Here is a 57,671-nt window from a genome sequence, read left to right as displayed (position 1 = left end):
AGTCAGCCTTATGGCGTACCGGAGGGAGCGTTACCCAGCCATCCACCGCTTTGGCGGCTTTCTCTGCCTGAATACGCCCGGTGTTTTCTTTCCCGTCAGCCAGATCATTATCTCCGGCCAGAATGATCTGGGTTTCCGGCCAGCGTTTTCGGATCTGCTCCGTCACCTTCAGTAAATTGGTGGCAGCGACAGCTGCCACGATCCATCCTTCAGTCAGCAGACTGACGGTAAGCGCCGTGGCAAAACCCTCAGTGATAATCACCTGTTCAGGTGTTTCAGCGGGTATATCGGTCAGGGCAATGAATGCACCAGACAGCTGGCTACCGGGCAGCAGACTTTTATCCCCGTCAGGATTGATAAGCTGGCCACCGGTAATATTCCCGGAGATATCCGTCAACGGCAGCAGTAATGAACCGGAGGAAAATGTTATTCCGGCCAGATTCAAAGGCTGTGACAGCAAGGGAAATAAATACCCGTGTAAGCCCTTGTTTGTCAGATAGACCGGCTCACCATTGCAGGACTGCTGTCTGAGTCTGGTATATCGCTCCGCACCCGCTTCTTTTCCTGCGGCCTTTTTCCTGGCTGGCAAAGCGGGCTTCTCCTGTATTTCTGGTAATGCAAGCGCCTCAGATACCATCCCGGCAGCTTCTTTTATCTTTCTTCCTGTCACCAGACGAACCAGATCAAGACCATCGCCATGACCGCACTGATTACAAAACCACGTCCCACGCCCCGCTTTATCGTCCAGTCGAAAGCGATCTTTGCCACCACAGGCAGGGCAAGCCCCATGATGTCCTGCGGACGGTACTTTGATACCTAATGCTGACAGGATATAAGGCCAGCGCCCAATTGCAGCCCCGGAAATCGTGGATACAGACGGTGTTTTCACAGCAGCACCTCCTGACCTTCCGGCTTCACAAATTCAAAACCTTCGGGTAGTTCGCCATCAGGTGCACCGAAAATAATATCCCGGTAAACCTCACGCATCTCTGTGACACCAAAAACTGACAGGCGAATATTTTCTGACATAAAGCCCGGTTTAAGCATTTTTTCCAGTTTTTCTGCGGCCAGTATGCAGCCTGCATCAGCCCCAAACTCATTCACCCACGGCATTTCAATATGGTAAATAATATTGCTCACCACTTTTTCGTGGGTGAGTTCTATTCGTTCGCCATCTTCAATATAAACAGGTTCATTATGAACACGCGCCATTAAGGAAATGAATGCATCAGCAATGTAGTACCGTAAAACTGCTGTTCGTAAAGCATGCGCCTTTAAATTTTGATTATTATTCATCGCGCATCACTCCCTTAATTGTGCTGGTTTCCTTAACAACGCCATCCAGTTGTTCGGCAATACAGGCCACTAAAGCCGCAGCGCCTTCTGCTGAAACAGTTCTCGCTCCATTCACTGTGGGAACGGACAGGACCTCTGCAAGAAACTCACTGGCCAGTGCAGCCCGTAACAGACGACTCTCACCCAGTTCGCTCAATATGCAGCCTTGCTTAAAATTCATGGATTTCATGCAACCACCTCCCCGGCACTTTTCACAGGGATACGGGCAGCAAAGCTCAGGATAAATTCAGTGGCAAGTTTAAGGCGTGCAGCATGCTCGCAGTCTGCGATTACACGCACAGGACGTGGACGGGCATCACGGTCTGTACGGCGGACAGCCAGAAAGACAAAGGTAAATTCAGGGTGAGATAAAGCAGTGACTGTAGCCATAATGGCAACCTCCTTCAGATAGCGGGTAACGCTACCACCGGAGTTCCTACGCTCATGGGTGGTAGCCCAGACGGGGGTAGGAATACCGGCTCTGAAGGATACCGGCCAGCCCGAAAGCTGCCCCGCCTGGACTACCATAATACTGATGATGTGGCGTAAAAAATAAAAAAATACAATCAGCCACCACACCATAAATTTTAGGTGAGTCAAAGCTGCGACACAAAAAAACACGCCTGGCGCGTGTAGTATCGCCTTCAGATAACACGGGTTCCTACGCCCGGCTGCCGATTTTGCGGCAACCTTTAAACTATATCCCGTGCATTCCTGGTGAGGCAAGAAATTTATAACCGAAAACTGATCATTGCCTGGATTAATTAACGCTGGCATGCTTAAGCCTCTGCTTAAAAATAGTTCTTCATTTTTTCCTGATGCTGTAAACGAGACCCGCCTCTGAGCGGGTCTTTCTGTCGCTAAGTCAATCCGCAAACGTCAGAGCGCTCTCATCGACAGCCGCGTACAGTTCTGGTTCACCGAGTGCATAGCCTTCATTGCGCAGGTAGGAATGTACGTATTCACTGTTTTCATCATCAAACTCAGCACGAAACCAGCGTGTTATCGCCTGGGTGTATATATGCAGATTATCCAGCGTCGTTACTGCCAGACGCTTACCCGGCATAAACGGGGGAATAAACGCAAAGCGGCCAGCAACAGAACTTGTAGCCATCTGTGCAGCATTCACATCAGCCGGGCGGTCTGCGGCATTAAATAACTTCAGGCGTTGATGTGCTGCCAGCTCTGCCCCAACCAGTACAACCAGACGGGGATCTTCACGAAACTGCTCAGCAATAAGCTCAGTAATCAGATGGTTGGCCAGAGAATCAATATTTTTCCAGGTGCCAGTCTCTCCCAGAGTGACAGGCTCAGAGATGATTTGCTTCCCGTTTCCGTAGGCTTTCGCCAGTGCATGCCAGCCAATATTGACATCCTCGCCTTTTTTATTGATTTCCGGGTTTGTAGTATTTGCAATCGACACACCATTGAAACCGACCCGCAGCATGTCCAGCGCATATGCCTGAGCAAAAAAGCTCTCAACCGTTTTCTCAAACTCATCCGGCACACCGGTATGGTAAATATGAGACATATCGGAATAGCTGATCCGGGCGCAGGTATCCGTCTCTGTCAGAAAGAACTCCGTACCATTGATTGCCATTTTTTTGTGGAAACGGCCACCATCCACACGTCCGGTATGCAGTTCACTGGCACCAATATTGACGGCATTACCTGACACGGCGTTAACATCACGTAGGGTGATATTTTTAATAAGCCACCCGGATTCCAGAATTGAGGTACGCAGTATATTTTCAGTGGGTTCGCTTAATGCAAAGCGTCTGTTTGATTCCTCCTGATAGTTAGTGCCAGTGACGAATTTATTATGATAACGACGTGCTGCGTCCGGCCTTTCAGTTTTGAAGGCATACATAGTTTTTCACCTTTAATAGTATTTAAGAAAAGATTTTATTTTTGTACTCAGTAACCCGATTGTGTTTCATTACATGCTCAACGTAATCCCGGTCACTTACGACTGAACGTAATACATGATTATCTGCTCGATAGTACTCCCTGTAAGCCATAGTTCTTGCCATTCCACCGTTATTTAATACATAACGATCAGTTGGAACGCTACAACGGCTAATAATTTCATTAACAGAATCAGACAAAGATTTGAGTGCATCTGTAATAAATTTAATATCACGAACAACGTCACCGTCATTAAACACAGAAATAAAATCAGCAGGGATCTGGCCGGATTGAGGAAATATGCTCAGTAAACGCTTCTCAACTCCCTTACCAATGTAGTTAACTTCATCGGCCAGTATGCCCGGTAAAAGCTTGATTGTGCTCAGTCGGCTATGTTGCTCATTCAGCCGCGAAACAGCCAGATGGTAACACCGTTCAGCATCCGCTCGTTCAGCATGCCCCGTTTTATTCGTTTTGGCTTCAGCAATGCTACTGACGCCGTTTTTTGAGAATGTGCTTTTCCATGCAACTTCCGCATTTGTCACTTCACGCTGCCGGAAAGATAACTCTTCCTCTTCCTGACGACACAACTGGGCATAACGGCTTAGGAGCAGGTTGATCTCATTCGCCACAGCTTCCGTATCAGGTACTGTTAACCCCGTAAGTGAATACAGCTTTTCACCTTTAGCACGCAGCTTATTCAGTGAATAGATTTCGATAATACGCACAATACAGGCTATGTCGCTATGAGTTTCTTTAAATGGGCTTACTTTGTAACTATCTAACACCGACACATGTTCGTTCTTAATTGATGCCATTTTTTTCTTAAAAACATTGTCAATCATATAATTTCCACCTCAATTTAGGAGTTTAATTTTCTATTGAGAATATTTTTCTCTATCCATTCATTAACTTCATGCTCCACCCATGCAACAGAACGAGAACCGATAGAAACTTGGTTCGGAAATTCATCATTCTTTATCTTTAGATAAATTGTTGACTTGGGTAAGCCAGTCAAATTAATCACTTCAGATATTCTCAGAAGTCTATAGTTTTTTTGGGGTGCGTTTTCCCGAGGCAATAAGCTCATGGCTATGTCCTTCACATTAGATATTTATTCTAAGACTTAATTAGTCTCTATTGGGTGTATATATACTTGCACAGAAGAATTAATACGTAAAGAATGACACCTTCAAACTTATTCAAATAATTTGAATGGTGAATAATGGTGAATAATAGTTAATGTTAGGGAATATTACTGAGTGACAACCTTTGCCAGTGCTTGTTAATCTCTGATAATGATGAAATTTGATGAACAATATATGTAACAATTTGTAAATCAAAGGCTACATTGGTTGGGTTGGGTTGGGCTGGGCTGGGCTGAGCTGGGCTGGGCTGGGCTGGGCTGGGCTGGGCTGGGCTGGGCTGGGCTGGGCTGGGCTGGGCTGGGCTGGGCTGGGCTGGGCTGGGCTGGGCTGGGGAAAATACACCCAGTCCATAAAAAGCACTAATTTTTTCTTATGTGTATAACTAAGTGTATAGAATTTTAATTCCAGTATTTATATATTCATAAAAATCAACTCATTAATTCATCAATCATATTCCTGCAGGGGACACCATACATACCTCTCCTGACGTCTGCCGGGTTCAGTAAAACCGCCACAATCAGCCATCGTCTTGTGATTTTGCATTTCTACATTGCCACGAGGCAGACAGGATGATGCGTGATTCAGTCCTGCCGCCCCACAACGTTCTATTATTCACCAGACGGTATAAGCTGAACGCTTATTCTTATTCCTCTTGTATGACAAAGGATTCCGCTACACTCGCAGAAAAATAGTGTGTTGCTTTTTTATTCAGAATGACGTCATCCAGTTGCTGCTGTATTTGTCTGTCATCGACAGTCGCTCTGTCGTGCTGACGCAGATGTTCAGCCAATGACGACACCATGAATGTTTCAATAAATTCATTGGATTTCTCAGGAACTACAAACAGTCCCCAGGCGTAACCGCCATCCCTTAACCGGATATTTTTTAACTTTTTCATCAAACTGATAAATTGGCCATTCTTTTCAGCATCGACATGATAATAAACAGACACCAGCATCGGGCCGGTATGGCCGGTAATATCATTAAGACCGTCCTCAGCAAGGCTAAAGTGATCTGAATGCTGCAAGTTAATATTGTCATGGTCAATTTTTACCTTTAATACGCATAACCAGACAACGACAATACCGATTGCGGCAGAAAGTAATGCTGTGGTTACTGACGTATGCGAGGCAATTTGTCCCCAGACCAGAGAACCGAATGCCATTGACCCGGAAAATACGGTCAGGTACAAGGCCAGCCCTCTTGCGCGAACCCAGTCCGGGAGCGCTGTCTGGGCTGATATCATGAGCGTTGACAAGGTAATAATCCAGCTGAAACCAGCCACAATACTGGCGAAAATGGCGGCATATTGAGATGCTGCTCCGGCGAATATCAGTAATACGGCAGCAGTACCGAATGTTCCTGAGGTAATAAGAGCGCCGGCACTGAGTCGCTTACGCAGCGCGGGCAAACTGAATGCGCCACAGACAGCGCCGATCCCGATACTGGTTGTTAACACGCCATATAATGTTGCATCTCCCTGAAGTGAGAGTCTCACCACCAGCGGGAGCATTGCCCAATACGCGCTGGCAAAAACAAAGAAGCTGGCAGCCTTTATTATTGTTCTCATTAATTCAGGGCTGTAACGGGCATAACGCAAACCTGAAACCATTGCGGCAACAACAGATTCAGCCGGAAGACTCCCGTTCGTTTTTTCTTCTCCTTTCCACCACCATACCGCAGCAATAATCGCAATAAAACTCAACGCATTCAGAAGAAAAGGAAGATAAAGACCGACCTGTGAAATCAAAATACCGGCCAGCGCGGGCCCGATCGCCCGGCTGATGTTAATACCCATACTATTTAACGCAATCCCGGATTTTAATTCATGAGGTTCAACAATAGCAGGTACAATGGCCTGCCATGCCGGGCCTAAAAACGCGGCGCCGGACCCGAGAATAAACGTGATGAATAATAACCATCCGATACTGACAACATTAAAATAGACGATAATTGCGAGCAGAGACGCGGCACACAGCATCATAATATTAACAAGAATAAGTAATTTTCTCTTGTCGAAAATATCCGCAATAGCCCCCGCAGGTAACGCCAGCAAGAATACGGGCAGCGTGGTCATTGCCTGAATAGCGGCAATCATGACAGGGTCCGGGCTTAAATTGGTCATCAACCAACCGGCGCCAACATCATTCATCCAGGTCCCGATATTGGAAAAGAGTGTGGCTATCCATAACATGAAGAAAACACGGTTACGTAAAGGTGACCATGCTGATGAATGTTGTTCTGCCATATAAATATGCCCTCCAGCTTAAGATGACCGGTAATCATTTACTTGTCACAGATATCAACGATATCGTAATCAAAATACAAAACAGGAAAAGAAGATTTATGGGGAATATTTAGATACAGTCCCTTATCTCATGACATTACCTTTTATAAAAATAAATAACAAGAATTAAAATCCGCGTTCAGACAATACCATCTCCGGTAGAAATGTGCCTGATAATCCTTAAATAAAGTGTTATCACTGAAAAATAGAGATTATTCATGGACATCACTCTCATTATAGAACACAACTACATAATCCAGTGGGTGAAAATCAACATTAACAACACATGTCGGACAGTGAATTTCAAAAAATGAGACAATAAATTCATATCGCGATATTGTGAGAAGCCAACAAATGAACCTCTAACAACTGCCAGAGAAAACATTCAGTACAAACAACACGTTAAACAACCCCCCAATGCCGACACACCCAAATCGACTTATTCCACCTTATCGCAACAGATTCATTTTTAATAAATTATCGGCTTCTGGCGCAACTTGACAAATTACCTCTCAAGGACAATAGTTGTTACATCTTTGAAAATTTCGACATCCGTCGAAACTATTTATCATATACAGGAACGCAATGATGAATAATAAAATAAAGCGCATCAGTCAGGCTGTTACGTTAGCCCTTGCCATATCTGGCGTTAGTTATGCCGCAACCTCATCACAGGCCGCAAATTCAAAACAAACCGAGATACAAGCCTCAGAACCTTTTTCCGCGCATGTCCTCATTAGCGGGCTTGATGCCCCGTGGGATATGGTGTGGGGGCCGGATGATTATTTATGGGTAACCGAACGTAAAGCCGCTTCTATCGATCGTATCAACCCGAAAACCGGTGAGAAAAAAGTCGCCATTACGCTGAGCAGGGTTCATACCGGGCCGCAGCATGAAGGCGTTCTGGGCCTGGCGTTGTCACCGAACTTCATGAAACCGGGTGGCGATAATTATGTTTATACGGCCTATACCTATATGAACGGCGACAAGGAACACGCCAAAATCGTTCGCCTGGAATATGACGAAAAAACCCAGAAGCTAGGTAATGAAAAAGAGATCCTGGCTGGATTCCCGGCGGGCAATGACCACAACGGTGGACGCCTGCGCTTTGGCCCGGACGGGAAGTTGTATTATACCATCGGTGAACAAGGGCATAACCAGGGCGCGAATTTCTGTAAACCTATCGAAGCTCAGCGTATTCCCACTGAGAATGAACTGAAGAATAAAGACTATGCCGCCTATGCCGGTAAAGTGCTGCGTCTGAATACCGATGGTTCTATTCCAGATGATAACCCCGTTATTAAAGGCATCAAAAGCCACCTGTTTACTTACGGACACCGTAACCCTCAGGGACTGGTATTTATTGGCGATACCCTTTACGCATCCGAACAAGGGCCATCCTCCGATGACGAGCTGAATATCCTCGAACCCGGCGGCAACTATGGCTGGCCACACGTTGCCGGTTTCCAGGACGATCAGGCTTATGTTTATGCCAACTACTCTGAAGCGGCGAATTGCCCGTCTCTGACCTGGGACCCTAACCATATTCCGGCAGGCGTTCCGGTCCAGAAAGAAACAGAGTGGAAAGCCGCAGACTTTAAAGCGCCGATTAAAACGTTCTTTACGGTCAAAGAAGGCTTTACCTATAACGACGCCAGCTGCGGCCCGGATTCTTCATATATCTGCTGGCCGACAATTGCACCATCCAGCGTGGCATACTACCCGGAAAACGGCGTAATTAAAGGCTGGCGAAACTCGGTGATTATCAGCTCCATGAAAAATGGCGCGCTGTACCGTGTTCTGCTGAATGCCGATAAGAAAGATGTTCAGGGTGACGTCGCGAAATATTTCCACACGGCAAACCGTTACCGCATGGTGCTGGTCAGCCCGGACACCCGTAAAATCTACGTGGCGACGGATAACTTTGGTAATGTGATGGATGAATCCAACCATCCAACGCATAATCTGAGTAACCCGGGTTCTATTATCGTCTTTGAATACACGGGCAAATAATTCAATAACAGGCGAATACGAATAAGGTATTCGCCTGCTTTTTTATCCTGCGACCACCTGGTTTCTGCCCGCCTGTTTCGCCTGGTACATCAATTCATCAGCCCGTTTCAGCGCCTGAGAGACAGAGTCAACGCCCGACGGCCACACCGTCACGCCAAGAGAAATGGTGATATGCCCTACCGTCTCTATCTTTGCGGCGGCGACCTCTTTTCTCAGCCGCTCCGCAATATCCGCCGCAGCCTCTACCGACGTCTCCGGGAAAAACATCATAAACTCCTCTCCTCCCATACGGCAGGCGGTATCATTTTTACGACAGCTTCGCTTCAGCAGCTGCGCCAGCGCTTTTAACGTAACATCGCCAATGTCATGACCAAACGTGTCGTTGACGGCTTTGAAGCGATCGATATCCAGAGAAATCACCGCAAACTGTCGCTGCTGATGTTCGTATTCAGCCAGCAGTTTCTCTGCCGCCCGTCGGTTGACCAGCCCGGTAAGCGGGTCAGTGCTGGCCTGATCGTTCAGCCATTTCATTTTCTCCCGGATTAATTCCATTCCCTGAAGCAACGCGCGCCTGAGTCGGGAGGCTTCGATATACCATGATCGAACGTTTCGTACTTTTTCTGCGGACTCATCGCTGTCCATCGAAATGGCGTGATCCGCCAGTTGACGCAATGGTCTGACGATTTCATTCCCCAGCCACCAGAGAATAAACAACCCCACAATACCCAGCGGTACAACGCCGCGTATCATTTGCCACATGAGCCCATCAAGCGCAGTAAGGGTTTTATCTTTTGGTTTTTGCGCCACAACGCCCCAGCCCGAGGTGTTTATACTGGCATACCCCGCCAGCATTTCCACGCCACGGGAGTTTGTCACCTCCATCGCGCCGCTCAGCCCTTGCTCCACGGCTTTCACTGCGGCATTGCCTTCCTCTTTTTCCCCTCTGCGGGCCGGATCGGGGTGATATAAGAGCTGGTCATTTTTATCAACGACATAAATATAGCTGTCATCATTGCGGAAATGATTAGAAATGAGCGCAGAAAGAACGTTGCTTCTTTGCAGATAAATCGCGCCGCCAATAAAACCGAGGTATTTCCCCTGCGCATTCCTGACGGGATGTGAAATATACACCACCAGATTACCGGACAGAGAATTGTAGGCGCTGCTGACCGTCGGCTGCATTTCTTTGAGAGCCTCGACGCCGCCTGGCGTGGTCAGCATTTTCCCCTTCAGGTTCAGGGATTCAGGCAGCACGCCAATAATTTTGCCTTTTTCATCCACCAGCGTAACGGAATCAAAACCAAAATCTCGCCGCTGCATCCTCATCATTTCACCAGAGATAATGCTCTCATCATCGAAATGCTGACCGATGACGCTCGCACTGTATTCCAGACGCTCCATGAAAACCGCCAGATACAAATCAATAGTGGAAGCAATCCTCTCCGCATATGCCTGGTTTTCACTGAGTTCATTCTCAATAAGTACCTGCTTCTGGACACGCCAGGCTGAATAGAAACTATTGAAAAGAGTAAGGAGGGTCATCAGAAACGCAAAAGCAATAATAAGCAGACGCAAATTCAGCATCTGTAACAGTTTTTTCTTCATGATTGTGCATCCTGCAAGGGTGAACGGTAAGCCTCTAGCCATACCGGTAACGTATTCGCCGACAATGGTCGGGAAAAAAGAAATCCCTGAAGTACGGAACAGCCCATTTTTCTCAGTTGCTGATGCTGATGGGTATTTTCCACACCTTCCGCCACAACCGTCAGGTCGAGGTTATGCCCAATACTGACAACCGCTTCGACCAGCGCATTGACGCGACGATCGCGGGCGAACCGGTCAATGAAGCTTTTATCAATTTTGACCTCCGTCACCGGCAGATACGCCAAGCTGGCCAGACTGGAAAAGCCGGTGCCGAAATCATCCATTGAGACCCCCGCGCCCATCGCACGAATCTCCCTGACCCGCGCAAGCATCTCGTCCGTCAGTTCCATCATGGCGCTTTCCGTAATTTCAATGGTCAGGATATTGCCGGGCAGCTGATATTCATTCAGCAGGTCGGCGATATAACGGGGTAAATCAGGCTTACGGAAGTTATGGGCAGACAGGTTTACAGATACTGCCGACACATTCGTGCCCTTTTCCCGCCATTCAAAAAGCTGTCGGCAGACTTCACGCAGCGCCCAGAGGCCGATATGCTCTATCTCTCCCGTCTCTTCAGCCAGAGGAATAAACGTCCCTGGAGAGATGTCGCCAGCGTGCGGATCGTGCCATCGGGTCAGCGCTTCAAAACCGTATACCTGCCCGTCCGCAGCCCTGATCTGAGGCTGATATTCCAGCCGCAAATGCCCCTCCGTAATCGCATTTCGCAGCGCCATGCCCAGTTTCAGACGTTGCATGACGGCCTGATTCAGTTCCGGGTTAAAAAACTGATAGCTTCCACCGCTTTCACGTACCCGCTCCATCGCGCTCTCGGCGTGGGCCAGCAGCGTTTCCCTGTCGCCGCCAATGGAATGGCTGATCCCAATACAGGCTTTAAGCTCGAAGGTCTGCCCGGCGGCGCTCATTTCAGCGCCAACGATATGCTGCATAAGCTCAGCCAGGTGTGAGGCCTCATCAACACGACAGGCGCTCGCCACCACAACAAACTGCGCGCCACCCACCCGGCTGATAAAGTGATGCGGCCCGAACCTCTCCTGCAAGCGGTTAGCCAGCGTGATAATCACCTGGTCGCCAGCGGAATACCCCAGTGACTCATTCACCTTACGAAAACGGTTAATATCGAGGAAAAACACGGCGAGTTCCGGTTCGTTACCCGACAGCAGTTTATCCAGATGGTGATAGAGATACTGACGATTGGGCAGCCCCGTAAGGGCATCGAACCGAACCAGCCGGTCGATTTGCTGGCGACCTTCCTCCCGCTCAATCGCCAGAGCGCAAAGATGAACGCTGGCATCGGCAATGCGAACCAGAAATGTATCCGGCTCATTCTGTGTCCTGAAATAAAAAGCAAACGTCCCTGCCACGGAACCATCTCGACGTTTTACAGGGTATGTCCAGCATGCCCGAAAACCATGAGGCAACATCTGATGTTTATAGGGAGCCCATAGAGGATCGGTGCTGATATCCTGGACCATGACGGGCTCGCCACGCACAGCACAAGTACCGCAGCTTGCCACGCCTTCACCGACGGCCACGCCATCCCAGTATTCACCATATTCTTTTGGAAAACCGGGAGCTGCCCACGGGCGCATCCGGTTATCGACGATCCGGCATACCGAGACCAGTACGCCTGGCGCAATATTTCCAATTCGCTGGCAGATGTAATCACCCGTTTCCTGGAAAGTCATCCGGCTGGTCAGCGCGGCCAGTACATCCCGTTCCAGATTACGAATATTACGTTCTTCCGTAATATCAACGAAGGTTACGACAAGGTTACGGGTCTGGCGGTGGTCACGCTCATTGAGGACAGGGTTTACCGAAACCCGGCTCCAGACTTCCCTGCCGTTTCTGGTCGCGGTGAGGAGTTCTTCCTGAAACCAGCGACTTCCCCGCAGATGTTCTTCCACACGCTTTAGCGCGTCATCGCTGTTTCCTGAAGACAGCAGGAAATCAGGGAATACCTGGTTCATGGCTTCATCTGCGCCATATCCAAACATGCTGGTGAACGCACGGTTGGTCTGGACAATACGACGTTGTTCATCCAGAACAACCACGGCTCTGTCCGTATTATTGACGGCAAGCAACAACAGACGGTTTTGCTCGCGCCTGGCCACCTCTTTGCTGACGTCCCGGGCGGCGGCCATGTAGTGGATGCGGCCATCCACGTCTATTTTGGAGAGCGAAAAGCTGGTCCAGACCTGCGTGCCGTCTTTTCGTTCCAGTTGAAGTTCACGATTCATCCCGACAACCCGGGAATTTCCCCCGTCGCGGTGATGGTGGACATAATCCCCATGAACATGCTTCAGAGGCCCGGGAATTAATATATTCATATCCCGGCCAAGCACTTCATCCCTGGAATAGCCCCACAATTTCTCTGCGGCTTCGTTAAAGAACAGAACCCGGTTACGCTCGTCGACGAGGACAACCGCCATGAACGTCTGCTCAAGAGCAGGAAACAGAATATTGTCAGCCGCAGCTTTCATTTTCAGATAACTCCTCAACAGATAATGCCTGACTGACGGAAAGTCGCATTATCCTGAACAATTGTCCCTGCAAACCACAGCCTCAGGCAGGCCGATACATGGTGATGACGTCACCTGCCGCGTTTCGCTATTCAAACCCTGTAGGAAAAGTCTACTGAAGCAAACGGATTACTTCCACTCAGCGGTATAAAATATGTCACGCTTATCATGCCTGCTATTCCTTTTCTGCCCGGTTCCTTTTCTTACGCAGTACGAAGCCATGTTTGCCGTTTTCATTACCTGAACGACAGCGCACATCAACAATAAAAATCTGACATAACCTAAATTTATATCACCATTTAAAAACCCCCGCATTTTTGTGCAGGGGTTTCTTTTCAACAAAAATCAGAGGGAAATATACTTCTTCAATACTCTGACCAACTGGGTCACAAACCCGTATTCATTATCATACCAGGCGACCGTTTTGACCAGTTGCACGCCATCAAATTCGGTCACTTCCGTTTGGGTCGCATCAAAAACGGAACCAAAATGGATGCCAATAATATCAGACGATACAATTGGCTCATCCGTATAGCCAAATGACTCATTATCAACTGTTGCATTTCTCAGCGCGTTATTGACCTCTTCAACGGTGACGGTCTTATTCAGGACGGTCACTAACTCCGTCACTGAACCCGTTTTTACCGGAATACGCTGGGCATGACCTTTCAGTTTCCCGTTAAGTTCAGGAATAACAAGACCAATCGCTTTGGCCGCCCCCGTCGTATGCGGGATAATATTTTCCGCCGCAGCACGAGAAGCCCTGAAGTCTTTACCTCGGGGACCATCCACCAGAGCCTGGGTGCCGGTATAAGCATGTACCGTCGTCATCGTGCCGACGTTAATACCAAAGGCGTCATTCAGGGCTTTTGCCACCGGCGCCAGACAGTTTGTCGTACAGGACGCAACGGAAATAATGTTATCAGCAGAAGTGAGCGTTTCATCATTCACATGATAAACGATGGTCTTCATATCGCCAGCAGGCGCGGAGATAAGCACTTTTTTCGCTCCGGCTTCAATATGGGCATTCGCTTTTTCTGCTGAGGTATAAAAACCGGTACATTCCACAACAACATCAATACCCAGGCTACCCCAGGGGATATCACCCGCATTTTTCTCAGCAAATACTTTGATGACTTTACCATTGACGATAATTGAACCGTCAGCATGGGAAACCGTGCCGTTAAAGGGACCATAGTTTGAATCATATTTCAGCAAATAAGCCAAAACATCCGGCGAGGTAAGATCGTTTATAGCGACAATTTCCACATTCAGTTCGGTTTCCAGAATCCGGCGTAATACCAGTCTACCAATACGACCGAAACCATTGATGCCAATTCTTTTCATATTCAATCCTCAAAATAAAAGCACTCATAAGACACTACCAACATACACAACAAGGTTGCCGATGCTGTATAATTTTATTGCTGATTATCATCAAAAAAACTGCACAATAAAGTTCGATATAAGCATTATGATTATGATACGTTGATACATAATCAATAACCGAAAATGGCAGATGTATTATCATGTACAAAAGTGTGCTCGACGTTCTACTTGAATGGCTCCACAACAATACAGACAAACCATTACGAATTACTGACATAGCCGCGAGATCAGGATATTCTCCCTGGCACCTCCAGAGAATATTCAAGTCGCATACCGGCGTAACCCTTGGTCAGTATGTGACAGAGTTAAAATTAAATAAGGCCTTTGAACTTTTATCGACAACCAGGACACCGATAATGGATGTGTCCTTTATCGTAGGTTTTTCCAGTCAGCAAGCCTTTTCAAGACGATTCCATCAATACTTTGGGAAAACGCCAGGACAAGTCAGACGCGATATGACAGAAAAAAGAGAACGCGTTTAATTTCAACCGAACATCAGGTAAGCATAATTTTAAAGAGCAACGAACATCTTATCCCTTCTGGAATACCAGGGATTACATCGCTTTGATGATCATATGATAGTTATCAGCGTCGGCTTGACACGGCCATTTTATGTCACTGCCTGAGCCCATCAATACTCAAATAACATATTCACTATCCTGATTTAGTTGACAACATCAGCCCCTACATCACTCATGCTTTTTTAATCGGGTCGACGATGCCGGCAATTCTTTCGGCCAGAAATGGCAATAAGATCCGGGTCACTGCGCTGCGCTGGCGATGTTTTGGATACAGCGCGCTGATCGTCAGCGGAGGCGGCGAGTAATCAGACAATATCTGCACTAAAGCGCCTTGTTGCAGCGAGTCTTCAACGATAAAAAGCGGCAAAAGCGCAATACCGGCCCCCGCTTCTGCGGCCTCGCGGATCACGTCCCCGTTATTACTGCTCAGATTGCCTCTGACGGCATACGTATTCGGTGAATTTTCCTCCGTCAATTTCCAGCCGAATTGCCCCTCCCGACCATACAAAAGGCAGCTATGCTGCGCCAGTTCAGAAGGCGCCAGAGGCGTACCGTGCAAACGGAGATAATCCGGGCTGGCGCAAATCACCATCGGTAATTTACCCAGACAGCGAGCAATTAAGGTAGAGTCCATCAGGTTCCCGATGCGCAAAACCATATCGTAGCCTTCACCCACCACATCAACATATCTGTCATTCATATCAATATGAACGGTAAGTTCTGGATGCGCCGCCTGAAATTCAACAATCAGGGGGGCAAGTCGCCTGATGCCGTATGTCATCGGCAGGCTAATCCTGAATGACCCGGCCAGTTTTTGCTGCCGGGCGGAGATAACCTGCTCGGCTTCATGAACCTCTTCCAGAATGCGCCGGGCATGATGAAAAAAAGCCTGGCCGGTATCCGTAACGGACAACTTTCGGGTATTTCGCACCAGTAATCGGGCTGAAACTTTTTTCTCCAGCGCGGCCATTCTTCTGCTGACAAATTGTTTGGATAGACTCAGGTGTTCGGCTGCTGCTGTAAAACTTCCCATATTTACGATGGTTACAAAAATTCGAATATCTTCTAAATGCATTACTGTCACCAGATACGGGACGTATGATTGTCCTGTTATGAATACAGTCCCTATAATAGTTTACCGATGGTGAAATCGTAAACCCCATGAGTCATGACAAGGAACAATATTTAATAAATAATAAGTTTCCAAAAGTTTTCTTAAACATGTTGTATAAAATTCTTAAACAAGACATGAGAAAAATATGATTGTCACATTTTAAAAGACAGTGAGTAATGTTTTTGAACATTGATGTTAGCCATAAAACTTCTAAACTGAGTCTGTCGTCACATTCTGACCGACAGATCAAAATGATGGTAAAGATATTCCCCTGTCATTAATCAGATGACGGATGGATAACAAATAAAAAGGAAGAGTACGCGGATAAGGAACGAACATTGCTGACAGCACGTATACCGTAACATGAAATAAGTGCGACGGGAAAATGTTGAACGTCAGGAAGGAATAACACGGCATTATTCTCTTCGGGAATGCGCATTTCTAATCATGTTGTGCTTACACTATATTAGTTCAGGAGAAAGTGATATGTCTCATTACCTTGATGTCCTCACCCCGCAGAACAGTCAACTGATTTTTATCGACCAGCAACCCCAGATGGCCTTCGGGGTACAATCTATTGACCGTCAGGTACTGAAAAACAACGTTGTTGGCCTGGCCAAAGCGGCAAAACTGTTTAATATCCCCACCACCATCACGACCGTAGAAACCGAAAGTTTTTCCGGTAACACCTATCCCGAACTCCTGGCCGTTTTCCCGGAAAACAACATCCTGGAACGTACTTCAATGAACTCATGGGACGATCAGAACGTTCGTGATGCGCTGGCGGCGAATGGTCGTAAGAAAGTGATTGTTTCCGGTCTGTGGACGGAAGTCTGTAACACCACGTTTGCCCTGTGTGCAGTCAAAGACGCGGATTATCAAATCTATATGGTGGTTGATGCTTCCGGCGGCACCTCCGTTGATGCGCACAAATACGCTATCGATCGTATGGTTCAGGCAGGCATCGTACCGGTAACCTGGCAGCAGGTCATTCTTGAGTGGCAGCGCGACTGGGCCCGTAAAGAGACCTACAACGGCATTATGGATATCGTGCGTGAACACTCCGGCGCCTACGGCATGGGCGTCGATTATGCCTATACTATGGTTCATAAAGCGCCTGAGCGCGTACAACACGGCGAACGTATCGGCCCAAACCCGGCTAAATAACACCTCCAACTGATTTACGGCAGGCGTAATGCACCACGCATTGCGCCTGTCCTGATGAGGTCCGCATGAAAATGTATATCCTTTCTCTGGGTGCCGGACTTCTTGTCGGCATTATTTACAGTTTGCTGAATGTCCGCTCCCCCGCCCCACCGCTGATAGCCCTCCTTGGCTTGCTGGGAATGCTGGTCGGCGAACAAGTTATTCCGGTAGGCAAACAACTTCTGTCCGGCACAGCCTTTTCTTCAGCCTGTACCAAAACACATGCCATCAGCCATATCTTCGGGCAGCTCCCCGGCCGCCAGGCAGCTGAAGACAGTCATTCCTCAGAGGAGAAACGCTCATGACACAACATGTTGTCGCAGACGTTATTCTGCATCATGGTCTGTTTACCACTCTCGATAAAAGCAACCCAACCGCCAGCGCCGTCGCAGTCAAAGACGGGAAGTTTCTCGCGGTTGGCGGCGACGCTGAAATTATGGCCTTCGCAGGTCCGGTAACCAAAGTCGTCGACCTGAAAGGCAAACGGGTATTACCCGGGCTGATTGATAACCACACGCACGTAGTACGCGGCGGGCTTAATTACAATATGGAGCTTCGCTGGGATGGCGTACGTTCGCTGGCTGACGCGATGGATATGTTGCGTCGGCAGGTAGCCATCACCCCGGCACCGCAGTGGGTTCGCGTGGTTGGCGGTTTTACTGAACATCAGTTTGTGGAAAAGCGTCTGCCAACCATCGAAGAGATCAACGCCATTGCGCCGGACACCCCGGTGTTTCTGCTGCATCTCTATGACCGCGCGCTCCTGAACGCCGCGGCTTTGCGTGCCGTCGGGTATACAAAAGAGACGCCGGAACCACCCGGAGGCGAGATAACCCGCGATGCGAAAGGCAATCCTACCGGATTATTACTGGCACGCCCCAACGCAGGCATCCTTTATGCCACGCTGGCCAAAGGCCCCAAACTGCCGTTTGACTACCAGGTTAACTCCACCCGCCATTTCATGCGTGAGCTGAATCGCCTGGGCGTAACCGGTGTCATCGACGCCGGTGGCGGATTCCAGAATTACCCCGATGACTACGCCGTTATTCAGAAACTTGCAGATGAAAATCTGATGACCGTGCGCCTGGCCTATAACCTCTTCACGCAGAAACCCCAGGAAGAGAAAGAGGATTTCCTCAACTGGACCCGCTCCGTCACCTACAAACAGGGTAACGACTACTTCCGCCATAACGGCGCCGGTGAAATGCTGGTATTTTCAGCGGCGGATTTCGAAGACTTCCGCCAGCCGCGACCGGATATGCCGCCGGAAATGGAAGGCGAGCTGGAAGAAGTTGTTCGCATTCTGGCGGAAAACCGCTGGCCCTGGCGTCTGCATGCCACCTATGACGAGACCATTTCTCGCGCCCTTGATGTTTTTGAGAAGGTCAATCAGGATATCCCGCTTGAAGGGATTAACTGGTTCTTCGACCACGCCGAAACAATTTCTGAGCGTTCAATCGATCGTATCGCGGCGCTAGGCGGCGGTATTGCGGTTCAGCACCGTATGGCATATCAGGGCGAATATTTCGTTGAGCGTTACGGTGCCGGCGCTGCGGAAGCCACGCCGCCCATTGCCCGTATGCTGGAAAAAGGGGTGAAAGTGTCCGCCGGTACGGATGCTACCCGCGTAGCATCCTATAACCCGTGGGTTTCTCTCGCCTGGATGATCACCGGGAAAACCGTGGGAGGCATGCAGCTTTATCCGCGTCGTAACTGCCTGGATCGGGAAACAGCGCTCCGAATGTGGACGGAGAACGTCACCTGGTTCTCCAATGAAGAAGGTAAAAAAGGCCGTATTCAGGCCGGTCAGTTCGCTGACCTCATTGTGCCGGACAAAGACTTTTTTGCCTGCGCCGAGGATGAGATCTCCTTCCTGTCTTCAGAATTAACGATGGTGGGCGGAAAAATCGTCTGGGGGGCGGGTCCTTTCGAATCCCTGGATGACAATCCTGTCCCACCCGCGATGCCGGACTGGTCGCCAACGCGCACCTTCAAAGGCTACGCCGCATGGGGAGAGCCAGAAGGCGCGGGGAAAAACTCGCTTGCCGTACGACAAATGGCGATGGCCTCCTGCGGTTGCTCTCACGGCTGCGGCCTGCACGGGCACGATCATGCTGGCGCATGGACATCCAGCCTGCCGGTATCGGATCTGAAAGGGTTCTTTGGCGCGCTTGGCTGCTCCTGCTGGGCTGTCTGACCGTGGAACCTGACATGACATTTTCACAACGTCTGACGCATGCCGTTCGCCCCCTTATCGGGGCGGCGGTATGCCGTTGGCTGGCATATCTCGGGCTATGCGCGGCCTACTTGCAGGGCGGGATCAATAAGCTGCTGGATTTTCAGGGCGCTATCGGCGAGATGAACCATTTCGGCCTGTCTCCTGCGCCGTTGTTTGCCGCGCTGGTTATTGCGCTGGAGCTGGGCGCGTCAATCATGATCCTGACGGGTTGCCTGCGCTGGCTTGCTTCGCTGGCACTGGCGGGGTTCACCCTTGTCGCGACGTTCCTGGCGCTGCGCTTTTGGGAACTTCCGGCAGGCATGGAGAGATTCAGCACCGCCAACGCATTTTTTGAGCATCTGGGTCTTGTTGGCGGCTTTCTGCTCGTGGCCTGGCTGGACGTGCAGAAAAAGACGGTTGACGAATAAAAAACATTCAGCAATGGCGGTAATCCGTGATGGGTCATTCGTGACAGTCGTGAACTGGATATCGCTCGCCACCAGGGTAAATATGTGGTTGAGATCGCGCTACAACTTAAGTCCTGATATATACATGCGCATATTACTCCATGTAATATGCGCATGATATATCGATAAATTTCGCATTATTATCAGAAATTAACACAGTAATACTTTATCGCTCTGAATAATATACTGCATTAAATGAAAACTGGACAATGGCATTGACCAGTAATTCCCCTGTTGTAAAACAACACCGCGCAGTGATAAATAGTGGTACTGCTGATCATTTTCAATACCATCCGCGATAATCGTATAGTTTTTATTTACTGCCGAACGAATAATATCATCAACACTCGCGACAGGTTCTTTGGAGTCCGAAATTAATCCGGTAACTGACTTTTCAATTCTGACAGCATCAACCGGAAGGTATAAATTACGGTCAGCATTTAAACGCTCTAAAAATAAGGAACTCATTTTAATTTTAATACCTTCGACACGTAACCTCCTGAGAACAGAATCAAACTCAAGCGTTGTATCACGATAAACAACCTCAGGAAATTCCAGCGTCAGTTTTACATCGCTGGGCAAGCGTTTTTGAAACTCAACAAACGAATCAATAAGTTCTGGCATAGCGATCATCGATTCACTAAGTCGGAAATTAATGTAGAATGTTCTCGGCAGTCTGAGGCGTAAAGAGAGTATATCTTTTTCCACCTGTCGTAAAATAAAGTTAACTAATGGAGATATCATCCCAGTTTTATTTGCCAGAGAGATAATCTCTTCATTAATAACGGATGTATCGTTCCCCTTCTTCCATCGCATGACCACTTCTGCGCCATATAATGCCCCGGAAGCACAATTCATGACGGGTTCGTAATAAGGAACGAACTGCTGTTTGCGCAGCCCCCGGCGAAGTTGTATGTACCGGGACATCGCGATTCGTTGTAGCGTATAGTTAAACAGAAAAGCGGCAGGGACGGCAATCGCTGCGGATAAAAAGAGAATAAAAATAAAGTTAAGAACAGAAGCAATGCCCGTATGTTCCGGGTATTCCATTACCTGATAATCAAACATATTAGATTGTTGCCAGGCGGAGTTTTGAAAATCAATACTGTTTGTACTGATTAACTTATCATCGGAGAGAATATTTCCATTCACGTTAACAAGTAAACGACTGTCTGCAAGCAGCGACTTAAACCAGTAGGTACTGATCGTCACCACTATTGCGTTATTTCCTCTCACAGTAACGTAGGCTAATACAGGCTCCCCGCGAAATGCCGGCGTTTCATCAACTAAAAATAGCCGATTACCGTTCTCCCCTGCGGTTAAATTGCTGAGTTCAGGTTTCGCCATCCCGGATGAGCAATATACCTGCGAATCCTGCAACAGGAAAATGCCCCCAATATGCGGATAACGGTGTATCTGTTTCGTCAGCATACGCACCGTTTCATCTGAGCAGCGTTCTGTTAAATGCGCGGTCAACGAATCTGATATCTGTTTCGCTTCAAACAGCAGCGAATCTACGCGCTGGATTAATGCTCTTTTGTCATTATCTACCCGGCTGGACGCGCCCAGCCAAAAAGTCACCATGCCGGTTATAGTGATGGTTAAGAATACGATCACAAAAACTAGCTTGTTTCCCACCAATCCCCCAGCATGTTGTTTCATTGAGTTCTGTAAAAGTCCCTTTAAATATAAGCAAGACTCATTGTCATCCTAGCTTACGTAGATTAAACCTCTATTAAAACCTCACTCCGCCTTTTTGTAAAGGTTTCAGGCGTGATGACAGAGAGTTTAACCGGTTTTCGCATTTGATTGTTTTTATACTCAACATACTCATGCCACAATCTCAGCCAGGCCAGATACTCAACGAAAAACTTTGTTGTTTTATTGATGCTCAGCTTTCGCAAGGCGTTCATTTTTTGATTACTGATCGTCTTTTCGCTGACCTTGAACTGTTCTGCAATTCGTCGTTGACTGATCCCCTGACAAACTTTTTTTATGACCCGTAACTCACTTACGGTTAATACTTCTCGCTTCCGTCTGACAGCGGGATGAGATTTCGTTTTTGATAGCAGCGTTTCGATTTTGAATTTTCTGTTTTTCTCGGTGAGATAAATACGCCGACAATGTGAAAAAATCAAAATCGGTTCATGGAAAAAAGGCATCTTTGCCTCTTCAGTATCAAGCATATAGAGACAATCGCGCCCCGTATCAAACACAATCAAATTACGGGTGGTATTCAATGCCATTCTTTCTACTAATGCGCTAACCCCAAGATGGAAAAAACTATTTTCTGAGATTACAATCATTCATCCCTCACTCTATTCTTCCTGAAGAAAATTGTTTTTTAATGTTATAAAGATGAGAACTCACGACAGAAAAAGGGGGCACGACGCCCCCTTTCTGCTATTTAAAGTTATATTTAATCCCTATCATTGCTGAGGTGTCATTGTATCCTTTATCGCCCAGCTGGACGCCGACATTCCCCCAGACATTGAGTTGTGGATTAATTTGCCCCTCAACGCCCGTTTTTATTTCACCCAGATTACGCGCGCCTTCCTGCCGGATGCTGACACCATCCATTTTTGTGCCGAAATCGCGCGTATTGTGGAGCCAGTTCACTTCCACGAACGGCTGGAACTCGCGTGCTTTGCCTTCATCAATCGCGCCGTGGCCTTTCAGGAAAGTACGGACGCCCAGTCGGGTCTGAACGTTGCCGTCCCCTTCACCGCTGATACGTGTGCCATTCGATTCACGATGATCGTCAGCTTCGACGCCCATCCAAATGGCCTGCGCCTGCGGCTGGATAAACCATTCATTTTTAGAGCCCTTACTTCCTGCAAATTCACCCAGCTTGTGGGTGTACCCCAGCTCCAGCGACCCGGTGATCCCTTTGGATTTGTACGATTCGCTCTGAATATCCTGGCCTTTGACGCTGTTATTAAACCAGCTGTACTGTGCCCATGAATCCAGATAAGCGCCCTGATGCGTTTCATCATTGGCATACCACGTTGCATACACCCCGGCGCTGTAGCCGTTCACGGAACCGTCAGAGCGATACCCTGTCGATGAGGAGCGCGTGTTGCTGCTGTTGTGTCCATATCCGGCCATGACGCCAAGGTGCCAGCGATCCAGTCCGTCGCCGCTCCAGCGGGCAACATCACCCCCTACCTGCATCACATAGCGGTTACTCTGGGTTTTAAGCTGACCGGAGCTGTCCCGCCAGGCATTATGCCCGCCCGCCTGACGCATCCACATGCTGGTGACTTTCTTCTCGCCCGTCAGCGCGTCAATATACTGCGTTTCGCCAAGACGATCGTGAAGCCGCGTAACAAACAGCGTATTGGCTGCCGCCAGGTTAGCTGTCCAGGAGCCCGGTTCAGGACGGATATCGGGTTCAGGTTTCGGGCCCGGCCCCGGATTTGGATCTGTCTTATGGCTGGTTAAATACCAGTTACCGTTGTTGTCGCCCTGACCACGGGCCAGTGAATAATCATACGCCCCGGCCACAATCCTGCCGTCCTGCGTAAACTCACCGTCGGACTGACCATCAACATGAATCACTTCAATGCCATTGATCGTCTGCGCGCCAGAACCGCCAGCATTCGTCACGCTGACGCCGGTTGTGCCAGAGGTGTTTCCTTTAACAATCAGTTTATCCGTGACGGAATTATCATCATTCAACGCGGTATTCAGATGAAGATGACCGCCATCTCCCTGATAGTTCCCGTTTACCACAAGCTGATTACCGGCATCTTTACCTTTGCTTCCGGTCCAGATATCGCCGCTGTTCGTCAGATTGCCGCCTACGGTAAAGCTGACAGGTGAAGAAACCGCTCTGCGAGCCGCGCTGACGTCATCGCCAATCAATAGCGTGCCCTGGTTAGCCATATTTCCGGCTACGCCGCCAAACCCGGATAAGCGCCCGTCTTTCCCGATATTGACCTGATGACTGGCCAGCGTGAACGCGTTATCCGCGCTGCCCAGAGTCAGACCACCGGCATTGATATCCGTCGCGCCGGTCCACTGGGCGCTGTCGCTAAGCGTGACGTTGCCGCTGCCATTCTTCACCACGCTCCCGCTACCTGTAACACCGTTCTCCAGCGACCAGTTTTCGTGAGTGTTCAGCACAAACTTACCGGCATTCTGAATCGCGGAGGTGCCTAACTGCTGCGCGGAAGAGGCCGTCAGCGTGGAGTCGTTGTCGATGTCGAAGGTCCCGGCAAAATGGCTATTGTTGCCAGCAAGCACCACATCACTGGCATCCAGTGCGACTTTCCCGGCATCGCTGATGCTGTTGTACAGCACGCCCGTGGCGTTGCTCAGATTAAGCAGTCCGGCGGCAACAATATCTCCGGTTCCCAGCCCCAGCGTATTATCCAGCACCGCCGTCGCGCCCTGAGCAATCGTGGTCGTCGCCTTCAGTCCCGTATTCGCCCCGGAGACATTCAGGGTTCCGCCTGCAACGATGAGCTCCCCGTCGCCCGTCAGTACGCCAGACGCTTCACCGCCGTTTGTCAGCGTCAGATGACCGCCGTTCAAATCGGTCAGAGAGCCGCTTTCAGCCGTGAGCTTGCCGATGGTTTGTGAATGACCGCGCATATCAAACCCGGTATCGCCAGCCAGTTTCAGCTCGCGGGTATTTCCCAGCACGTTATCGTTCAGCATCGCCAGATTACCGCTGCGCACATCGGTGACGCCGCTGTAATCATTGTCCATATTCGACAGCGTCACCGTCTGGCCTTTCTGGCTGTCAAACGCCAGATCGCCGCTGCCGGTCACTCTGGCGCTCAGGTCAGCCGCGTTGCCGCTTTTCCCGTTCGCATCCAGGATAAGCGCATCGGCGTCTTTACCCAACAAATCAACCTGGGTCAGGCCATAGCTGACATAAAGTCCGTCATCACTGTCACCGCCGGTCAGACGATAGTCATACGTTCCTTTCGCCACCACCACGCCATTCTGGGCGATATCGGCAGTGATGCTATCGCTGATCACATTACCGTCTTTATCTTTCAGCACCAGGTTACCGGCGCCCCCCTGAACGGCGGTGTCAGAGGTCGCCAGTTTAATCAATGCCTGCGCGTCATCCTGTTCCAGTATTGGACGATGCGTATCAGCCTGAGGACGATCGTTACTGACCGTTCCGCTGTCAACCTGAACCGTACCGCGACCAGAGAGATCCATCGCGCCAGCGTGAATCGTTCCTAAAGCCGTTGGGTTACCCGGCGTTACGCCGTCAAACTGTACGGTCCCCCCTTTGAAATCCAGACCGCCGATATTCTGCTCGCCGCTGCCGACATGGGTAATGCTGCCATTTCCAGCTTGCAGCGTAGCGTTGCTAAGCGCCTGAGTATTCAGACCGTCAAGTTCAAAACGGCTGTTAGTAAGCGCCAGCGTACCGGCAAAACCATCTGCGGCATTATTAGCATCAAAGTTGAAGTGGTTATTCGCCGTATCAACGGCAACAACTCCCGTCCCGGCAAGATGGCTTTTAAAAGTCACATCCGCCGTATTCTTAATACTAAGCTGGCTGGAACCGTCAATGGTGTATCCGGTTCCCGCGCCATCAAGTTCGTCGTCACCCAGCCCCAGTGCAACGTTGTCGAGGGTAAAAACAGAATTATTCGCCAGCGCAATATGCTCCATGCCGTTAATGGCATCAGCACGGGTTAAAGTGTATGACGAATTCTCAAGCTGTAACGTATCGTCGCCGCTGCCGCCATTTAATGACGTGAACAATGAGCCGCTTTCATTCTCGCTGATATTCTTCAGAATGAAGTTATCTTTGCCGCTGCCGCTGGTAATGTCAGTCGCAGTGCTTCCTGATTCAAGGATCACCGTATTGTCGCCATTAAGCAGATTCACCTGACCGACAATATTTGCCCCACTGGCATTGGTGAAGGTAATCCCGTTACCACTGTTCATTTCCAGCGCAGTGTGGCTGGCATCCAGCGCCAGGATATCGCCTTTATTGATAAAGCTCTCAAGTACGCCGTTATTCAAATCGACCACCGCCGCCTTGTCAGACACCGAGATCAGTTTGCCGGATTGCTCTACATTCTTCGTCGTCCCCTGGACAACCAGCGCTGATTTCCCGTCACTGTCCAGGACGTTAACGCTGGCACCGGTTTTCAGGTCGGTGGATGCTCGGGTAATAATCCCGTTCCCCTGAGCACCGTTCACATTGATCACCAGATCTCTGGAGTCAGACATATCCAGCGTCTGATCGGTGTCAGAGCCATCAGCCACGTTCTCAAACAGTATCCCTGTACCGCTGCCATTAATATTGATCGTGCCGGAGTTGGTTTGCGCCATCGATGCGCCGGTGTGAACACCCACGCCATTACCGACATTAATCGTGGTATTTTTCAACTGAATACCGCTAATCGCGGCTTTGTTTTCAATTGCGTTGCCGCTACCAGCGCTATCCATTGTGATAGTCGCACCATCAACCGTCAGGCCTTTCGCGCCAGTATCCAGTAAGATCCCGTGAGCGGTGCCCGCCGCCCGGGTTTCACCGTTACCATTCAGCGCCAGCGTGGCGTTGTTCCCAACCAGATAGGCAGCCTGGCCATCCGTTGCGGTCACCACGCCACTGTTGGTCACCTCTGAGTTAGCGCCCTGAATATTAACCGCCACGCCATTCACAGTGACATCAGAATGGTTTTCCAGGATCCCGCCATCCACCAGTATCCCGGTACTGTTGTCAGCCGTGAAATTAATCGAGCCTTCATGGATCAGACGGCCGCCATTTCTGGCGATGTAGCCAAATGCGCCGTCTGCCGTGTTTGCTGTCTCCAGCACCGCATAACTGGTTAATACGGAGTCACCTTTTTGCGCATCATTAACGGAGCCATCAAGGTTGTAATAGTTACCATCAACAATGCCGGCAGTGGTATCTTTCCCGGCCACCCTGACAATAACCGCATCCGAGGTAATTTCGCCCGTCGCGCCTCCTTCAATTCGGATGCCCGTCGCTCCTGTCCCCGTGACGCTAAGAGCAAGTTTACCGGAATCAAAGTGGCTACCAGCACCGGTTGTCCGAATAATCGTTGCGCCATCACCAGAAGCGTTTAGCTGCGCTGAGCTATCGGCAGAACCATAGAAGCTGGCGCCTCCGTCAACGCGGTACAGCGTGGCATTCTGGGTTGACGCGTCCTGAACGCTGGAGGCCGCGTTTTTGATAGTAGAACCCGCGCCAAAAATATAATAGCCCGTCTGATTAACGCCATCTTTGAAATTGACAGTACCATTCTCGGTAACATCAATTTCACCTTTATCACGCGCATGAACCCCAATAGCGCCATCGCCACTTAAATTTACGGTGCCAGACAATATTGCCAGCGCCTTTTCACCCTGGACGTAAATACCATAGTTGGCATAGTGGGTTACTGGGTCCAGTCCACCATTAATATTAATCGTGCCCGAACTGGTTATCTGACCATTTTCCAGCACCTGTATCCCGGTACTGTTCAGGCCGTTCAGATTAATGATGCCATCATGAACGACTTTAGCGGCCTGGGTTCCTGCGCGTGCAATAATACCAATATTCGAAGAAACGGACTCCCCGGTTACAGCACCATTGATATTAATGCTCCCTTTTTGATCGAGAGTTGCATTCCCGCCAACATCAATCGCTGTCGCATTCTGGACTTTACTGCCAATAATAATCTGTGAAGTATCGGAACCGTTATAAGTACCATTACCGTACAGATGAACCCCAATTGACTGCTGCTTGATCGCGATATCCGTGTTTGCATCATCAGGTGCACGCTGCGCCAGGCGACCAATATACAATGTGCCCCGGTTATTAAAGGTGGTGTTTTGTTGGGTAACGACGCCGATATTGGCACCATTACCTAATATACTGTTCGCCTCATTACTCGCTGCAATATTAATAGCACCATCATTATTAAGCGTGGCATTACCGCTCATCAACACGCCGGTATTACCATAATAGTTACCTCTGGCCGCAACATTTATCACGCCGCTGCTGTTGTTATTAATTACAGAGGAACCATTAGCCAGAATGGCAGTATGCGCACCTTGCGCTACGCCCGCCGCCCCACTTGAGAAAAAATCCGCCATTTCGGGGTTCGTGCCCGCATCAATAACGCCGTTGTTATCAACAAAAGACGTATTTCTCGCAGCAATGATATAAGCGCCGCGATAAGTATTACCTGCGGTACCAAGGGTGCCGTTGTTTGTCAGTCTGGCGCCATTTTCCAGGTTAACAACCGTAGCATCCGATCCCACTAACTGAATGTTGGCATCCTTATCGATAACCACATTGGTGCCGCTGCCCACGCCATGAATATAGGATACCGCATCCCTGTTAACAAAGGCTCTGATGGCATCATCAGCCGCAATACTCCCCGTATCAGCGAAGATCCCGTGCAGTGAGGTATCCCTGGCTTTATTCAGTTCATCAGCATATTGCGCCTCCGTTAGCTGAATTTGCCCATCCTGGAGCGCCTGAATCAACGCATCGTTATACGCCTTGAACTCATCAATGTTGGTAATATTCTGCTTACCAATAACGCTGTCAAACTCACCAACAAAATCAGCCGCCGTCATCCATGCCAGTGCATTGCTGGCGTCTTTTATATTGTTATCACTATTCCCCAGTTGAACGACTGTTTTAGACTGGTAGTTAAGGCTGCCGCCATTAGTGACATGATAAGCAGACGATAAGTTTTGCGTATTTACCGAACTTTTCATGATAACGTTGAACTGGTTATCCGCAGCACCGACCCAATTCCCCGTTTTCTGACCGACATCGACATCAAGAGAAGCGCCCGCCCCAACCTGATACAAATTACGATCGACATACTGACCATCTTTTCCGACGGGTTGAGAAACGACAACCCGGAAATCTTTGGCCGCTTCGGTCTGCATATCATTGTTATCATAAACTTTCATCGTTACCGTGCTACCGGTAACGGGGTCGGTGTAATTTATAGATTTGGTCTGCGAGCCCATACGGAAGATATCTTTATCCACCCATTGCCCGGAATCGCCAGTAATTAACCCATCCTCTCTGGCCTGACCAAGCGTTGTCCAGGTATATCCTGTTTCTCCTCGCTGTATTCCAGAAAAACCGCCTGTCAAATGCGTGGAACCAGAAATAATCTCTTCAAACGGATCCTGAGGAGAGAAATCATAAACCTGTAAATCGGCGGCGAATGTGCCAGTCGTTAAAATACACGAAATCGAAACAGCCAGCGCACTCATTAATGGGTATTTTAAAAGACTGCCAAAACTGGTGCTCCCGGCCGTGCTTTTACAATAACCACGCGCTAATTCAGATGCCACGACAAATATATTCAGCCTGGAGTTCCAGATGACTTTAAACACTTTATTCATAATTTTACCATTATTCAAAACGCCGCATTGATACGTGGCAAAACATTAAAAAGACACCATTCGCCCCAACGCATCGACTAGCAAATATCGATTTCTTGCCAGACAAGAAATCCAAATCGTTAAACAACCAATACTTCTCAGAACGTGGCGAGTTTATCACAAGCAACAAACATTGATCGATTACAACGATCGTATAGTTAATTTTGATAGGCACTAACTATTAAAATTCAAATGATGATCGTTCATAGCGATCAATGCAGGAAAATAAAAATCATAGAAAAAACCGATATTTCCTTTTTAACCACATGATTTATATAGGTATAATTAATTACCTGACTTATATTTTTTATGTTTATTATTGTTTTTTTAAGGTGGAAAAGATTTATTTGATGGGGTAATCTGAACATCGATTATTTAATGTCTTAATTTGTTATCTAATTGATATAAAACATGTTTTTATTTAGTTAAGATTATTCTTAAAATCGCTGTTTTTTGATTTAAAATATCCTTTGTTAACTCATTTAATTAAATGCTTCCATCAATGAGAATATTTAAAGCAATTGTTATCACATTCAGAAGCGTCAGACTCTGACAGGCTTACCGGCCAGAAGCGGCTTTTCAGGGAAAACGAACATGTGCACACACATAAAAAACCATTTAAAAACAATAAATTAATAACAAAACCACCCCCATCAAAAAATATTTACGCATCTTAATTAATAATTTCTGGCTGATATTAATCCCCCGGTGGTACATTAGTTGTCCAAGCATTCATGCCCCTCGTGGTTTTGTCCTGACTAAGCTTTACACTCTTTACAGGAACCATTGTCGTACATGATGGCCTAACTATCGTGAGTGTACCGCTGCGGACAATGAATCTTCTGCGATACATATTGTTCGTATCAACAGAGGGTATTTATGTTCCCACAATGCAAATTTTCTCGTGCGCTACTGCACCCGCGCTACTGGCTTACCTGGTTTGGTCTTACTGTACTCTGGTTACTGGTGCTGCTTCCCTACCCCGTTTTACGCTTCCTGGGTACGCGAACCGGCAGACTTGCCCGTCCCTTTCTGAAACGTCGCGAATCCATCGCCCGTAAGAATCTTGAGCTTTGCTTCCCCAATCTGATGCCGGAAGAAAGGGAAAAGATGATAGTGGAGAACTTCCACTCCCTCGGTATGGCACTTATTGAAACGGGTATGGCGTGGTTCTGGCCTGATAAGCGGGTACGTAAATGGTTTGATGTGGACGGTCTGGATAACCTCATGCAGGCGCAAGCGCAAAAACGCGGTGTGATGGTCGTTGGCGTCCACTTTATGTCGCTGGAATTAGGCGGTCGGGTCATGGGGCTGTGCCAGCCGATGATGGCGACATACCGCCCGCACAATAACTCGCTGATGGAGTGGGTTCAGACGCGGGGTCGCATGCGTTCAAATAAAGCGATGATTGGGCGCAACAATCTGCGCGGTATCGTCGGCGCTCTGAAAAAAGGTGAAGCCGTATGGTTCGCCCCGGATCAGGATTACGGCCGTAAAGGCAGTTCATTTGCCCCCTTCTTCGCGGTCAAAGACGTCGCAACGACTAACGGCACCTATGTGTTATCCCGCCTTTCCGGCGCAGCGATGCTGACCGTCACCATGATCAGAAAAGGTGATAACTCAGGTTATCGTCTGTATATCACGCCAGAAATGGAAGGCTACCCGGAAGAAGAGAACCAGGCGGCAGCCTATATGAACAAGATTATTGAGAAAGAGATTATGCGCGCACCTGAGCAATATCTCTGGATCCATCGTCGTTTCAAAACGCGCCCTTTAGGGGAAGCATCGTTGTATGTTTAAAAAAGGCCGCAAGGCCTTTTTTATTGCCCGGCGCTATCTTTTCACCTCAATATCCCTGTTAACCACCTGGTTTTTATGTGACTTTTTCTGAACAGCAATAGCGTCGCTGAATAGCAATTTATTACCGTCAGAAATTAAACTGTCGCCGAATCACGACAGTTGTAAGTTACTAAAAGTAAATAAAAAAATGCCTCTTGTCTCGCCTCATTTTTAGGCGTACATTAGCGCCGTCTGGAGCGATAACGCACAGAATTCTGAGGTGATGCCACAAGAAAGACGGAGAACATTCTCAATCTCATTCTGGCGGGCACCAGCTCTCTATACACAGGTAAATTTAAGTTCATTTAGGCGTGCTTAAAGCGACGCGGAGAGATGAAACGTGAAATATTTCTTTATGGGCATTTCATTTATGGTCATCGTTTGGGCCGGTACTTTTGCCCTGATGATCTAAATTGAAAAGATGCAGCAAAAAACAGGAGCCAGATGGCTCCTGTTTGCTTTTCTACTCGGTACCTTCTGTTACCGATTTCGCCCCCGCAGGCAGCAGGCCGTCTGCGCGGAACATGGTCTTAATACCTCTGATCGCCTGACGTATACGATCCCGGTTTTCTATCAGCGCGAAACGCACATGGGTGTCGCCGTAGTCGCCGAAACCGATCCCCGGCGACACGCACACTTTGGCGTCGTTGAGCAGCTTTTTCGCAAATTCCAGCGACCCCATTGCCGCGTACTGCTCCGGTATTTTTGCCCAGACATACATCGAGGCTTTTGGCATTTCGACCATCCATCCGGCTTCATGCAAGCCTTTCACCAGTACGTCGCGGCGACGTTTATACTGCTCAGCGATATCACGCACGCACTGTTGATCGCCTTCCAGCGCGGCAATCGCCGCCACCTGTAACGGCGTGAAGGTTCCGTAATCGTGGTAGCTCTTAATCCGCGACAGCGCACTGACTAACGTCTGGTTGCCCACCATAAAGCCAATGCGCCAGCCCGCCATGTTGTAACTTTTCGACAGGGTGAAAAACTCCACCGCCACGTCGCGCGCACCCGGCACCTGCATAATTGACGGCGCTTTCCAGCCGTCATATACGATATCGGCATAGGCCAGATCGTGGACCACCAGCACGTCGTAGCGTTTGGCCAGCGCAACCACTTTTTCGAAGAATTCTAACTCAACGCACTGTGCCGTCGGGTTGGAGGGGAAACCAAGAATCATCATCTTCGGTTTCGGGTAGCTTTCACGGATCGCACGTTCCAGCTCGTTGAAGAAATCCACGCCTTCCACCAGCGGAACCGAACGTACCTGCGCGCCAGCGATGACGGCGCCATAAATATGGATGGGATAACTGGGGTTCGGCACCAGCACGGTATCGCCATGATCAAGGGTTGCCAGCATCAGGTGCGCTAACCCTTCTTTCGAACCAATAGTGACGATCGCTTCCGTTTCTGGATCGATATCCACATCGTAACGTTCCTGATACCAGCGGGAGATCGCCCGGCGTAAACGCGGGATCCCGCGTGAGGTCGAGTAACCATGCGTATCCGGGCGTTGAGCCACCGTACAGAGTTTCTCGACGATATGAGGAGGCGTTGCCCCATCCGGGTTCCCCATGCTGAAGTCAATAATATCTTCGCCGCGCCGACGCGCAGCCATCTTCAGCTCAGCGGTAATGTTAAAAACGTAGGGAGGGAGACGATCAATACGCGTAAAGCGACGTTCAGGGCGGGTATCAGCCATAGTATCCTCAGATTCACGTTAGCGCCCGGACCGTCCGAGCGACGCTGCCACGACCGTGGCATGCTTAGAAAATAGCCTGAAAAAAATCCTCCTGTCGAGAGGCAAACGAAAATATTTTTCATCGGCTTAAAAGGGGAATACTAAAAAGAAAACGGGAATACTCAGCAAAATACCGCCCATAACAACCATCAATTAATTAACATTTTGATATCAATAAAATTACCTTAAGGCGTTCCTCATCCTGGTGAGGTCTTGTCATTTCTCTAACAAAAGATCAATCCCCTTTTAATATTATGGTTTTTCCTCATTAACAGCGCCGCATCAGCGGGCTGGTCATATGGGTGCGGGTTACCTATCATAGTGGTTTAACCCAGTCACAAGAGTCACCCGTGCACGAAATATTCAACATGCTGCTGGCGGTATTTGACCGGGCAGCGCTAATGCTGTTCTGTCTGTTTTTCCTCATCCGTATCCGCCTGTTTCGCGAACTGTTGCATAAGTCAGCGCACTCCCCGAAAGAGCTGCTCGCCGTTACCGCGATTTTCTCGATGTTCGCCCTGTTCAGCACCTGGTCCGGCGTACCGGTCGAAGGCTCGCTGGTGAATGTTCGCATCATCGCCGTGATGTCCGGGGGCATTTTGTTTGGCCCGTGGGTCGGGATCATTACGGGTGTGATCGCCGGTATTCACCGCTACCTTATCGATATTGGCGGGGTCACTGCCGTACCGTGTTTTATCACCAGTATTCTGGCGGGATGTATCGCGGGCTGGATAAACCGGAAAATCCCAAAAGCACAGCACTGGCGCGTGGGTATTTTGGGCGGGATGCTTTGTGAAACCTTGACCATGATTCTGGTCATTGTCTGGGCGCCGACCATCGCGCTGGGCGTAGATATCGTGTCCAAAATCGGTATCCCGATGATCCTCGGCAGCGTATGTATCGGTTTTATCGTGCTGCTGGTTCAAAGCGTGGAGGGCGAGAAAGAGGCCAGCGCCGCGCGGCAGGCCAAGCTGGCGCTGGATATCGCCAACAAAACGTTGCCGCTCTTTCGCCAGGTCAACAGCGAATCACTCCGCCAGGTGTGCGAAATCATCCGTCATGATATCCATGCCGACGCGGTAGCAATCACTAATACCGAACACGTTCTGGCCTATGTCGGCGTGGGGGAAACCAACTACCGCAATAACGATGATTTTGTCAGCCCGACCACGCAACAGGCCATCAATTACGGGAAAATCATCATTAAAAACAATGATGAAGCGCACCGCACGCCGGAAATACACTCAATGCTGGTCATCCCATTATGGGAAAAGGGCGTAGTGACCGGGACGCTAAAAATCTACTACTGCCACGCGCATCAGATCACCTCTTCCCTGCAAGAGATGGCGATCGGCCTGTCGCAGATTATCTCCACCCAACTGGAAGTGTCCCGCGCGGAGCAACTGCGGGAAATGGCAAATAAGGCAGAGCTGCGAGCGCTGCAAAGTAAAATTAATCCCCATTTCCTGTTTAATGCGCTGAACGCCATTTCGTCATCCATTCGGCTCAACCCGGACACCGCACGCCAGCTCATTTTTAATCTGTCACGCTATCTGCGCTATAACATTGAATTAAAAGATGATGAGCAAATTGACATCAAAAAGGAGCTGTATCAAATCAAGGACTACATCGCCATTGAGCAGGCTCGTTTTGGCGATAAGCTGACCGTCATTTATGATATTGATGAAGAGGTGAACTGCTACATTCCCAGCCTGCTTATTCAGCCGCTGGTAGAGAATGCAATCGTCCACGGCATTCAACCCTGTAAAGGAAAAGGCGTAGTGACCATCAGCGTCGCCGAATGCGGCAACCGTGTGCGAATCGCCGTCAGGGATACCGGCCACGGTATTGATCCTAAAGTAATTGAGCGGGTGAAGGCGAATGAAATGCCGGGAAATAAAATCGGCCTGCTGAATGTCCATCATCGCGTTAAGCTGTTATACGGTGAAGGGCTGCACATCCGCCGTCTGGAGCCGGGCACCGAAATCGCCTTTTATGTTCCCAATCAGCGCTCCCCTGCCGCCGCACCGGCAACGTTATTGCTTTAACCCGGAGATGAGTAGTGAAAGTCATCATCGTTGAAGATGAATTCCTGGCCCAGCAAGAATTAAGCTGGCTGATAAAAGAGCATAGCCAGATGGAGATTGTCGGTACGTTTGACGACGGTCTGGATGTGCTCAAATTTCTACAGCATAACCGCGTTGACGCCATTTTTCTGGACATCAATATTCCCTCGCTGGATGGCGTACTGCTGGCGCAAAACATCAGCCAGTTCGCCCATAAGCCGTTTATTGTGTTTATTACCGCATGGAAAGAGCACGCGGTAGAGGCGTTTGAACTGGAAGCATTTGACTACATACTGAAGCCGTACCAGGAATCACGCATCGTGGGGATGCTGCAAAAGCTGGAGGCCGCCTGGCAACAGCAGCAGGCCGTCGCCGTTCCCGGCAGCCCTGTCGCCCGTGAAAACGACACCATTAATCTGATTAAAGATGAGCGCATTATCGTCACGCCGATCAACGATATCTATTACGCGGAAGCGCATGAAAAGATGACGTTTGTCTACACGCGACGGGAGTCGTATGTCATGCCGATGAATATCACCGAGTTTTGCAGCAAACTGCCAGCGTCGCATTTCTTTCGCTGCCACCGCTCGTTTTGTGTGAATTTAAACAAGATCCGCGAAATCGAACCCTGGTTTAACAACACGTACATCCTGCGGCTCAAAGATCTGGAATTTGAAATCCCGGTCAGTCGGAGTAAAGTGAAAGAGTTCAGGCAGTTAATGCATTTATGACGCAGGATTAAGTGATGAAAGAGCCAGGCTTGCCCGCAGACCAACAGTTTTTTGCCGATCTGTTCAGCGGCCTGGTGTTAAATCCGCAGCGGCTGGGACGCGTCTGGTTTGCCACGCAACATACCGCTCTCCCCACAGGCAGCCTGTGTATTGATTTACCGCGTCTCGACATCGTATTGCGCGGAGAATACGGTAACCTGCTCGAAAAAAAACAGCACGCCCTGACGGAGGGGGAGATGCTGTTTATCCCCGCCAGGGCGGCAAACCTGCCCGGTAGCGATAAACCGGTGATGCTGTTAAGTCTGGTGTTTGCCCCGGCCTGGTTAGGATTATCGTTTTACGATAACCGTACCGCTTCTCTGTTACGCCCGGTGCGACGCATTGAGTTAGCGCACCAGCAGCGCGGCGAAGGGGAAGCCATGCTCACGGCTCTGACCCACCTGAGCCGCTCGCCTCAGGCGCAGGATATTATTCAGCCTCTGGTTCTCAGCCTGCTGCATCTGTGCCGTAGCGTGGTCAATACTCGCCCGGACTCACGCCGCCCGCGCTCGGAATTTCTCTATCACAGTATGTGCAACTGGGTGCAGGACAACTACGCCCGGCCGCTGACGCGGGAAAGCGTGGCGCAGTTTTTCAATATCACGCCGAATCACTTATCAAAACTGTTCACCCAGCACGGCACCATGAGTTTTGTCGAGTATGTTCGCTGGGTGCGAATGGCGAAGGCGCGCATCATTTTGCAGAAGTACCATCTGTCGATTAGCGAGGTGGCGGAACGTTGTGGATACCACGACAGCGACTATTTTTGCCGCCTGTTTCGTCGGCAGTTTGGCCTGACGCCGGGAGAGTACAGCGCGCGTTTTCAGGGTTAACCGCCGGATGGCGGCGTAAACGCCTTATCCGGCCTACATGTAAAACGAATAACCGGGCATAACCGCCGGATGGCGGCGTAAATGCCTTATCCGGCCTACATGTAAAACGGATAACCGGGCATAACCGCCGGATGCGGCGTACACGTAAAACGAATAATTGGGCGTACACGTAGGCCCGGTAAGCGAAGCGCCACCGGGCATTCACTCAGACACGCAGATTCAAAACGTCAGTTCCGCCTCCAGCAGCGCCAGAAGACTTTCGGCATCCTGAGCGGCGAACAGCGACTGGCGGAAATTTTTATTCACCAGCTTACGCGCCAGCTGCGAAAAGACTTTCACATGGTTAATCCCTTCATCAGCGCCCAGCGTCAACATAATCACCAGCTCAACCTCGCCCATCTCCGACTGCCAGTCAACAGGGCGCGCCAGCCGCGCAATGCTGATGCTGGAATGACGTATCCACTGTGATTTGGTATGCGGGATCGCCACGCCAAAACCAACGGCAGTCGTGACAATCTCCTCACGTTGCCAGACATCCTCTTCCAGCTCAAACGGATGCTCAGTACGCCCGTTTACGCCGAGATTGCCGCAAAGAAACTGAATCACCTGCTCTTTGTTGATCAATGATTCGCCCACAAAGATATTTTCCAGCGCCAGCAGCGGACGCACGTCTTTTTGCGGCGCAAACTGATTCAACAGCGTTTCAATCTCCTCTGCGCTACGACACTCACAGGCCTGCGCCGCAAGCGCCCGGCACGCCTGGCTGTCCATCTGCCGCAGTTGGCTTTTCACGCCAGGGATTCGCGGGCTGCTCATGCTTAATTCATCCAGTTCCAGCCCCAGCAGCAGCGGTAAATACCGGCTTTCACCGCCCAGCTCGCCGCAAATCCCCACCCATTTCCCGTGCTGATGCGCCGTGCGGACGATCTGCTGCAACATGCGCAGAAATGACGGCGTAATCGGGTTATACAGCGGCGAGACGCGCGGATTATTACGATCGACGGCATACAGATACTGGGTCATATCGTTCGAGCCGATGCTAAAGAAATCCACCTCATCGCAGAAGTGATCGATGATGTAACAGACCGACGGAACTTCCACCATAATCCCCAGCGGGATCGTTGCAGCATGGCGCAGCCCGTCTCTTTTGAGTTCCACGATCGCTTTTTGCAGCTCGCTTTTAACCCACAGGATCTGATCGAGACTGTGCACCATCGGGATCATCAGTTGTGCATGACCAAAGGTTGCCGCACGCAAAATAGCGCGAAGCTGCGTGCGAAACAGCCCGGCAAACTCAGGATAAATACGCACGGCGCGATAGCCGAGGAAAGGGTTCTCTTCCTGCGGGATATTGAGATAGCGAATATTTTTATCGCCGCCAATGTCCATCGTGCGAAAAATAACCGGCTTCTCTCCCGCCGCCAGCAGTACCTGCTGGTAGGCCTCAAACTGTTCCTGTTCGTCAGGGGCGCTGTCGCGATCCATGAACAACATTTCGGTGCGGAACAGACCGATGCCTTCCGCGCCATTGGCAAACGCGCCCGGCGCTTCCAGCGCCGTACCAATATTGGCGGCGATATCAAGACGCTGATTATCCCGGGAGAAAGCAGGCAAAGACGCTTCTCTCGCCTGTTGCTGTTGACGCTTATCCGCCAGTTGCTGCGCAATGGCGTAATAGCCGCAGACGGCGGCGTTCGGGTTAATCGCCAGCACGCCGCACTGGGCATCCAGCACCGCAGGTTGCCCGGCGTAGCGACTGAGCGCGTCCAGGGGCAGCCCGCTGAGCACCGGAATCGCGGATGCGCGCGCCAGAATCAGCGTGTGCGACGTTCTGCCGGTTTTCTCCAGAATCATGCCGGACAGGTGCTGCAAATCGAGGCTCAGGAACTGGCTTGGCGTCAAATCTTCCGCCACCAGAATAGTCGGTTGTTCAAGAATCAACGTATTACGCGGGCGGCGTTCCGGCCAGGTGATATGCAGCAACTGTTCGCTAATATCACGGATATCGCTTACCCGCTCGCGTAAGTAGTCGCTTGCGGAGGACGACAGCTTGTCGCACACCTGCTCCATATTGGCGATAATCGCCGCGCCCAGCCCCTTGTGCTGCTCGTCCATCAGGCGGCGAATGTTCCCCGCAAACTCGTCATCCTGGATCAGCGACAGATGGGCGCTAAGGATCGTTTTACTTTCACCGTCACGTTCGCGAAGCTGTTGATTAAGCTGCTCCGCCAGCGTCGCCAGGCTATGTTCAAGCCGGGTGCTGTCTTCCGCGCTGGCCGGAATTGCGCGATACGCCTCCAGATTGTCGTTTTGCCACAACGTGAGCGCGCCAGCGCCGACGCCGTTAGCCAATACCGCGCCATACAGTAAATCGGGATTCAGTCGAACCAGCGAGCGCGGCAACGGATGCGCCGCCAGTTCCGCAGAGGTCGGCTGAACGCTGTCACTGTCGATAAACCGGTGCTGGAGATAGGTCTCCAGAGAACGCCTGGCCTGCTCTTCATCACTGCCGCTAATGTTCAGACTGCAACTGTCGTTAAACAGCGTTCCGGTGCCGATCAGCGCCAGCGAGCTTTTCGCGTCCGCGCGCGCATTCTGGCGATGGTTAATAAACGTCACCTCGCTTTGCCACTGGCTGCACTGCTCTTTCAGTTCCCACGCCGGACGAGCATGCAGGCCATTTGGCAACGGGCAGAGAAATTGAATCGTTAACATAACAACTCCTGATTAACGCAAGACGCTCATCTGAAATCCGTAAGATGAACGACGGTCTCACGCGTAAGACGGGTAATAAGTGCCGATAAAAGTTGCTGCGTGTGGATAATGTCGCGGCAATCCGCAATGGACGCGGCGCAATGCCCGTGACGCGTGGCGGGCCCAATAACCACCGTCGGGGTTCCCGTCTCGCTCAAATGCACCGCTCCGCCATCCGTCCCTCCATTACTGAACATATCCAGTTGCAGCGGCAGACCGGAGTCGCTGGCGACGCTTTCAACCCAGGCGGTCAGTTTGGGCGGCGCGATGAGCGACTTATCGGCAAGCACCAGCATCGGCCCTTTACCGATCTGCCGATGATTCGCCGCGCCATAATCAAAGTTTTTCGCCCAGCAGGCGGTGTCCAGCACGATAGCGATATCGGGAGCAACCGCGCGAGCGGCCGTTTGCCCGCCGCGTAACCCGACCTCTTCGCTGGAGCTGGCTACCAGCCAGACCTCGGCGGGCAGCGCTGCGTCATGCCATTCACGCAGCAGCATGATCAACAAGTAGCACCCCAGTCGGTCATCAAACGCTTTCCCCATTACCCGCTGGTGTGGCAGCACCTGAAACACAGAGTCAAAAGTGACGCGATCGCCTGGTCGAACGCCCGCCTGGATCACCTCATCATATGAGCGTGCGCCAATATCGACCCGCAAGGCGCCAACCTCATTTCCATTACGCTCGCCATCCAGCAAACCGGGAATTTTACTGTCTTCCCGCGTGGTAATACGCACGGGCTGGAGCTGACGGGCCGCCATACGCACGTTGCCGACCGGCAACACATCGATCGCCCCTTCCGACGAGATACTGCGCACAATAAACCCCACCTCATCCATGTGCGCGCAGATCATCACTTTCGGCCCATCGGACTCATTAAGACGGATCAGCACCGATCCCAGCCCGTCAAAGCGCACCTCTTTGTGCAGACGATCCGCTTCCTCCAGTAAGATCTGGCGCACTTCCTGTTCTGAGGAGGCAATGGCATCCGCCTCGCTCAGGGCTTTTAACAGCGATAAATCCATTATGCTTCTCCCGTGAGCAATACTGTTTTCGGCATCGTGTAGAGCACTTCCGCGCCGTCTTCCGTGACCAGTACGACATCTTCAATACGCACGCCGCCCTGCCCCGGCAGGTAAATGCCCGGCTCTACGGTCAGCAACATGCCTGCGGCAAGTCGGGTGGTATCCGTGGGTGAAAAGCGCGGCGCTTCATGCACCTCAATGCCGATAGCGTGCCCGGTGTTGTGGCCAAAATAATCGCCATAGCCCGCCGCCTCAATCACCCGACGAGCCGCAGCATCCACCGCCTGGCAGCACACGCCCGGACGAATGGCGGCAATCGCCGCCTGCTGCGCCTCAAGAACCGTCTGGTAAACGGCGAACAGCGGATGAGATGCGACGGGCGCATCCTGCCCGCTCACGAGGAATGTTCGCGTCATATCCGAACAATACCCCTGATATTGCGCCCCAAAATCCAGGGTAATAAATTCACCCGCCGCGACGATTTTTTCGCTGGCTTTACCGTGGGGTAACGCCCCACGCCAGCCGCTGGCGACGATGGTGTCAAAAGAGGCTTTTTCCGCCCCCTGCTGGCGCATAAACCACTCCAGCTCCGCGGCAATTTCTCGTTCGCGAAGACCGGGGCGAATAAAACGACGGATATGCTCCGCGCTGCAATCGGCAATCCGGCAGGCCTCGCGTATCAACGCTATTTCCTGTGCCGTTTTGATCTGTCGCAGCGCGTCCGGCGACGCGCTCACCAGCTTCGCCCGCAGCCTTTCCTGCCAGCGTTGCGCGCAATCCCAACTCACCTGCGCGCCTTCAAAACCAATGACCTGCAATTGCTCGTCGTCGATTATCTGGTTCACAATGGAAGTCAGCGTCTGCGACCCGGCCAACAGATGCAGTTGATCGCCATGCGCACGCGCTTCAACGTCAGCGTAATAGCGGCCATCCACCAGCAAATGCGCGCTTTTATGCGTGATAAAAACAAACCCGGCGCTACTGGAAATCCCCAAATGCGGTTGCTTGTTCTGCCGGGATGAAATCAATACCGCATCCAGGCGTTGTTCCACCAGCCACTGGCGAAGCGATGCTCGTAACGTCATGATGTCAGTCCTTTTTTCAGAGGCTTTCAATCAGCAGTTTGCCTCTGCGATACATCATGTGACGCAGGAAAACGACCATCAGCGCCGTGATCACCGCCCCTAACACGATCCCCGCCATATAGACGCCAAGATTGCTCACCAGCGGCCATGCCCAAATCGCAGACTCAGGGAACCACTGCACGGCGCCCAGCCAGACGGCGGTTGTCGAGCCGACAATCGCGCCCACCATATACGAAGGGATTGCCGTGATCGGGCTTTCCAGCGCGAAAGGAATCGCCCCCTCACTGATCCCCATAAACGCCAGGAACATCGCGGTTTTGCCTTGCGGATACAGTTGCGCGTTAAACAGGCGTTTACCGGTTAAGCGACGATCGAGAATCGTTGCCAGCCCCAGACCAATCGGCGGGATCACAATCGCGATAGAACGCGCGGTGACGGGTAAAACGTGATCGGTAGTGAAACTAAAAGCGACAAATCCTGCGGCCTTGTTAATCGGGCCGCCGAGGTCAATTGCCGTTGCCGCTGAGATCCCCATTGCATACATCAGCGTTCCTTTTTCACCCGCCGCCGTCAGTAGCGTGCGGATACCGCCGTTGATCCATCCGCCAAACGGCGTGATCACGTAGTACATCGCCAGCATCACAAAAATGGCGGACAAAATGGGCAGCAAAAAGGTGGTTTTGAAGGCCAGTAAGAAATCAGGCAACTGGATTTTTTGATTCATCCACTTCACCAGATAGCCCGCGACAATCGAGATAATCAGCGCCCCGATGAACGTTGACGGTACGGGCGCGGTCGTTACCCATTGCAGGCTGGCCGGGTCAAAATTCAGTATCTGGGTTGGCTGGGTGGACATTAAGCCGCCGATGAATCCTGCGGGAAAGGCCAGCTTACCGCCGATAGAGTTAGCGACAAACGCCGCGAACATTGGAATCGCAAAGCCAAACAACACGCCGCCAAAGGATTGCGATAGCCAGGCGAATTTCAGTAATGAGAGGTTAAAACCGTCGAATTTTCCGCTATTCAGCGCATCCATAATACCGGTATCTGCGGGAATTTTCAGCCAGCTATAGGCAATCAGCTGGCTGAAAGCGAGAATCACCCCACCCATGATTAACGTGGGCACCATGCGCGAAATACCCGACATGACGTGCTGCGGAAGTTCGCCCCAGAAGCTGTTACGGGAGGCCGGAGGGGTTTTTATTGCCGCTGCCGCACCGGATGCGCCAGGCACAACGGTTGCACTGCGTTTTTTAATGGCCATATGTGTATCCCTGTCGAAAATTATTGTTGCTCTGCCGCAATCATCTCTTCGATTTCTTTAATGATACCGGCGGCGTTTTTTATCGCGTCCTGGAGCGTAATTTCATACACATCGCGCGACTCAAACCGTTCATTGTCTTCGGGGGTAACGGCAACGGAATGGATGATTAGCGTCGCCTCAGCGATATCCTGCGCCGTCAGGCGATTCTGGATGCCATCCGCCCCCTGGGTTTCAATTTTCACCTCGTATCCCGCTTCAACCGCCGCCTCTTCCAGCGCCTGAGCCGCCATAAATGTGTGGGCCAGCCCCATCGGGCATGCGCAAACAGCAATGAGTTTTTTCGCCATAACAGACTCCTCCAGATAGTTAACGAGAGAAATTATGGCGGTGAGAGCCTGCGCATTGTTATCAGACAAACAATGCTTTTACTGGACAAATAATCCCGTTAAACAGAAATGTGACGAGCGTCGGAAAGGTCGGCGACGGGCACAAAAAAACCGCGTCAGTGACGCGGTTTAAGGCCGGATAATGCAGGCATGACAGTCTTGCCTGATGGCGCTAACGCGTATCAGGCCTGCCGAGCTTCAATTACAAAATTTGCCCTAACGTCTGACGCAGATGCGCGCCGGAACCGAGCAGGCCGGGATTATCATGCACAATCAGGTAAACCGGAATATCCTGAACGTAGGCTTTGAAACGGCCTTTGTCTTCAAACCCGCCACGAAAGCCGGAGGCTTTAAAGAACTCCAGGAAGCGCGGCACGATGCCGCCCGCAATGTAGACGCCGCCAAACGTGCCCAGCGTCAACGCCAGATTACCGCCAAAACGGCCCATAATGACGCAAAACAGCGACAGCGCACGACGAGAGTCAATGCAGGTATCCGCCAGCGCGCGTTCGGTAATATCTTTCGGTTGCAGATTTTCTGGCAGACGGCCATCAGATTTGACGATAGCGCGATACAGATTCACCAGCCCAGGCCCCGACAACACGCGCTCGGCGGAGACGTGACCAATTTCCGCACGCAGTTCTTCGAGAATAATGCCTTCCTCTTCGCTGTTCGGCGCGAAGTCAACGTGACCGCCTTCGCCCGGCAGGCTGATCCAGCGTTTATCGACATGAACCAGGTGCGCCACCCCTAATCCGGTTCCGGCGCCGTAAACAGCAATCGGTTTGCCGGCAACCGGTTCCGCGCCGCCGAACTGGATCAGATGCTCTTTGCGCAGCATCGGGATCGCCATCGACACGGCGGTAAAATCGTTGATGATTTCCAGATGGCTAAAGCCAAGATTCTTTTTCATCTCCGCAATAGAAAATGCCCAGGTGTGGTTGGTCATCGCCACCCAGTCACCGGTGATCGGGCAGGCGATAGCGATACAGCCGTCTTCCACCCTGGCGTTATGCTCGTCCAGATACACGCGAACCACGGCTTCGAGGCTCGGATAGTCCAGCCCGGAATAGGTTTTCGCCTGCGAAATCTCCCCGCTGGTCATATCGCACAGAGCAAGACGCGCGTTGGTGCCGCCTACATCACCTACTAAAGCATATTTTGTCATTCTTCTACTGCTCCGCTAAAGTCAGAATAAATCTTTGCCACACTGTAAATTCATGGGGGCATAACAACAACGGTCGAAAGGCGAGCTCCCCAAAAATATCGATCTGCATCACATAATTACTTTATCGTTTCAGCACCATTTGCAGCGATGCCGTCGGGCAGGCTGTGCAAACTAAGCATATGACTCAGTATTAAGGAATAGATCATGCTCCATCCGCGAGCCAGAACGATGCTGTTATTATCGCTTCCCGCACTCATTATTGGCATTGCCTCCAGTCTGGTATTGATCGCCGTGATGAAAGTCGCCTCCGTTTTACAGCGCCTGCTGTGGGAGCAAATCCCCGTCGGCCTGGGCATTGCTCATGATTCCCCCGTCTGGATTATCGGCATGCTCACGTTTACCGGGATCATGGTCGGGCTTGTCATCCGCTACAGCCCTGGGCATGCAGGCCCGGACCCGGCGACCGAACCGCTGATCGGCGCGCCGATGAACCCTGTCGCGCTTCCGGGCCTGCTGATCGCGCTCATTCTCGGCCTGGCAGGTGGAGTAAGCCTGGGGCCGGAGCATCCCATTATGGCGGTGAATATCGCGCTGGCCGTCGCTATCGGCGCGCGCCTTTTCCCACGCATAGGGGCGCTGGACTGGACGATCCTGGCTTCCGCAGGCACTATCGGCGCGCTGTTCGGCACCCCTGTCGCCGCTGCGCTGATTTTCTCGCAAACCCTGAACAGCTCTGACGACACGCCCTTGTGGGATCGTCTGTTCGCTCCGCTGATGGCGGCAGCCGCGGGATCGTTAACCACCAGCCTGTTCTTCCATCCGCACTTCTCCTTGCCGATTGCGCACTACACGCAAATGCGGCTGAGCGATATTTTCAGCGGCGCAGTGGTAGCAGCCATTGCGATTGCGGCGGGTATGGTGGCGGTATGGTGTTTACCACGTCTGCATACGTTGGTGCATCGTCTGAAAAATCCGGTACTTATTCTCGGTATCGGTGGTTTTATGCTGGGGATTCTGGGCGTATTGGGCGGGCCGCTGACCCTCTTTAAAGGACTGGACGAGATGCAGCAGCTGGCGTTCAGCCAGACGCTGGGCGCCACGGACTACTTTATGCTGGCGATCGTTAAGCTGGGTGCGCTGGTTATCGCCGCCGCCTGCGGTTTCCGGGGCGGGCGTATCTTCCCGGCGGTCTTTGTAGGCGTGGCGCTGGGTCTGATGCTGCACGCGCATGTTGAAGCGGTTCCGGCGGCAATTACCGTCTCATGCGCAATTCTGGGGCTGATGCTGGTCGTAACCCGTGACGGCTGGCTGAGTCTGTTTATGGCCGCAGTCGTCGTACCGGACACCACCCTGCTTCCGCTGTTGTGCATCGTTATGCTTCCCGCCTGGCTCCTGCTGGCAGGCAAACCGATGATGGCCGTCAACCGCCACGACAGATAACCGGCCACCGCGTTTACTCCCCGTTGCGCGATTCCAGCGCGCGGGTGACGGTACGCAGCAATTCCGGCAAATCGGCTTTTGGCAGCACGACCTCAATCAGCGAAAACCGCTGCGGGGATTTCAGGCGCGCCAGCACTTCCTCCAGTTGGATAGCCTGCGTTACCCGCCAGCACTCCGCCTGACAGTTCGCACTGAGCGCCTGCGGAACCTGCGTCCAGTTCCATCCGGCGATATCGTTATAACGCTGGTTCGCCCCATGAATGGCGCGCTCCACGGTATAGCCATCGTTATTGAGCAGCAGAATGACCGGCGACTGTCCATCCCGCATCATCGACCCCAGTTCCTGAATCGTCAGTTGCGCCGCGCCGTCTCCGGTAATCAGAATCACTCGCCGTTCCGGGCAGGCGGTTTGCGCGCCAAAGGCAGCGGGCAAAGCATAGCCGATTGATCCCCAAAGCGGTTGCACCAGCACGTCCGCGCCAGCAGGCAGTGAAAGATCCGCCGCGCCAAACGCGGCGGTTCCCTGATCGGCAAGAATAATATCGCCCGGCAGCAGGTACGCCTGTACCGTATGCCAGAAGTTTTCTTGCGTCAGCGCCCCTTTCTCAATATGGCCGCCGGGCGCATGCGCCGGGGTCGGAGGAGGCGAAAATGAAAGTTCCAGACATAACTCGCGCAACGTAGTGACCGCCTGCTCCATAGACAGACCGCTGAACCAGCTATTCCCAACGCGCGAAGCATGCGGCTGGATTTCAATCGTGCATTCCTGCGGCAGTTGCTGTGTGAAACCCGCCGTCAGCGTATCAACAAACCGGGTGCCTACGCAGATAACGGTATCAGCCTCTTCAATCGCCTGACGCACCGATTCACTGCTGGCTCCGGCGCTGTATGTACCGACAAAATTCGGGTGCTGCTCATTAAACAGCCCTTTGCCCATGAGCAGCGTCGCGTGCGCTATTGGCGTCTCCGCCATCCAGCGTTGTAAAACCGGCTGCAAGCCGAAACGCAGAGCGAGAAAGTCTGCCAGCAGCGCCACGCGCGGGCTGTTCATCAGCCGCTGGCGCGCGCGATAGCGAAACGCCGCCACCGTGTCATTCTCCCCTTCGGCACGGTCAGGTGTGAGAACGTTTACAGGAGGGACAGCAGGTCGTTTTGCCACATCCGCCGGTAACATCAGATAGCCGGGTCTGCGCACCGTCAGCATTTCGCGTAATACGCGGTCGATTTCATAACAGGCGTTCTGTTCATTCAACACGGCGCTGGCGGCCGTTACAGCCTGGCTTATACGGTAAAAATGCTGAAAGTCGCCATCGCCGAGAGTGTGATGCATCAGTTCGCCCCGCCGCTGTGCGCCGCTGCATGGCGCGCCGACAATATGCAGCACGGGAACGTACTCTGCGTAGCTTCCCGCCAGGCCATTAAGCGCGCTTAACTCCCCTACGCCGAAAGTGGTCAACAACGCCCCTGCCCCGGCTAACCGGGCGTAGCCATCAGCCGCATAGGCGGCATTCAGCTCATTCGCGCACCCTACCCAGCATACGTCACGATGCGCAATCACATGGTCAAGAAACTGCAAATTATAATCGCCCGGCACACCAAAAAGATGCCCGATACCGCAGCCTGCCAGTCTGTCCAGCAGGTAATCCGCAACGGAGTATGGGGTTTGCATGACAGCTATCCTTCTGACGGTAACCTCATGTTGAGTATTAAAGAACTGTGATAGCTGTCCAGAAAAGCTGCTGCAAAAGGGGTGGAAAGCAGGATTTACAGTTTTTCACGGTGTAATCTCATTGAATAACAATCTGTGTAAACGTATACACTGGAAACTCACGTCATTCAGAGGGCAACAACATGGTTTATCGGGCCGATGAAAATCGCTACCAGACAATGGAGTATCGCCGCTGCGGTCAGAGCGGTTTAAAGCTCCCCGCCATTTCACTTGGGCTATGGCACAATTTCGGTGATACCACTCAGGTAGAGAACAGCCGGGCGCTGCTACAGCGTGCTTTTGATCTGGGAATTACCCATTTTGATCTCGCGAATAATTACGGCCCGCCGCCAGGTTCAGCAGAGCGCCATTTTGGCCGTATCCTACAGGAAGATTTTTTACCGTGGCGCGATGAACTGATCATTTCTACTAAAGCGGGTTATACCATGTGGGATGGCCCTTACGGTGACTGGGGTTCGCGCAAGTATTTGATAGCCAGCCTCGATCAAAGCCTGAAACGTCTGGGGCTGGAATATGTCGATATCTTCTATCACCACCGCCCTGACCCGGAAACGCCGCTCAAAGAGACGATGAAAGCGCTGGATCATATTGTTCGTCAGGGAAAAGCGCTGTACGTCGGGATTTCCAACTATCCGGCGGATCTGGCCAGACAGGCCATTGAGATCCTGGACGACCTGGGCACGCCGTGCCTGATTCACCAGCCCAAATACTCGATGTTTGAGCGCTGGGTCGAAGACGGCTTGCTGGCATTATTGCAGGAGAAAGGCGTTGGCAGTATCGCCTTTTCACCGCTGGCGGGCGGGCAATTAACCGATCGTTATCTCAACGGCATTCCGGCTGATTCCCGGGCCGCCAGCGGAAGCCGCTTCCTTAACCCGGATCAGATTACCCCAGAGAAACTGGAAAAAGTGCGCCAGTTAAATGCGCTGGCCGGACGTCGGGGGCAAAAACTGTCCCAGATGGCGCTGGCCTGGGTGCTGCGCGACGACAAAGTGACGTCAGTGCTGATTGGCGCCAGCAAGACCGCGCAAATTGAAGATGCCGTGGGGATGCTGGCGAATCGTCATTTTTCTCCCGCCGAATGCGCAGAAATCAACGCAATCCTGAAAGGCGGCCAATAATCACTTTTTAGCAAAAAGTGCTCTCACTCATGATTTAAGAGTTAAGGCGATGAAACGGGGCTTTACCGCCCCGTAATATTGCGTTAACAGGCCGATTACGGCTCGATCGTGAAGGAGAAAAAGAATGTTCAGGTCACTGATTCTGGCGGCAGCCTTATTGGCTTTTACACCGCTTGCCGCGAACGCTGGCGAAATCACCCTGTTGCCATCGATAAAATTACAAATTGGCGATCGCGATAATTACGGTAACTACTGGGACGGCAGATACTGGCGCGACCGGGATTACTGGCACCACCATTATGAATGGCGTAAAAATCGCTGGTGGCGACACGATAATGGCTATCATCGCGGCTGGGATAAGCGCAAAGCCTATGAACGCGGCTACCGCGAAGGTTGGCGCGATCGCGACCACCACCCTGGCCGGGGTCACGGACACCGTCATTAAAAATAGCCCCGTTCAAACGGGGCTATTTTCGAATTGTGTTTTTATCAGCAATACCGATTCAACCATTTCTCTTAACTTCCCTGACTACACGGCCTTCAAATCACAACCCCAGCGCGGTTCCTACCAGCAACCAGATATTCAGCGCCACCACCAGCACCACAATCATCCAGCCGATGTACTTGACCCATTGGGTATTCACCAGATCGCCCATCAATGTGCGATCGCTGGTAAAAATCAATAACGGCACCAGCGCCAGCGCAATGCCGAAACTCAGCAGGACCTGGCTCATCACCAGGATTCGGGTTGGATCGAGCCCCATAAGAATAACGATAAACGACGGTATCATCGTGATGGTGCGGCGTACCCACAGCGGAATGTGGAAGCGAACAAATCCCTGCATCACAACCTGCCCCGCCAGCGTACCGACCACGGTGGAAGAGAGCCCCGCCGCAACCAGGCTCAGGCCGAACACCGTCGCCGCAGCATGGCTAAGCAGCGGTTCCAGCGTCAGATACGCCTGATCAAGATCGGCAATACCGGTATGTCCGCTAAAATGGAACGCGGCGGCAGCGGTCGCCATCATCGCCAGGTTCACGAACCCTGCAATCGTCATCGCTATCGCCACATCCCATTTGGTGGCGGCATAGCGCTGCTGCCGGGAGCCGCCGTGCAGATGCTGCGTTAAAGAGGAATGCAGATAGATAACGTGGGGCATGATGGTCGCGCCCAGCACCCCGGCGGCCAGAAATACCGCCTCAGAGTTCGGCAGGCTGGGGATGATCATCCCTTTGCTCAGCTGCGCCAGGCTTGGCTGCGAAAAAATCAGTTCCACAATATAGGCTGCGGCCACAAACAGCAGTAATCCGCCAATCACTTTTTCCAGCGGTTTTTGCCCACGACGCTGCAACATCAGAATCAGGAATGTGGCGATACCCGTCAGCACCGCCCCCTGCAACAAGGAGATGCCGAGAATGAGTTTAAAGCCGATCGCCGCCCCGATAAATTCCGCTAAGTCGGTGGCCATCGCGATGATTTCCGCCTGAACCCAATAGAACCAGACGACAGGGCGCGGGTAATGATCGCGAATTTGCTCCGCCAGGTTTTTGCTTGTCGCAATCCCCAGTTTGGCCGACAGAACCTGAATGAGCATCGCCATCAGGTTCGCCCAGACAACCACCCACAGCAATTTATAGCCAAAGCTGGCCCCGGCCTGGATATTGGTCGCAAAGTTACCGGGATCGATGTATCCGATCGCGGCGATGAACGCCGGGCCCATCAATGCGAGCCTTAACTTGCGCGCCGCTCGTCCACTACTGCTTTCAACGCGATCGTTTGTCATCTTTTGCCTCAGAAACATAGCCTTTGCTATGTTTTATGCTATGTTTATTGAGAATGATTATCAAGTGCATTTTAATGGGTAACGTTGATATCTCTGATAGCGCCAGACTATGGGCCAGCAAGGGAGGGTCGAAAAACAAAACCAGGTTGTTTGTTAATTGTATGAGATTAGCACAATGACATAACTTTTCACTTCCATACTAAACATAACAGAAACGTATTCCAGATCACTAATTTTGAATCTCATCACAGCTCCTTATTATAGTGTGTGTTTGATCTCGTTTTCTTTATTGTTGTTGCATAGAATGTGCACGGAAATTAAACCTGCCTCATATTTGGAGCAAATATGGACCGCGTCCTTCATTTTGTCCTGGCCCTCGCTGTTGTTGCGGTACTCGCACTGCTGGTAAGCCATGACCGTAAAAAAATTCGCATTCGTTACGTCATTCAGCTACTTGTTATCGAAGTTTTACTGGCCTGGTTCTTCCTGAACTCAAACGTTGGCCTGGGCTTCGTGAAAGGTTTCTCCGAGATGTTTGAAAAACTGCTCGGTTTTGCCAACGAAGGGACCAACTTCGTTTTCGGCAGCATGAACGATCAGGGCCTGGCCTTCTTCTTCCTGAAAGTCCTTTGCCCCATCGTCTTTATTTCCGCGCTGATCGGTATTCTTCAGCACATCCGCGTTCTGCCGGTTGTGATTCGCGCGATTGGTTTCCTCTTATCCAAAGTCAACGGGATGGGTAAACTGGAATCATTTAACGCCGTCAGTTCCCTGATTCTGGGCCAGTCTGAGAACTTTATCGCGTATAAAGACATCCTCGGCAAAATGTCCCGCAATCGTATGTACACGATGGCGGCAACGGCAATGTCTACCGTATCCATGTCTATCGTGGGCGCGTACATGACCATGCTGGAGCCGAAATATGTCGTTGCGGCGCTGGTTCTGAACATGTTCAGCACCTTTATCGTTCTGTCAGTGATCAACCCGTATCGCGTCGAAGCCAGCGAAGAAAATATTCAGATGTCTAACCTGCACGAAGGTCAGAGCTTCTTCGAAATGCTGGGCGAATACATTCTGGCGGGCTTTAAGGTCGCGATTATCGTTGCGGCGATGCTGATTGGCTTTATCGCCCTGATCGCGGCGCTGAACGCCCTGTTCGCGGCCGTTCTGGGCATCTCCTTCCAGGGCATTCTGGGTTACATCTTCTACCCGGTGGCCTGGGTCATGGGGGTTCCGGCGAATGAAGCGCTTCAGGTAGGCAGTATCATGGCGACCAAACTGGTATCTAATGAATTCGTCGCCATGATGGATCTACAGAAAATCGCCTCTACGCTCTCTCCGCGCGCGGAAGGCATCATCTCTGTATTCCTGGTCTCCTTCGCTAACTTCTCTTCCATCGGGATTATCGCCGGCGCGATTAAAGGTCTGAACGAAGAGCAAGGCAACGTGGTTTCACGTTTTGGTCTGAAACTGGTGTACGGCTCAACGCTGGTGAGCGTACTGTCTGCGTCTATCGCAGCGCTGGTGCTGTAATTACGGTATCGCCAGGCGGCGGCGCAAACGCCTTCATCTGGCCTTACGACGCGCAACCGGGGACATGTTCCCCGGTTTTTTTATAGCTGTAGCGCTTCCAGCGGGCGCGGTCGCCCAATCAGATAACCTTGTAGATAGTTCACGCCCAGGCTTAAGAGTAATTCCCGCTGCTCCGGCGTCTCGACAAATTCGGCAACCACGCATAAGGATTTCGCTTTCGCGAGATCGGTAATTGATTTCACGATCATCGCATCCAGAGAGTCCGTCATAATGTCTTTTATGAAGCAACCATCAATCTTGATGATATCTGCCCGCAGGCGTTTAAGACGTTCATAGTTCGCGTATCCCGTACCAAAATCATCAATGGCTATCCTGAAACCGAAATTCCGCAGTTGCGCAATATTCTGCGTGCTGATTTCAGAATTGGAAAACGCCTGCTCTTCGGTGATTTCGATGATCACGCTTTCTGGCGTAATACCATAACGCCTGAACAGGCCGATAATGCGTGATGCGCTCTCTTTATTCAGTAACGTCAACGGCATTAAATTGACCGAGAAACGGGCGCCCGGCGCTGTCGTCGGATGGGTAGCTATCCATCGCAGCAGGGCCTCCACAACCTGTAAATCAAAGCGGGCGCTGAGGTTAAATTGGGCAATCAGTGGAATAAACCGATCCGGCGTCATAATGCCGTCATCACTTTTCAGCCGCGCCAGAACCTCCGCATACCCTTTCCCCTGCGCGTTGAGAATCGGTTGCGCGTACAAAACCAGATCGCCGTTCTCCAGCGCTTTGCGAACCTTTTGCAGCAGTAATACCCGTTCCGTCGTCTGATCGGAGACTGCCTCAAGACTTTGGGTCAGCGCCATAACCCGGTGGTTCGCGCAGGATTGCTCCGACAGCCAGCTAAGCTGCCCCAGCAGGGGTTGTAGCGTCTCCTGTCTGCCGTCGTAAGCGCCCCACGCGGCGCCGTATTCCATATCCAGCCCGGTATTGTTCCAGTAAATTTTACGGCTATTGAGGAGATTAACCATATGTTGCAGGCGGGCTTCCGTCTCAGGGCCGCGAAGCACTAACAACAATTCGCTGCCTGGCACCTGAAATACGCTCTCGTTTTCTTGCAGGAACGGTTGCAGCATTCGACACACCGAGCGTTTGCAATGAACGCGCATCAGCATGCCGTAATGTCGACTCAAAAATTCCAGGTTTTCCATCCGCAGGCAGCAAACCGTTTGCCCTGTTCCCTGCAACAAAAATTGCTCCAGCGCGCGAATGTTAGGAAGGCGCGTCAACGGGTCGGTTAACGCCTGACCATGCCACTGTCGGTTCAACCATTCGCTGCGTTGATAAATACACACCATATACAACAAGCAAATACTAAAGGAGATGAGAACAGAGAGGATAAAGGCCAGTGAATATTCGGAGCCGACGCCCTGCAAGAAATTCCGGTTATACACCAGCAGGCACAGCGCAGAGATGGCCCAGCTGAGGTTCAGCAGCGGATAACTCAACCTGCCCACACCGAGCGTAAAAACAATAAAAAAGACGGGCACCAGATAACCGGCAATATAGTCGGCATCAAAAGGCGCGCACATCAGAACGATCAGCGCCACGACGACGGAGATCCAGGTCAGGGTAAACAGACGCTTCTCTTTGACCAGATACGGCGCAATGTCCCTGCGCCAGAAAATGCGGCAATAGCGCGGGTTGATTATCATCCGCAGAGGATAATAAAAGAGCATAGTGAAAATCAGGACCGCTGAAATCAGGCTCAGAATATCCACGATGGTATAAATAATGGTTGCCGTACCAAAGAATGTTGATATCGCAACAGGGTAGTCCAGACAATGCCCCGCGAGATACATGCTGGCTTTGATGCCCGCCGGCGCGACAAACCCGAGCCAGAAGATACGCAACCAGATATTCCTGTCAGGCAATCCATGACGCCAGCGCGCCCCCACTTGCCAGCGGACAATCCCGCAAATGCCCAATACGGAAAAGGTCTGACAAAATAACAGCACCGCTGCCTGCATTAACGGGAGATGAAGGTTCCAGTGATTGGTCGCCATCATCGCTAAAATGATGGGGACAATACCGCGTCGGCCAAATAAGAACAGCACGGAAAACATGACGCATAGCGGCAGCCAGGCCAGGAAAATAGAGCTGTCATCGACAACGGCGAGCGGAGAAATAGAGCGGGAGAACTGTATGCCGACAATGGATAGCGTCAAAGAAACGATAAATATTTTTATATTTTTTAGTAAGTTATGCTTATCCTGCATAGATTCCCTGTTCTCATCAGTCACGCTATAAGGCACACAAATAATAAGTTTATTCGTGACGCGAAGCAAACCTGCACAGGCCTGATATCAGGCGCTCTTACACGTTCTTTCATTTGATACAAAGGTATTGACGCTTACTGAAACTGTATTACAAAAATGGCGGGAACGCAGATACAAAAAACCCCCGCTTTTCAGCGAGGGTTCAAATTTTGGTGGAGCTAAGCGGGATCGAACCGCTGACCTCTTGCATGCCATGCAAGCGCTCTCCCAGCTGAGCTATAGCCCCACGATGCTTTTACGTACCAGATTTGTTGGGATTCAAATTTGGTGGAGCTAAGCGGGATCGAACCGCTGACCTCTTGCATGCCATGCAAGCGCTCTCCCAGCTGAGCTATAGCCCCGTCACGTAAAGCTTGTCGAGTTGACGGGCGGCATCATATGAATTCCCTTCGCATGTGTCAACGGCAAAATGCCACCGGCAAATTCAATCGCTGAAAAAGCAGGCAAATGAAGAACATTGCGTAACAACTCGCATTTAGTAGTTAAACGCGTCACGGTTTCAACTAAAATGATGCTATAAAGTGAACCGCTAATTAACCATACGACTATTCAGGGAATCGTTATGTTCAAGGAACGGATGACGCCAGAAGAACTCGCTAATCTGACCGGTTACAGCCGACAAACCATCAACAAATGGGTGCGCAAGGAAGGCTGGACGACGTCGCCCAAACCAGGCGTACAGGGAGGAAAAGCCCGGCTGGTACACGTTAATGAGCAGGTTCGCGAATATATCCGCAGCGCCGAGCGTTCTGCGGAGGGAGCATCGGAATCCTTTTCGTTAACCAGCGATACCTCTCTTGAATCGCTGCTGGTCACGCTGGCCAAAGAGATGACGCCATCTGAACAGAAGCACTTTACGTCTTTGCTTTTGCGTGAAGGGATTACCGGTTTGTTACAACGCTTAGGGATTCGCGATAGCAAATAATATGAAAAAATTACGCAGCAAAATGACGACCGAAGAGTTGGCGGAGTGCCTTGGCGTCGCCAGACAAACCGTTAATCGGTGGATCAGAGAACAAGGATGGGAAACTGAAAAGTTTCCGGGCGTAAAAGGCGGTCGGGCAAGGCTCATTCACATTGATGCTCGCGTACAGGAATTTATTCTTAACATCCCTGCCTTCCGCAACCATTCTGCGTTTTATCAGGCGGAGGAGCCGCTTGCCGAATACAGCCACGTTGTGCGCAGCCACGCCTATCGCCAGATTATTGATGCCGTAGAGAACATGTCGTCCAAAGAGCAGGAAAAACTGGCGCAGTTTCTGTCGCGAGAAGGCATACGCGGTTTTCTCGCCCGTTTGGGTCTTGATGAATCATAGACCCAATAAGCGCAACGCCATCGGGCAACAGGCCGGATGGCGGCGCAACCCCCACCCGGCCTACGGTTAATACACCTTACTGCTGATTTTCACGTTCCGCGATAAAAGCCAGCGCTTTATTGATGCGCTCAATGCTGCGGGATTTACCAATCGCATGCACCGTGACGTCCAGCGCCGGAGACTGGCCTGCGCCAGTGACGGCAACGCGCAGCGGCATACCGACTTTACCCATCCCCACTTCCAGCTCATCGGCTGTCGCCTGAATTGCATGGTGTACGTTTTCTGCGCTCCACTCTGTGATGGCCGCCAGCTTATCACGCACCACTTCCAGCGGCTGACGCGCGACCGGGCGCAGGTGTTTTTTCGCCGCATCCGCGTCGAACTCAGCAAAGTCCTCATAGAAATAGCGGCAGCTTTGCGCCATCTCTTTCAGTGTTTTGCAGCGTTCGCCCAGCAGTTTCACCAGTTCAGCCAGCTGCGGGCCGTTACGGGTATCGATATTCTCCTGCTCAATGTGCCATTGCAGGTGCGTTGCCACATATTCCGGCGCCAGAGAATTGATGTAGTGATGGTTCAGCCACAGCAGTTTGTCAGTGTTGAACGCACTGGCGGATTTGCTCACGGCATTCAACGAGAACAGCTTGATCATCTCTTCACGGGTGAAGATCTCCTGATCGCCGCTGGACCAGCCCAGACGCACCAGGTAGTTCAGCAGCGCTTCCGGCAGGTAGCCGTCGTCACGATACTGCATCACGCTGACCGCGCCATGACGCTTGGACAGTTTTTTACCGTCGTCGCCGTTGATCATGGAAACGTGCGCGTACACCGGAACCGGCGCGTTCAGCGCTTTCAGGATGTTAATCTGGCGCGGCGTGTTGTTGATATGGTCTTCGCCACGAATCACATGGGTGATTTCCATATCCCAGTCATCCACAACCACGCAGAAGTTATAGGTCGGGGAACCGTCGGTACGACGAATGATCAGATCGTCCAGCTCCTGGTTGCTGAATTCGATCGGCCCACGGATCTGGTCGTCAAAAATAACGGAGCCGTCCTGCGGGTTGGCAAAACGCACAACGCAAGGCTCATCGTCAGAATGATGTTCGTGACCATGACGGCAGCGGCCGTCGTAACGCGGCTTCTCGCCTTTCGCCATTTGTTCTTCGCGCAGTGCTTCCAGACGCTCTTTGGAGCAGTAGCATTTATATGCCGTACCCGCTTCCAGCATCTCATCAATCACCGCGTTGTAACGATCAAAACGTTTGGTCTGGAAATACGGGCCTTCATCCCATTCCAGGCTCAGCCAGTTCATACCATCCATAATGGCTTCAATAGCTTCCGGCGTGGAGCGTTCGAGATCGGTGTCTTCAATACGCAGCACAAACTCACCGCCGTGGTTACGTGCAAAAAGCCAGGAGTAAAGAGCAGTACGCGCGCCGCCGACGTGCAGATAGCCTGTCGGGCTTGGCGCGAAGCGAGTTTTGATTTTCATGAAATGGCCTTACGTTTATTAAAGATGCCGACAACCGGCAAATCCGGGAAAGATTATCAGGCTGGTATTCTATCACCGTGGTCTGATTCCTCAATGTTGTTCGGGTTGGAACATCACGCTTTGCGATTTTCGTATACAAATCATGCTGAACGGAGTAATTCGCGATCGTTTTGTTTAAATTTACGACGAACGGACAATTTCTTTAGAAAATGCGTTGACTCATTTTCAACTCTCCCTATAATGCGACTCCACACAGCGGGGGTGATTAGCTCAGCTGGGAGAGCACCTCCCTTACAAGGAGGGGGTCGGCGGTTCGATCCCGTCATCACCCACCAACTACTTTATGTAGTCTCCGCCGTGTAGCAAGAAATTGAGAAGTGGGTGATTAGCTCAGCTGGGAGAGCACCTCCCTTACAAGGAGGGGGTCGGCGGTTCGATCCCGTCATCACCCACCACTTTCTCGCCAGCTGGATTTCTTGCAGTAAAATGAAGTACCGAAGTGGGTGATTAGCTCAGCTGGGAGAGCACCTCCCTTACAAGGAGGGGGTCGGCGGTTCGATCCCGTCATCACCCACCACTTCGGGTCGTTAGCTCAGTTGGTAGAGCAGTTGACTTTTAATCAATTGGTCGCAGGTTCGAATCCTGCACGACCCACCAATGTAAAAAGGCGCCCTAAAGGCGCCTTTTTGCTATGCGCAATATTTATGATTCGAACCTGTAGCAGGTTCGGGTCGAACGTAGTGAGACAACGGAGCCGCTAGCGGCGACGGCCCGAAGGGCGAGCGAAGCGAGTC

General features: G+C 51.2%; 44 protein-coding genes and 6 tRNA genes (1 of these 50 running past the window's edge). 21 read left to right on the top strand and 29 right to left on the bottom strand.

The annotated features are described in order from the left end of the window. The 8 genes from OGV67_RS05630 to OGV67_RS05595 all read right to left on the bottom strand — a co-directional run. Positions 1 to 889, bottom strand: partial view of a DUF927 domain-containing protein gene (locus OGV67_RS05630; protein WP_286465091.1) — the beginning only. The gene continues 1,799 nt to the left of window position 1, outside the view; only the first 889 of its 2,688 coding nucleotides appear in the window; the start codon lies at positions 887 to 889; its stop codon lies beyond the left edge, outside the window. Next, a complete protein-coding gene (locus tag OGV67_RS05625) occupies positions 886 to 1,296 on the bottom strand; it encodes a DUF5375 family protein (RefSeq protein WP_001063902.1) in 411 nt (136 codons plus the stop codon). Before OGV67_RS05625 ends, OGV67_RS05630 begins: the two co-directional genes overlap by 4 nt. Beyond that, on the bottom strand, positions 1,289 to 1,525 hold the full coding sequence (locus tag OGV67_RS05620) for a hypothetical protein (RefSeq protein ID WP_003838756.1): 237 nt from the start codon (positions 1,523 to 1,525) through the stop codon (positions 1,289 to 1,291). The genes OGV67_RS05625 and OGV67_RS05620 overlap by 8 nt, the downstream gene beginning before the upstream one ends. After that, complete coding sequence (locus tag OGV67_RS05615) at positions 1,522 to 2,112, bottom strand: host cell division inhibitor Icd-like protein (RefSeq protein ID WP_286465087.1); 591 nt, start codon at positions 2,110 to 2,112, stop codon at positions 1,522 to 1,524. The genes OGV67_RS05620 and OGV67_RS05615 overlap by 4 nt, the downstream gene beginning before the upstream one ends. A gap of 88 nt (positions 2,113 to 2,200) precedes the next feature. Beyond that, positions 2,201 to 3,205, bottom strand: coding sequence for a P2 family phage major capsid protein (locus OGV67_RS05610; protein ID WP_000270793.1), 1,005 nt, complete (start codon positions 3,203 to 3,205; stop codon positions 2,201 to 2,203). Between the two features lie 22 nt (positions 3,206 to 3,227). Further along, complete coding sequence (locus OGV67_RS05605) at positions 3,228 to 4,088, bottom strand: hypothetical protein (protein WP_180344600.1); 861 nt, start codon at positions 4,086 to 4,088, stop codon at positions 3,228 to 3,230. 17 nt (positions 4,089 to 4,105) lie between these two features. Continuing rightward, the gene (locus OGV67_RS05600) at positions 4,106 to 4,333 is read right to left on the bottom strand and encodes a helix-turn-helix transcriptional regulator (RefSeq protein WP_031602044.1); all 228 of its coding nucleotides are present in this window, start codon (positions 4,331 to 4,333) and stop codon (positions 4,106 to 4,108) included. Between the two features lie 701 nt (positions 4,334 to 5,034). Then, positions 5,035 to 6,639, bottom strand: coding sequence for an MFS transporter (locus OGV67_RS05595; RefSeq protein ID WP_052194464.1), 1,605 nt, complete (start codon positions 6,637 to 6,639; stop codon positions 5,035 to 5,037). A gap of 627 nt (positions 6,640 to 7,266) precedes the next feature. On the opposite strand from OGV67_RS05595, the gene OGV67_RS05590 reads away from it, so the two are divergent. Further along, positions 7,267 to 8,691: a glucose/sorbosone family PQQ-dependent dehydrogenase gene (locus OGV67_RS05590; protein WP_199976271.1), complete on the top strand. Its 1,425-nt coding sequence runs from the start codon at positions 7,267 to 7,269 to the stop codon at positions 8,689 to 8,691. Positions 8,692 to 8,733: 42 nt separating this feature from the next. Here OGV67_RS05590 and OGV67_RS05585 read toward each other — a convergent pair whose 3' ends face one another. The 3 genes from OGV67_RS05585 to gap form a co-directional block, all read right to left on the bottom strand. Further along, positions 8,734 to 10,296 carry a sensor domain-containing diguanylate cyclase gene (locus tag OGV67_RS05585; RefSeq protein ID WP_012131422.1) on the bottom strand — a complete coding sequence of 521 codons (1,563 nt, stop codon included), beginning with the start codon at positions 10,294 to 10,296 and terminating at the stop codon, positions 8,734 to 8,736. Further along, positions 10,293 to 12,836 (bottom strand): oxygen-sensing cyclic-di-GMP phosphodiesterase DosP, encoded by a 2,544-nt coding sequence (dosP, locus tag OGV67_RS05580; RefSeq protein ID WP_112001802.1) that lies wholly within the window; start codon positions 12,834 to 12,836, stop codon positions 10,293 to 10,295. The genes OGV67_RS05585 and dosP overlap by 4 nt, the downstream gene beginning before the upstream one ends. A 384-nt stretch (positions 12,837 to 13,220) precedes the next feature. Next, positions 13,221 to 14,222 carry a type I glyceraldehyde-3-phosphate dehydrogenase gene (gap, locus tag OGV67_RS05575; RefSeq protein WP_012131419.1) on the bottom strand — a complete coding sequence of 334 codons (1,002 nt, stop codon included), beginning with the start codon at positions 14,220 to 14,222 and terminating at the stop codon, positions 13,221 to 13,223. A gap of 182 nt (positions 14,223 to 14,404) precedes the next feature. Here gap and OGV67_RS05570 point away from each other — a divergent pair, with 182 nt between their 5' ends. Further along, a complete protein-coding gene (locus tag OGV67_RS05570) occupies positions 14,405 to 14,746 on the top strand; it encodes a helix-turn-helix transcriptional regulator (protein WP_071818848.1) in 342 nt (113 codons plus the stop codon). Between the two features lie 211 nt (positions 14,747 to 14,957). On the opposite strand, the gene OGV67_RS05565 is transcribed toward OGV67_RS05570, so the two are convergent. Continuing rightward, a complete protein-coding gene (locus OGV67_RS05565; RefSeq protein WP_047462258.1) occupies positions 14,958 to 15,860 on the bottom strand; it encodes a LysR family transcriptional regulator in 903 nt (300 codons plus the stop codon). A gap of 525 nt (positions 15,861 to 16,385) precedes the next feature. Between OGV67_RS05565 and OGV67_RS05560 the strand changes: the two genes are divergently transcribed. From OGV67_RS05560 to OGV67_RS05545, 4 genes are all read left to right on the top strand, one after another. Then, positions 16,386 to 17,066 (top strand): hydrolase, encoded by a 681-nt coding sequence (locus tag OGV67_RS05560; protein ID WP_012131416.1) that lies wholly within the window; start codon positions 16,386 to 16,388, stop codon positions 17,064 to 17,066. A gap of 65 nt (positions 17,067 to 17,131) precedes the next feature. Further along, positions 17,132 to 17,410 (top strand): XapX domain-containing protein, encoded by a 279-nt coding sequence (locus OGV67_RS05555; protein ID WP_012131415.1) that lies wholly within the window; start codon positions 17,132 to 17,134, stop codon positions 17,408 to 17,410. Beyond that, on the top strand, positions 17,407 to 19,302 hold the full coding sequence (locus tag OGV67_RS05550; protein ID WP_058667793.1) for an amidohydrolase: 1,896 nt from the start codon (positions 17,407 to 17,409) through the stop codon (positions 19,300 to 19,302). The genes OGV67_RS05555 and OGV67_RS05550 overlap by 4 nt, the downstream gene beginning before the upstream one ends. 14 nt (positions 19,303 to 19,316) lie before the next feature. Next, positions 19,317 to 19,751, top strand: a complete 435-nt coding sequence (locus OGV67_RS05545; protein ID WP_200003466.1) for a DoxX family protein — start codon at positions 19,317 to 19,319, stop codon at positions 19,749 to 19,751. 189 nt (positions 19,752 to 19,940) lie between these two features. Here OGV67_RS05545 and OGV67_RS05540 read toward each other — a convergent pair whose 3' ends face one another. From OGV67_RS05540 to OGV67_RS05530, 3 genes are all read right to left on the bottom strand, one after another. Continuing rightward, positions 19,941 to 21,452 carry an EAL domain-containing protein gene (locus OGV67_RS05540; protein ID WP_200003467.1) on the bottom strand — a complete coding sequence of 504 codons (1,512 nt, stop codon included), beginning with the start codon at positions 21,450 to 21,452 and terminating at the stop codon, positions 19,941 to 19,943. 62 nt (positions 21,453 to 21,514) lie between these two features. After that, a complete protein-coding gene (locus tag OGV67_RS05535) occupies positions 21,515 to 22,096 on the bottom strand; it encodes a LuxR C-terminal-related transcriptional regulator (RefSeq protein ID WP_047462248.1) in 582 nt (193 codons plus the stop codon). A 97-nt stretch (positions 22,097 to 22,193) separates the two neighbouring features. After that, positions 22,194 to 29,153 carry an autotransporter outer membrane beta-barrel domain-containing protein gene (locus OGV67_RS05530; protein WP_286465079.1) on the bottom strand — a complete coding sequence of 2,320 codons (6,960 nt, stop codon included), beginning with the start codon at positions 29,151 to 29,153 and terminating at the stop codon, positions 22,194 to 22,196. Positions 29,154 to 30,071: 918 nt separating this feature from the next. Here OGV67_RS05530 and lpxP point away from each other — a divergent pair. Then, positions 30,072 to 30,992, top strand: coding sequence for a kdo(2)-lipid IV(A) palmitoleoyltransferase (gene lpxP, locus OGV67_RS05525; RefSeq protein WP_101744049.1), 921 nt, complete (start codon positions 30,072 to 30,074; stop codon positions 30,990 to 30,992). Between the two features lie 379 nt (positions 30,993 to 31,371). Then, positions 31,372 to 31,443 carry a membrane protein YpdK gene (gene ypdK, locus OGV67_RS05520; protein ID WP_010723117.1) on the top strand — a complete coding sequence of 24 codons (72 nt, stop codon included), beginning with the start codon at positions 31,372 to 31,374 and terminating at the stop codon, positions 31,441 to 31,443. Between the two features lie 51 nt (positions 31,444 to 31,494). Here ypdK and alaC read toward each other — a convergent pair whose 3' ends face one another. Then, positions 31,495 to 32,733, bottom strand: a complete 1,239-nt coding sequence (gene alaC, locus OGV67_RS05515; RefSeq protein WP_012131405.1) for an alanine transaminase — start codon at positions 32,731 to 32,733, stop codon at positions 31,495 to 31,497. A 389-nt stretch (positions 32,734 to 33,122) separates the two neighbouring features. Here alaC and ypdA point away from each other — a divergent pair, with 389 nt between their 5' ends. The 3 genes from ypdA to OGV67_RS05500 are packed head-to-tail and all read left to right on the top strand — an operon-like array spanning position 33,123 to position 36,441. Then, a complete protein-coding gene (gene ypdA / locus OGV67_RS05510) occupies positions 33,123 to 34,820 on the top strand; it encodes a two-component system sensor histidine kinase YpdA (RefSeq protein ID WP_075203718.1) in 1,698 nt (565 codons plus the stop codon). Between the two features lie 14 nt (positions 34,821 to 34,834). Further along, positions 34,835 to 35,569 (top strand): two-component system response regulator YpdB, encoded by a 735-nt coding sequence (ypdB, locus tag OGV67_RS05505; RefSeq protein WP_058667806.1) that lies wholly within the window; start codon positions 34,835 to 34,837, stop codon positions 35,567 to 35,569. Between the two features lie 14 nt (positions 35,570 to 35,583). After that, entirely contained in the window at positions 35,584 to 36,441 is an 858-nt protein-coding gene (locus OGV67_RS05500; RefSeq protein ID WP_012131402.1) for an AraC family transcriptional regulator, read from the top strand. Positions 36,442 to 36,660: 219 nt separating this feature from the next. On the opposite strand, the gene ptsP is transcribed toward OGV67_RS05500, so the two are convergent. From ptsP to glk, 6 genes are all read right to left on the bottom strand, one after another. Further along, positions 36,661 to 39,156 carry a phosphoenolpyruvate--protein phosphotransferase gene (gene ptsP / locus OGV67_RS05495; RefSeq protein ID WP_115614591.1) on the bottom strand — a complete coding sequence of 832 codons (2,496 nt, stop codon included), beginning with the start codon at positions 39,154 to 39,156 and terminating at the stop codon, positions 36,661 to 36,663. A gap of 26 nt (positions 39,157 to 39,182) precedes the next feature. After that, positions 39,183 to 40,220, bottom strand: coding sequence for an aminopeptidase (gene ypdE, locus OGV67_RS05490; protein ID WP_115614590.1), 1,038 nt, complete (start codon positions 40,218 to 40,220; stop codon positions 39,183 to 39,185). After that, the gene (gene ypdF / locus OGV67_RS05485) at positions 40,220 to 41,305 is read right to left on the bottom strand and encodes an aminopeptidase (RefSeq protein ID WP_115614589.1); all 1,086 of its coding nucleotides are present in this window, start codon (positions 41,303 to 41,305) and stop codon (positions 40,220 to 40,222) included. The genes ypdE and ypdF overlap by 1 nt, the downstream gene beginning before the upstream one ends. Before the next feature lie 16 nt (positions 41,306 to 41,321). Beyond that, positions 41,322 to 42,569: a PTS fructose transporter subunit IIC gene (locus OGV67_RS05480; protein WP_047462213.1), complete on the bottom strand. Its 1,248-nt coding sequence runs from the start codon at positions 42,567 to 42,569 to the stop codon at positions 41,322 to 41,324. Positions 42,570 to 42,589: 20 nt separating this feature from the next. After that, on the bottom strand, positions 42,590 to 42,916 hold the full coding sequence (locus tag OGV67_RS05475; protein ID WP_047462211.1) for a PTS fructose transporter subunit IIB: 327 nt from the start codon (positions 42,914 to 42,916) through the stop codon (positions 42,590 to 42,592). Between the two features lie 241 nt (positions 42,917 to 43,157). Continuing rightward, complete coding sequence (glk, locus tag OGV67_RS05470; protein ID WP_012131396.1) at positions 43,158 to 44,123, bottom strand: glucokinase; 966 nt, start codon at positions 44,121 to 44,123, stop codon at positions 43,158 to 43,160. Positions 44,124 to 44,327: 204 nt separating this feature from the next. Here glk and OGV67_RS05465 point away from each other — a divergent pair, with 204 nt between their 5' ends. Then, entirely contained in the window at positions 44,328 to 45,563 is a 1,236-nt protein-coding gene (locus tag OGV67_RS05465) for an ion channel protein (RefSeq protein ID WP_200073627.1), read from the top strand. 13 nt (positions 45,564 to 45,576) lie between these two features. On the opposite strand, the gene OGV67_RS05460 is transcribed toward OGV67_RS05465, so the two are convergent. After that, positions 45,577 to 47,232, bottom strand: coding sequence for an alpha-keto acid decarboxylase family protein (locus OGV67_RS05460; protein WP_115614587.1), 1,656 nt, complete (start codon positions 47,230 to 47,232; stop codon positions 45,577 to 45,579). 182 nt (positions 47,233 to 47,414) lie between these two features. Here OGV67_RS05460 and mgrA point away from each other — a divergent pair, with 182 nt between their 5' ends. Together mgrA and ypeC are read left to right on the top strand one after the other, a co-directional pair. Next, complete coding sequence (gene mgrA, locus OGV67_RS05455; RefSeq protein WP_286465075.1) at positions 47,415 to 48,413, top strand: L-glyceraldehyde 3-phosphate reductase; 999 nt, start codon at positions 47,415 to 47,417, stop codon at positions 48,411 to 48,413. A 124-nt stretch (positions 48,414 to 48,537) separates the two neighbouring features. After that, entirely contained in the window at positions 48,538 to 48,858 is a 321-nt protein-coding gene (gene ypeC, locus OGV67_RS05450; protein WP_024130138.1) for a DUF2502 domain-containing protein YpeC, read from the top strand. A gap of 100 nt (positions 48,859 to 48,958) precedes the next feature. Here ypeC and OGV67_RS05445 read toward each other — a convergent pair whose 3' ends face one another. Continuing rightward, positions 48,959 to 50,197 carry an Nramp family divalent metal transporter gene (locus tag OGV67_RS05445; RefSeq protein WP_115614586.1) on the bottom strand — a complete coding sequence of 413 codons (1,239 nt, stop codon included), beginning with the start codon at positions 50,195 to 50,197 and terminating at the stop codon, positions 48,959 to 48,961. Continuing rightward, positions 50,178 to 50,267 (bottom strand): hypothetical protein, encoded by a 90-nt coding sequence (locus tag OGV67_RS22140; RefSeq protein ID WP_418222348.1) that lies wholly within the window; start codon positions 50,265 to 50,267, stop codon positions 50,178 to 50,180. Before OGV67_RS22140 ends, OGV67_RS05445 begins: the two co-directional genes overlap by 20 nt. A 275-nt stretch (positions 50,268 to 50,542) precedes the next feature. On the opposite strand from OGV67_RS22140, the gene nupC reads away from it, so the two are divergent. Beyond that, a complete protein-coding gene (gene nupC, locus OGV67_RS05440) occupies positions 50,543 to 51,730 on the top strand; it encodes a nucleoside permease NupC (protein WP_012131386.1) in 1,188 nt (395 codons plus the stop codon). Positions 51,731 to 51,810: 80 nt separating this feature from the next. On the opposite strand, the gene OGV67_RS05435 is transcribed toward nupC, so the two are convergent. The 3 genes from OGV67_RS05435 to OGV67_RS05425 form a co-directional block, all read right to left on the bottom strand. Beyond that, positions 51,811 to 54,009: a sensor domain-containing phosphodiesterase gene (locus tag OGV67_RS05435; protein WP_115614584.1), complete on the bottom strand. Its 2,199-nt coding sequence runs from the start codon at positions 54,007 to 54,009 to the stop codon at positions 51,811 to 51,813. A gap of 210 nt (positions 54,010 to 54,219) precedes the next feature. After that, positions 54,220 to 54,295, bottom strand: a tRNA-Ala gene (locus OGV67_RS05430). A 39-nt stretch (positions 54,296 to 54,334) separates the two neighbouring features. Continuing rightward, positions 54,335 to 54,410: transfer RNA gene (locus tag OGV67_RS05425), tRNA-Ala, on the bottom strand. Between the two features lie 221 nt (positions 54,411 to 54,631). On the opposite strand from OGV67_RS05425, the gene OGV67_RS05420 reads away from it, so the two are divergent. Both OGV67_RS05420 and OGV67_RS05415 read left to right on the top strand, forming a co-directional pair. Next, positions 54,632 to 54,994, top strand: a complete 363-nt coding sequence (locus OGV67_RS05420; protein ID WP_012131384.1) for a YfeC-like transcriptional regulator — start codon at positions 54,632 to 54,634, stop codon at positions 54,992 to 54,994. A gap of 1 nt (position 54,995) precedes the next feature. After that, complete coding sequence (locus tag OGV67_RS05415; RefSeq protein WP_012131383.1) at positions 54,996 to 55,385, top strand: MerR family transcriptional regulator; 390 nt, start codon at positions 54,996 to 54,998, stop codon at positions 55,383 to 55,385. Positions 55,386 to 55,461: 76 nt separating this feature from the next. Here OGV67_RS05415 and gltX read toward each other — a convergent pair whose 3' ends face one another. Then, complete coding sequence (gltX, locus tag OGV67_RS05410) at positions 55,462 to 56,877, bottom strand: glutamate--tRNA ligase (protein WP_047462188.1); 1,416 nt, start codon at positions 56,875 to 56,877, stop codon at positions 55,462 to 55,464. Positions 56,878 to 57,136: 259 nt separating this feature from the next. Between gltX and OGV67_RS05405 the strand changes: the two genes are divergently transcribed. The 4 genes from OGV67_RS05405 (at position 57,137) to OGV67_RS05390 (ending at position 57,534) form a co-directional block, all read left to right on the top strand. Continuing rightward, positions 57,137 to 57,212: transfer RNA gene (locus OGV67_RS05405), tRNA-Val, on the top strand. A gap of 44 nt (positions 57,213 to 57,256) precedes the next feature. Beyond that, positions 57,257 to 57,332, top strand: a tRNA-Val gene (locus OGV67_RS05400). Positions 57,333 to 57,378: 46 nt separating this feature from the next. After that, positions 57,379 to 57,454: transfer RNA gene (locus tag OGV67_RS05395), tRNA-Val, on the top strand. A gap of 4 nt (positions 57,455 to 57,458) precedes the next feature. Further along, positions 57,459 to 57,534, top strand: a tRNA-Lys gene (locus OGV67_RS05390). Positions 57,535 to 57,671 lie beyond the last annotated feature (137 nt).

It is taken from the genome of Citrobacter sp. CK188 (assembly GCF_030333525.1).
Taxonomy (GTDB): domain Bacteria; phylum Pseudomonadota; class Gammaproteobacteria; order Enterobacterales; family Enterobacteriaceae; genus Citrobacter_B; species Citrobacter_B koseri.
The sequence above is the reverse complement of the archived record's forward strand: the minus strand, read 5'-3'. Positions and strand labels throughout refer to the sequence as shown.

Excerpts from the sequence above, each read along its gene's own strand:
- OGV67_RS05625 (WP_001063902.1), bottom strand. The coding sequence starts at position 1,296 with ATGAATAATAATCAAAATTTAAAGGCGCATGCTTTACGAACAGCAGTT.
- OGV67_RS05620 (WP_003838756.1), bottom strand. The coding sequence starts at position 1,525 with ATGAAATCCATGAATTTTAAGCAAGGCTGCATATTGAGCGAACTGGGT.
- OGV67_RS05615 (WP_286465087.1), bottom strand. The coding sequence starts at position 2,112 with ATGCCAGCGTTAATTAATCCAGGCAATGATCAGTTTTCGGTTATAAAT.
- OGV67_RS05610 (WP_000270793.1), bottom strand. The coding sequence starts at position 3,205 with ATGTATGCCTTCAAAACTGAAAGGCCGGACGCAGCACGTCGTTATCAT.
- OGV67_RS05605 (WP_180344600.1), bottom strand. The coding sequence starts at position 4,088 with ATGATTGACAATGTTTTTAAGAAAAAAATGGCATCAATTAAGAACGAA.
- OGV67_RS05600 (WP_031602044.1), bottom strand. The coding sequence starts at position 4,333 with ATGAGCTTATTGCCTCGGGAAAACGCACCCCAAAAAAACTATAGACTT.
- OGV67_RS05595 (WP_052194464.1), bottom strand. The coding sequence starts at position 6,639 with ATGGCAGAACAACATTCATCAGCATGGTCACCTTTACGTAACCGTGTT.
- OGV67_RS05590 (WP_199976271.1), top strand. The coding sequence starts at position 7,267 with ATGAATAATAAAATAAAGCGCATCAGTCAGGCTGTTACGTTAGCCCTT.
- OGV67_RS05585 (WP_012131422.1), bottom strand. The coding sequence starts at position 10,296 with ATGAAGAAAAAACTGTTACAGATGCTGAATTTGCGTCTGCTTATTATT.
- dosP (WP_112001802.1), bottom strand. The coding sequence starts at position 12,836 with ATGAAAGCTGCGGCTGACAATATTCTGTTTCCTGCTCTTGAGCAGACG.
- gap (WP_012131419.1), bottom strand. The coding sequence starts at position 14,222 with ATGAAAAGAATTGGCATCAATGGTTTCGGTCGTATTGGTAGACTGGTA.
- OGV67_RS05570 (WP_071818848.1), top strand. The coding sequence starts at position 14,405 with ATGTACAAAAGTGTGCTCGACGTTCTACTTGAATGGCTCCACAACAAT.
- OGV67_RS05565 (WP_047462258.1), bottom strand. The coding sequence starts at position 15,860 with ATGCATTTAGAAGATATTCGAATTTTTGTAACCATCGTAAATATGGGA.
- OGV67_RS05560 (WP_012131416.1), top strand. The coding sequence starts at position 16,386 with ATGTCTCATTACCTTGATGTCCTCACCCCGCAGAACAGTCAACTGATT.
- OGV67_RS05555 (WP_012131415.1), top strand. The coding sequence starts at position 17,132 with ATGAAAATGTATATCCTTTCTCTGGGTGCCGGACTTCTTGTCGGCATT.
- OGV67_RS05550 (WP_058667793.1), top strand. The coding sequence starts at position 17,407 with ATGACACAACATGTTGTCGCAGACGTTATTCTGCATCATGGTCTGTTT.
- OGV67_RS05545 (WP_200003466.1), top strand. The coding sequence starts at position 19,317 with ATGACATTTTCACAACGTCTGACGCATGCCGTTCGCCCCCTTATCGGG.
- OGV67_RS05540 (WP_200003467.1), bottom strand. The coding sequence starts at position 21,452 with ATGAAACAACATGCTGGGGGATTGGTGGGAAACAAGCTAGTTTTTGTG.
- OGV67_RS05535 (WP_047462248.1), bottom strand. The coding sequence starts at position 22,096 with ATGATTGTAATCTCAGAAAATAGTTTTTTCCATCTTGGGGTTAGCGCA.
- OGV67_RS05530 (WP_286465079.1), bottom strand. The coding sequence starts at position 29,153 with ATGAATAAAGTGTTTAAAGTCATCTGGAACTCCAGGCTGAATATATTT.
- lpxP (WP_101744049.1), top strand. The coding sequence starts at position 30,072 with ATGTTCCCACAATGCAAATTTTCTCGTGCGCTACTGCACCCGCGCTAC.
- alaC (WP_012131405.1), bottom strand. The coding sequence starts at position 32,733 with ATGGCTGATACCCGCCCTGAACGTCGCTTTACGCGTATTGATCGTCTC.
- OGV67_RS05500 (WP_012131402.1), top strand. The coding sequence starts at position 35,584 with ATGAAAGAGCCAGGCTTGCCCGCAGACCAACAGTTTTTTGCCGATCTG.
- ptsP (WP_115614591.1), bottom strand. The coding sequence starts at position 39,156 with ATGTTAACGATTCAATTTCTCTGCCCGTTGCCAAATGGCCTGCATGCT.
- ypdE (WP_115614590.1), bottom strand. The coding sequence starts at position 40,220 with ATGGATTTATCGCTGTTAAAAGCCCTGAGCGAGGCGGATGCCATTGCC.
- ypdF (WP_115614589.1), bottom strand. The coding sequence starts at position 41,305 with ATGACGTTACGAGCATCGCTTCGCCAGTGGCTGGTGGAACAACGCCTG.
- OGV67_RS05480 (WP_047462213.1), bottom strand. The coding sequence starts at position 42,569 with ATGGCCATTAAAAAACGCAGTGCAACCGTTGTGCCTGGCGCATCCGGT.
- OGV67_RS05475 (WP_047462211.1), bottom strand. The coding sequence starts at position 42,916 with ATGGCGAAAAAACTCATTGCTGTTTGCGCATGCCCGATGGGGCTGGCC.
- glk (WP_012131396.1), bottom strand. The coding sequence starts at position 44,123 with ATGACAAAATATGCTTTAGTAGGTGATGTAGGCGGCACCAACGCGCGT.
- OGV67_RS05465 (WP_200073627.1), top strand. The coding sequence starts at position 44,328 with ATGCTCCATCCGCGAGCCAGAACGATGCTGTTATTATCGCTTCCCGCA.
- OGV67_RS05460 (WP_115614587.1), bottom strand. The coding sequence starts at position 47,232 with ATGCAAACCCCATACTCCGTTGCGGATTACCTGCTGGACAGACTGGCA.
- mgrA (WP_286465075.1), top strand. The coding sequence starts at position 47,415 with ATGGTTTATCGGGCCGATGAAAATCGCTACCAGACAATGGAGTATCGC.
- ypeC (WP_024130138.1), top strand. The coding sequence starts at position 48,538 with ATGTTCAGGTCACTGATTCTGGCGGCAGCCTTATTGGCTTTTACACCG.
- OGV67_RS05445 (WP_115614586.1), bottom strand. The coding sequence starts at position 50,197 with ATGACAAACGATCGCGTTGAAAGCAGTAGTGGACGAGCGGCGCGCAAG.
- OGV67_RS22140 (WP_418222348.1), bottom strand. The coding sequence starts at position 50,267 with ATGCACTTGATAATCATTCTCAATAAACATAGCATAAAACATAGCAAA.
- nupC (WP_012131386.1), top strand. The coding sequence starts at position 50,543 with ATGGACCGCGTCCTTCATTTTGTCCTGGCCCTCGCTGTTGTTGCGGTA.
- OGV67_RS05435 (WP_115614584.1), bottom strand. The coding sequence starts at position 54,009 with ATGCAGGATAAGCATAACTTACTAAAAAATATAAAAATATTTATCGTT.
- OGV67_RS05420 (WP_012131384.1), top strand. The coding sequence starts at position 54,632 with ATGTTCAAGGAACGGATGACGCCAGAAGAACTCGCTAATCTGACCGGT.
- OGV67_RS05415 (WP_012131383.1), top strand. The coding sequence starts at position 54,996 with ATGAAAAAATTACGCAGCAAAATGACGACCGAAGAGTTGGCGGAGTGC.
- gltX (WP_047462188.1), bottom strand. The coding sequence starts at position 56,877 with ATGAAAATCAAAACTCGCTTCGCGCCAAGCCCGACAGGCTATCTGCAC.